Source organism: Micromonospora sp. CA-248089 (assembly GCF_050948515.1).
Classification (GTDB): Bacteria; Actinomycetota; Actinomycetes; order Mycobacteriales; family Micromonosporaceae; genus Micromonospora.
The window spans coordinates 2,049,799-2,107,005 of record NZ_CP192016.1 but is presented as its reverse complement, the minus strand read 5'-3'; the positions used below and the strand labels follow the sequence as shown (position 1 = coordinate 2,107,005).

Annotated in this window: 51 protein-coding genes (2 of these 51 cut by a window edge); 22 read left to right on the top strand and 29 right to left on the bottom strand. The window is 71.8% G+C overall.

Going from position 1 to position 57,207, the window contains the following annotated elements; genetic code table 11:
* On the top strand, positions 1 to 449 hold the 3' portion of the coding sequence (locus tag ACQP26_RS10090; protein WP_433495554.1) for a hypothetical protein. The gene continues 397 nt to the left of window position 1, outside the view; 449 of the gene's 846 nt are visible here — the last part of the coding sequence; the start codon falls outside the window, past its left edge; it ends in the stop codon at positions 447 to 449.
* A 46-nt stretch (positions 450 to 495) separates the two neighbouring features.
* Here ACQP26_RS10090 and ACQP26_RS10085 read toward each other — a convergent pair whose 3' ends face one another.
* The 5 genes from ACQP26_RS10085 to ACQP26_RS10065 form a co-directional block, all read right to left on the bottom strand.
* Positions 496 to 1,587, bottom strand: coding sequence for an acyl-CoA dehydrogenase family protein (locus ACQP26_RS10085; protein WP_433496120.1), 1,092 nt, complete (start codon positions 1,585 to 1,587; stop codon positions 496 to 498).
* 83 nt (positions 1,588 to 1,670) lie between these two features.
* On the bottom strand, positions 1,671 to 2,618 hold the full coding sequence (locus tag ACQP26_RS10080; RefSeq protein WP_433495553.1) for a hydroxyacid dehydrogenase: 948 nt from the start codon (positions 2,616 to 2,618) through the stop codon (positions 1,671 to 1,673).
* Positions 2,619 to 2,626: 8 nt separating this feature from the next.
* A complete protein-coding gene (locus ACQP26_RS10075) occupies positions 2,627 to 4,054 on the bottom strand; it encodes an aldehyde dehydrogenase family protein (protein WP_433495552.1) in 1,428 nt (475 codons plus the stop codon).
* A 2-nt stretch (positions 4,055 to 4,056) separates the two neighbouring features.
* Positions 4,057 to 5,106, bottom strand: coding sequence for an ABC transporter ATP-binding protein (locus ACQP26_RS10070; RefSeq protein WP_269700889.1), 1,050 nt, complete (start codon positions 5,104 to 5,106; stop codon positions 4,057 to 4,059).
* The gene (locus tag ACQP26_RS10065) at positions 5,103 to 6,140 is read right to left on the bottom strand and encodes an ABC transporter ATP-binding protein (RefSeq protein ID WP_269700890.1); all 1,038 of its coding nucleotides are present in this window, start codon (positions 6,138 to 6,140) and stop codon (positions 5,103 to 5,105) included. Before ACQP26_RS10065 ends, ACQP26_RS10070 begins: the two co-directional genes overlap by 4 nt.
* Before the next feature lie 120 nt (positions 6,141 to 6,260).
* Between ACQP26_RS10065 and ACQP26_RS10060 the strand changes: the two genes are divergently transcribed.
* The 4 genes from ACQP26_RS10060 to ACQP26_RS10045 all read left to right on the top strand — a co-directional run bounded on the left by ACQP26_RS10060 (position 6,261) and on the right by ACQP26_RS10045 (position 10,876).
* Entirely contained in the window at positions 6,261 to 6,791 is a 531-nt protein-coding gene (locus tag ACQP26_RS10060) for an Lrp/AsnC family transcriptional regulator (RefSeq protein ID WP_269700891.1), read from the top strand.
* A 79-nt stretch (positions 6,792 to 6,870) separates the two neighbouring features.
* A complete protein-coding gene (gene nikB, locus ACQP26_RS10055) occupies positions 6,871 to 7,758 on the top strand; it encodes a nickel ABC transporter permease (protein ID WP_433495551.1) in 888 nt (295 codons plus the stop codon).
* Positions 7,748 to 8,653 carry an ABC transporter permease gene (locus ACQP26_RS10050; RefSeq protein WP_269700893.1) on the top strand — a complete coding sequence of 302 codons (906 nt, stop codon included), beginning with the start codon at positions 7,748 to 7,750 and terminating at the stop codon, positions 8,651 to 8,653. The genes nikB and ACQP26_RS10050 overlap by 11 nt, the downstream gene beginning before the upstream one ends.
* Before the next feature lie 36 nt (positions 8,654 to 8,689).
* Entirely contained in the window at positions 8,690 to 10,876 is a 2,187-nt protein-coding gene (locus ACQP26_RS10045; RefSeq protein ID WP_433496119.1) for a thiamine pyrophosphate-dependent enzyme, read from the top strand.
* A gap of 62 nt (positions 10,877 to 10,938) precedes the next feature.
* Here ACQP26_RS10045 and ACQP26_RS10040 read toward each other — a convergent pair whose 3' ends face one another.
* The 5 genes from ACQP26_RS10040 to ACQP26_RS10020 all read right to left on the bottom strand — a co-directional run bounded on the left by ACQP26_RS10040 (position 10,939) and on the right by ACQP26_RS10020 (position 15,746).
* On the bottom strand, positions 10,939 to 11,919 hold the full coding sequence (locus ACQP26_RS10040; RefSeq protein WP_281578502.1) for a D-2-hydroxyacid dehydrogenase: 981 nt from the start codon (positions 11,917 to 11,919) through the stop codon (positions 10,939 to 10,941).
* Positions 11,916 to 12,116 carry a tautomerase family protein gene (locus ACQP26_RS10035; RefSeq protein WP_018786431.1) on the bottom strand — a complete coding sequence of 67 codons (201 nt, stop codon included), beginning with the start codon at positions 12,114 to 12,116 and terminating at the stop codon, positions 11,916 to 11,918. The genes ACQP26_RS10040 and ACQP26_RS10035 overlap by 4 nt, the downstream gene beginning before the upstream one ends.
* A 1-nt stretch (position 12,117) precedes the next feature.
* On the bottom strand, positions 12,118 to 12,984 hold the full coding sequence (locus ACQP26_RS10030) for a hypothetical protein (RefSeq protein WP_433495550.1): 867 nt from the start codon (positions 12,982 to 12,984) through the stop codon (positions 12,118 to 12,120).
* 67 nt (positions 12,985 to 13,051) lie between these two features.
* Complete coding sequence (locus ACQP26_RS10025) at positions 13,052 to 14,665, bottom strand: ABC transporter substrate-binding protein (RefSeq protein WP_281578504.1); 1,614 nt, start codon at positions 14,663 to 14,665, stop codon at positions 13,052 to 13,054.
* Between the two features lie 31 nt (positions 14,666 to 14,696).
* A complete protein-coding gene (locus ACQP26_RS10020; protein WP_433495549.1) occupies positions 14,697 to 15,746 on the bottom strand; it encodes a dipeptidase in 1,050 nt (349 codons plus the stop codon).
* Between the two features lie 346 nt (positions 15,747 to 16,092).
* Here ACQP26_RS10020 and ACQP26_RS10015 point away from each other — a divergent pair, with 346 nt between their 5' ends.
* Complete coding sequence (locus tag ACQP26_RS10015; RefSeq protein WP_269700899.1) at positions 16,093 to 16,725, top strand: helix-turn-helix domain-containing protein; 633 nt, start codon at positions 16,093 to 16,095, stop codon at positions 16,723 to 16,725.
* 74 nt (positions 16,726 to 16,799) lie between these two features.
* Here ACQP26_RS10015 and ACQP26_RS10010 read toward each other — a convergent pair whose 3' ends face one another.
* Genes ACQP26_RS10010 through ACQP26_RS09950 form a run of 13 tightly spaced genes read right to left on the bottom strand, consistent with a single transcriptional unit; the run spans position 16,800 to position 32,882 of the window.
* Positions 16,800 to 17,891 (bottom strand): alpha/beta hydrolase, encoded by a 1,092-nt coding sequence (locus tag ACQP26_RS10010; RefSeq protein ID WP_433495548.1) that lies wholly within the window; start codon positions 17,889 to 17,891, stop codon positions 16,800 to 16,802.
* A 5-nt stretch (positions 17,892 to 17,896) separates the two neighbouring features.
* Positions 17,897 to 18,895 (bottom strand): LLM class flavin-dependent oxidoreductase, encoded by a 999-nt coding sequence (locus tag ACQP26_RS10005; protein ID WP_281578507.1) that lies wholly within the window; start codon positions 18,893 to 18,895, stop codon positions 17,897 to 17,899.
* Positions 18,892 to 19,218, bottom strand: coding sequence for a TIGR04076 family protein (locus ACQP26_RS10000; RefSeq protein WP_151500654.1), 327 nt, complete (start codon positions 19,216 to 19,218; stop codon positions 18,892 to 18,894). Before ACQP26_RS10000 ends, ACQP26_RS10005 begins: the two co-directional genes overlap by 4 nt.
* Positions 19,215 to 20,219 carry a zinc-binding dehydrogenase gene (locus tag ACQP26_RS09995; RefSeq protein WP_433495547.1) on the bottom strand — a complete coding sequence of 335 codons (1,005 nt, stop codon included), beginning with the start codon at positions 20,217 to 20,219 and terminating at the stop codon, positions 19,215 to 19,217. Before ACQP26_RS09995 ends, ACQP26_RS10000 begins: the two co-directional genes overlap by 4 nt.
* A complete protein-coding gene (locus ACQP26_RS09990; RefSeq protein WP_433495546.1) occupies positions 20,216 to 20,629 on the bottom strand; it encodes a nuclear transport factor 2 family protein in 414 nt (137 codons plus the stop codon). Before ACQP26_RS09990 ends, ACQP26_RS09995 begins: the two co-directional genes overlap by 4 nt.
* Entirely contained in the window at positions 20,626 to 21,891 is a 1,266-nt protein-coding gene (locus ACQP26_RS09985) for an amidohydrolase family protein (protein WP_433495545.1), read from the bottom strand. Before ACQP26_RS09985 ends, ACQP26_RS09990 begins: the two co-directional genes overlap by 4 nt.
* A complete protein-coding gene (locus tag ACQP26_RS09980; protein WP_281578511.1) occupies positions 21,888 to 23,558 on the bottom strand; it encodes a hydantoinase B/oxoprolinase family protein in 1,671 nt (556 codons plus the stop codon). Before ACQP26_RS09980 ends, ACQP26_RS09985 begins: the two co-directional genes overlap by 4 nt.
* Entirely contained in the window at positions 23,551 to 25,239 is a 1,689-nt protein-coding gene (locus ACQP26_RS09975; protein WP_433495544.1) for a hydantoinase B/oxoprolinase family protein, read from the bottom strand. Before ACQP26_RS09975 ends, ACQP26_RS09980 begins: the two co-directional genes overlap by 8 nt.
* Positions 25,236 to 27,287 (bottom strand): hydantoinase/oxoprolinase family protein, encoded by a 2,052-nt coding sequence (locus tag ACQP26_RS09970; protein WP_269700907.1) that lies wholly within the window; start codon positions 27,285 to 27,287, stop codon positions 25,236 to 25,238. Before ACQP26_RS09970 ends, ACQP26_RS09975 begins: the two co-directional genes overlap by 4 nt.
* Positions 27,284 to 29,314 carry a dipeptide ABC transporter ATP-binding protein gene (locus tag ACQP26_RS09965; protein WP_433496118.1) on the bottom strand — a complete coding sequence of 677 codons (2,031 nt, stop codon included), beginning with the start codon at positions 29,312 to 29,314 and terminating at the stop codon, positions 27,284 to 27,286. The genes ACQP26_RS09970 and ACQP26_RS09965 overlap by 4 nt, the downstream gene beginning before the upstream one ends.
* Before the next feature lie 2 nt (positions 29,315 to 29,316).
* Positions 29,317 to 30,201, bottom strand: coding sequence for an ABC transporter permease (locus ACQP26_RS09960; RefSeq protein ID WP_269700908.1), 885 nt, complete (start codon positions 30,199 to 30,201; stop codon positions 29,317 to 29,319).
* Complete coding sequence (locus ACQP26_RS09955; protein ID WP_013285149.1) at positions 30,201 to 31,211, bottom strand: ABC transporter permease; 1,011 nt, start codon at positions 31,209 to 31,211, stop codon at positions 30,201 to 30,203. Before ACQP26_RS09955 ends, ACQP26_RS09960 begins: the two co-directional genes overlap by 1 nt.
* Positions 31,212 to 31,226: 15 nt before the next feature.
* Positions 31,227 to 32,882 carry an ABC transporter substrate-binding protein gene (locus ACQP26_RS09950; RefSeq protein WP_281578513.1) on the bottom strand — a complete coding sequence of 552 codons (1,656 nt, stop codon included), beginning with the start codon at positions 32,880 to 32,882 and terminating at the stop codon, positions 31,227 to 31,229.
* 263 nt (positions 32,883 to 33,145) lie between these two features.
* On the opposite strand from ACQP26_RS09950, the gene ACQP26_RS09945 reads away from it, so the two are divergent.
* The 12 genes from ACQP26_RS09945 to ACQP26_RS09890 all read left to right on the top strand — a co-directional run bounded on the left by ACQP26_RS09945 (position 33,146) and on the right by ACQP26_RS09890 (position 47,946).
* Positions 33,146 to 33,268 (top strand): hypothetical protein, encoded by a 123-nt coding sequence (locus ACQP26_RS09945; RefSeq protein WP_281578514.1) that lies wholly within the window; start codon positions 33,146 to 33,148, stop codon positions 33,266 to 33,268.
* Between the two features lie 357 nt (positions 33,269 to 33,625).
* On the top strand, positions 33,626 to 34,939 hold the full coding sequence (locus ACQP26_RS09940) for a cellulose binding domain-containing protein (RefSeq protein ID WP_433495543.1): 1,314 nt from the start codon (positions 33,626 to 33,628) through the stop codon (positions 34,937 to 34,939).
* A 281-nt stretch (positions 34,940 to 35,220) separates the two neighbouring features.
* Entirely contained in the window at positions 35,221 to 37,650 is a 2,430-nt protein-coding gene (locus ACQP26_RS09935; protein WP_433495542.1) for a ricin-type beta-trefoil lectin domain protein, read from the top strand.
* 124 nt (positions 37,651 to 37,774) lie between these two features.
* Positions 37,775 to 39,514, top strand: a complete 1,740-nt coding sequence (locus ACQP26_RS09930) for a family 43 glycosylhydrolase (protein WP_281580022.1) — start codon at positions 37,775 to 37,777, stop codon at positions 39,512 to 39,514.
* An 11-nt stretch (positions 39,515 to 39,525) separates the two neighbouring features.
* On the top strand, positions 39,526 to 40,650 hold the full coding sequence (locus ACQP26_RS09925; protein ID WP_281578517.1) for an RICIN domain-containing protein: 1,125 nt from the start codon (positions 39,526 to 39,528) through the stop codon (positions 40,648 to 40,650).
* A gap of 104 nt (positions 40,651 to 40,754) precedes the next feature.
* Positions 40,755 to 41,171: a PPOX class F420-dependent oxidoreductase gene (locus ACQP26_RS09920; protein ID WP_281578518.1), complete on the top strand. Its 417-nt coding sequence runs from the start codon at positions 40,755 to 40,757 to the stop codon at positions 41,169 to 41,171.
* Between the two features lie 43 nt (positions 41,172 to 41,214).
* On the top strand, positions 41,215 to 41,805 hold the full coding sequence (locus ACQP26_RS09915; protein WP_269706882.1) for a DinB family protein: 591 nt from the start codon (positions 41,215 to 41,217) through the stop codon (positions 41,803 to 41,805).
* 89 nt (positions 41,806 to 41,894) lie between these two features.
* Positions 41,895 to 43,706 carry a hypothetical protein gene (locus ACQP26_RS09910; protein ID WP_281578519.1) on the top strand — a complete coding sequence of 604 codons (1,812 nt, stop codon included), beginning with the start codon at positions 41,895 to 41,897 and terminating at the stop codon, positions 43,704 to 43,706.
* A gap of 36 nt (positions 43,707 to 43,742) precedes the next feature.
* A complete protein-coding gene (locus tag ACQP26_RS09905; protein ID WP_281578520.1) occupies positions 43,743 to 44,753 on the top strand; it encodes a glycosyltransferase family 2 protein in 1,011 nt (336 codons plus the stop codon).
* Between the two features lie 114 nt (positions 44,754 to 44,867).
* Positions 44,868 to 46,004 carry an SPFH domain-containing protein gene (locus ACQP26_RS09900; RefSeq protein ID WP_433495541.1) on the top strand — a complete coding sequence of 379 codons (1,137 nt, stop codon included), beginning with the start codon at positions 44,868 to 44,870 and terminating at the stop codon, positions 46,002 to 46,004.
* Positions 46,001 to 47,089 (top strand): hypothetical protein, encoded by a 1,089-nt coding sequence (locus ACQP26_RS09895; RefSeq protein WP_433495540.1) that lies wholly within the window; start codon positions 46,001 to 46,003, stop codon positions 47,087 to 47,089. The genes ACQP26_RS09900 and ACQP26_RS09895 overlap by 4 nt, the downstream gene beginning before the upstream one ends.
* A 158-nt stretch (positions 47,090 to 47,247) precedes the next feature.
* Entirely contained in the window at positions 47,248 to 47,946 is a 699-nt protein-coding gene (locus tag ACQP26_RS09890; RefSeq protein WP_281578523.1) for a DUF4386 domain-containing protein, read from the top strand.
* Positions 47,947 to 47,952: 6 nt separating this feature from the next.
* Here ACQP26_RS09890 and ACQP26_RS09885 read toward each other — a convergent pair whose 3' ends face one another.
* Positions 47,953 to 48,732: an SDR family NAD(P)-dependent oxidoreductase gene (locus ACQP26_RS09885; RefSeq protein WP_269700919.1), complete on the bottom strand. Its 780-nt coding sequence runs from the start codon at positions 48,730 to 48,732 to the stop codon at positions 47,953 to 47,955.
* A gap of 86 nt (positions 48,733 to 48,818) precedes the next feature.
* Between ACQP26_RS09885 and ACQP26_RS09880 the strand changes: the two genes are divergently transcribed.
* On the top strand, positions 48,819 to 49,658 hold the full coding sequence (locus ACQP26_RS09880) for a helix-turn-helix transcriptional regulator (protein WP_269700920.1): 840 nt from the start codon (positions 48,819 to 48,821) through the stop codon (positions 49,656 to 49,658).
* A gap of 21 nt (positions 49,659 to 49,679) precedes the next feature.
* On the opposite strand, the gene ACQP26_RS09875 is transcribed toward ACQP26_RS09880, so the two are convergent.
* Both ACQP26_RS09875 and ACQP26_RS09870 read right to left on the bottom strand, forming a co-directional pair.
* Positions 49,680 to 50,939 carry a cellulose-binding domain-containing protein gene (locus ACQP26_RS09875; protein WP_433495539.1) on the bottom strand — a complete coding sequence of 420 codons (1,260 nt, stop codon included), beginning with the start codon at positions 50,937 to 50,939 and terminating at the stop codon, positions 49,680 to 49,682.
* A 206-nt stretch (positions 50,940 to 51,145) separates the two neighbouring features.
* Positions 51,146 to 52,045 carry a DUF6745 domain-containing protein gene (locus tag ACQP26_RS09870; protein ID WP_281578525.1) on the bottom strand — a complete coding sequence of 300 codons (900 nt, stop codon included), beginning with the start codon at positions 52,043 to 52,045 and terminating at the stop codon, positions 51,146 to 51,148.
* A gap of 144 nt (positions 52,046 to 52,189) precedes the next feature.
* Between ACQP26_RS09870 and ACQP26_RS09865 the strand changes: the two genes are divergently transcribed.
* On the top strand, positions 52,190 to 52,666 hold the full coding sequence (locus tag ACQP26_RS09865; protein ID WP_269700923.1) for an SRPBCC family protein: 477 nt from the start codon (positions 52,190 to 52,192) through the stop codon (positions 52,664 to 52,666).
* Positions 52,667 to 52,694: 28 nt separating this feature from the next.
* Here ACQP26_RS09865 and ACQP26_RS09860 read toward each other — a convergent pair whose 3' ends face one another.
* Positions 52,695 to 53,870 carry a hypothetical protein gene (locus ACQP26_RS09860; protein ID WP_281578526.1) on the bottom strand — a complete coding sequence of 392 codons (1,176 nt, stop codon included), beginning with the start codon at positions 53,868 to 53,870 and terminating at the stop codon, positions 52,695 to 52,697.
* A gap of 199 nt (positions 53,871 to 54,069) precedes the next feature.
* Between ACQP26_RS09860 and ACQP26_RS09855 the strand changes: the two genes are divergently transcribed.
* Positions 54,070 to 54,408, top strand: a complete 339-nt coding sequence (locus ACQP26_RS09855; protein WP_281578527.1) for a hypothetical protein — start codon at positions 54,070 to 54,072, stop codon at positions 54,406 to 54,408.
* 103 nt (positions 54,409 to 54,511) lie between these two features.
* Entirely contained in the window at positions 54,512 to 54,916 is a 405-nt protein-coding gene (locus ACQP26_RS09850) for a DoxX family protein (protein ID WP_281578528.1), read from the top strand.
* Positions 54,917 to 54,940: 24 nt separating this feature from the next.
* Here ACQP26_RS09850 and ACQP26_RS09845 read toward each other — a convergent pair whose 3' ends face one another.
* Together ACQP26_RS09845 and ACQP26_RS09840 are read right to left on the bottom strand one after the other, a co-directional pair.
* Positions 54,941 to 56,071, bottom strand: coding sequence for a glycoside hydrolase family 53 protein (locus ACQP26_RS09845; RefSeq protein WP_433495538.1), 1,131 nt, complete (start codon positions 56,069 to 56,071; stop codon positions 54,941 to 54,943).
* 11 nt (positions 56,072 to 56,082) lie between these two features.
* Positions 56,083 to 57,207, bottom strand: partial view of a cellulose binding domain-containing protein gene (locus ACQP26_RS09840; protein WP_281578530.1) — the 3' portion only. Its footprint extends 54 nt past the window's final position; only the last 1,125 of its 1,179 coding nucleotides appear in the window; its start codon lies beyond the right edge, outside the window; the stop codon is at positions 56,083 to 56,085.

Genomic DNA, 57,207 nt, shown 5'->3' with positions numbered 1-57,207 from the left:
TCCTCTACTTCCCGCAGTCGCCGAAGCGCGCCGGGGCGGCGCCGCACCCGGTGGCGCTGCTCGTCGGCACCGACATGGGCACGGACCGCCGCCACGACCGGGTCTACTACTACGACGAGGGCCTGTCGAAGCGGGTGGAACGGACCTGGGCGTCGGAGGACCCGAAGACCGTGCAGCTGGTCGCCTGCCTGGACCGGACGAGCACCGGCGCGACGATCCGCAAGTGCCGCTACGACGACCCGAAGCCGGACACGCTGACGCTGCTGAAGGCCACCTACCGCCTGCGGGTCTACGAGGTGGCGACCGGCCGCAGGCTGCTGGACAAGACCATGGGCGGGGACGACCAGCAGTGCCCGTTCGTCGTCCTCTACGGACCGGACAAGAAGATCTACGCCGAGGTGAGCCACCGGTCGCTGCTCTCGGCGCTGCGCAACCTGGTCAAGCGGTAGGCGCGTGCCCGGCCCGGATCGTCCGATCACGGGCCGGGCACCACGGTCAGCGGAAGGCCGCGTGACCGGTGAGCGTCTGCCCGATGATGAGCTGGTGCACCTCGGAGGTGCCCTCGTAGGTGAGCACCGACTCCAGGTTGTTCGCGTGCCGCATCACCGGGTAGTCGAGGGTGATGCCGGCCGCGCCGAGGATCGTCCGGCACTCGCGGGCGATGGCGATGGCCTCCCGCACGCTGTTGAGCTTGCCCAGGCTGATCTGCCGGTGGTCCAGCGTGCCGGCGTCCTTGAGGGTGCCGATCTGCATCGCCAGCAGCATCCCCTTGCCCAGTTCCAGGGCCATGTCGGCGAGCTTGAGCTGGGTGGCCTGGTACGCGGCGAGCGGCTTGTCGAAGATCTGCCGGCTGCGGGCGTACGCGACTGTGGTCTGCAGGCAGTCGTGCGCGGCGCCGAGCGCGCCGAAGACGATGCCGTAGCGGGCCTCGTTGAGGCACGACAGCGGCCCGGACAGGCCGGCCGCCTCCGGCAGCATCGCGTCGGCCGGCAGCCGCACGCCGTCGAGGACGAGTTCGGAGGTCACCGAGGCGCGCAGGGAGAGCTTGCGGGTGATCTCCGGTGCGGTGAACCCGGGCGTGCCGGCCGGGACGACGAAGCCCCGGATGCCCTCGTCGGTACGCGCCCACACGACGGCGACGTCGGCCACCGAGCCGTTGGTGATCCACATCTTGGTGCCGTCGAGTACCCAGTCGGCGCCGTCGCGGCGGGCCCGGGTACGCATGCCGGCCGGGTCCGAGCCGAAGTCCGGCTCGGTCAGCCCGAAGCAGCCGATCGCCTCACCGGCGGCCATCCGGGGCAGCCACTCGCGCTTCTGCTCCTCGGAGCCGAACCGCCAGATCGCGTACATGGCCAGCGACCCCTGCACCGAGACCAGGGACCGCAGGCCCGAGTCGCCCGCCTCCAGCTCGAAGCAGGCCAGGCCGTACGCGACGGCGGAGGTGCCGGCGCAGCCGTAGCCCTCCAGGTGCATCCCGAGCACGCCGAGCTCACCGAGTTCCCGGGCCAGTTCCCGCACCGGCAGCCGGCCCGCCTCGTACCAGGCGGCGACCTCGGGCCGGATCCGCCGGTCCGCGAAGCCACGCACGGCGGCCTGGAGTTCCCGGGTGTCGTCGTCGACGAGCGTGTCCACACCGAAGTAGTCGAGGGCGGACGCGGGGACGGTCAGTGTCACGTGCGGGTTCCTTCCAGGTGGGCGAGGACGCCGCGCGCCACGGCGACGGCCATCGCGTCGAGCGCGTCGGTGGTCATCGCCGCCATGTGCGGGGTGGCGAGGACGCGTGGGTGGTGCAGCATCGGGTCGTCGGCGGCGGGTGGTTCGGGCGCGAACACGTCGACCGCGTAGCCGCGCAGCCGGCCGGCGTCGAGCGCGGCGAGCACCGCCGCGCCGTCGACCACGCCGGCCCGCGCGGTGTTGACGAGCAGCGCGTGCGGCCGCATCCGGGCCAGCGCGCCGGCGCCGATCAGGCCGGTGGTCTGCGGCGTCTGGGGCACGTGCAGGCTGACCACGTCCGATTCGGCGAGCAGAGTGTCCAGGTCCACCAGGCGTACGCCGTCCGGCGGGTCGGTGACCGCCACGTCGTACCCGAGGATCGTCATGCCCATCCCGCGGGCGCGGGCGGCGACGCCCCGGCCGATCGCGCCGAGGCCGACGAGTCCCAGCGTGCGGCCGACGAGCATGGTGCCGGTCAGTCCGGCGGCGACGACCGAGCCGGGCAGCGACCGGCCGGGCGGGAAGCCACCGGCCGCCAGCGTGGTCACGGCGGGGGTGAGCTGCCGGGCGAGCGCGAGCGCGGCCAGGACGACGAACTCGGCCACCGAGTCGGCGTTGGCGCCGGGCGTGCCGACCACGGGCACGCCGAGCCGTCGCGCGGCGGCCAGGTCGATGCCGTCGAGCCCGGCGCCGTGCCGTCCGACGACCCGGAGCCGGGGTGCGGCCTCCAGCATCGCGGCGGTCACCGGGGAGGAGCGCACCACGAGCGCGTCGGCGGTGGCGAGCGGGCCGGCCGCGAGCGCGGCGGGGTCGGTGAGGTGGGCGACGGTCACCTCACCGGCGGCGTGCAGCAGCCGCATCCCGGCCTCGGCGATGGGCTCGGTGAGCAGGATCTGAGCGGGCATCGGGGTCCTCACCAGCCGGTGTAGCAGGTCACCGGCACGCTGTAGAAGTCGCGGGCGTAGCCGCCCTGCTCACGCGGGCCGTGGTTGGAGGCGCCGGTGCCGCCGAACGGCAGGTGCAGTTCGGTGCCGGCGGTGGGCAGGTTGACGGTGACGATGCCGGCGCGGGCGTCGCGCTTGAACCGTTCCGCCGTCGCCAGGGAGGTGGTGACGATCCCGGCGGACAACCCGTAGTCGGTGTCGTTGGCGAGGTCGATCGCCTCGTCGAGGTCGGCGGCGCGGATCACGCAGGACACCGGGCCGAAGATCTCCTCCCGGGCCACCCGCATGTCGTTGCGCGCACCGACGAGCAGGGTGGGTCGCATGAACTGCCCGTCGTGCGTCCCGCCGGCCGCGACCGTCGCGCCCTCGTCGCGTCCGATCCGGACGTAGTCGAGGTTCTGGTCGAGCTGACCGGCGCTGACCACCGGGCCGAGCTGGCTGTCCGGGTCGAGCGGGTCACCGACGCGCAGCGCCCGCGTCGCCTCGGCCAGCGCCGCCACGAACCGGTCGTGGATGCCGGCCGTCACGATCAGCCGGCTGGAGGCGGTGCAGCGCTGGCCGGTGCTGAAGAAGCTGCCGTCCAGCGCGCAGCGCACCGCCACCTCCAGGTCGGCGTCGTCGCACACCACGAGCGGGTTCTTGCCGCCCATCTCCAGCTGGAACCGCTTGTTGCCGTGGGCGATGCAGCGCTGGGCGACGTGCGCGCCGGTGCGGGTGCCGCCGGTGAACGAGATGCCGTCGAGGCCGTCGCTGGTGAGCAGTTCCTCCCCGACCACCGAGCCGGCGCCCATGACCAGGTTGAACACGCCGGCCGGGACACCGGCGCCGGCGATGATCCGGGCGAGTTCCCCGGCGCTGGCGGGGACCAGCTCGGCGGGTTTCAGCACGACCGTGTTGCCGTACGCGAGCGCCGGCGCGACCTTCCACGCCGGGATCGCCAGCGGGTAGTTCCAGGGCGTGATGATCCCGACCGCGCCCAGTGGACGGCGGCGGACCTCGGCGTGCACGTTCGGCCGGGTGGAGGCGTAGACCTCGCCGGTGGGCTGGAGCAGCTGGTGGGCGTAGTAGCGAAACGTCTGCCCGGCGCGGACGACCTCGCCTCGGGCCTCGGCGAGCAGCTTGCCCTCCTCCCGGGCGAGCAGCGTGGCGAGTTCGTCGGCTCGGTCCATGATGGTGGCGCCGATCCGGTCCAGCATCCCCATCCGGTCGCCGACGGGCAGCGTCGCCCAGCCGGGCCGGGCGCGGCGGGCCGCCGCGATCACCGCGCGGGTCGTCTCCCGGTCGGCGGCGGCGTACTCGCTGACGACCTCGCCGGGGCGGGCCGGGTTGAGGTTGGGGCGGCGTTCCCCGTCTACCCACTCGCCGTCGACGAGGTTGCGGTGGTACGGCACGGACACGTCTACCGCCCCGCGCCGACGGCGGCGACCGGTTCGCCCTGCGGGTCGGCGTTCTCCGGGAAGTGGCAGGCGACCTGGTGCCCGTCGCCGGTGAGCTTCGGGGTCTCGGTCGCGCAGACGTCCTGCGCCTTCCAGCAGCGGGTCCGGAACCGGCAGCCGGACGGCGGGTTCAGCGGGCTCGGCACGTCACCGCTGAGGATCACCCGCCGGCGCTCGGTCTCGATCAGCGGGTCGGGGATCGGCACCGCCGACAGCAGGGCCTGGGTGTACGGGTGGCGCGGCCGGTCGTACATGTCCTCGCAGTCCCCGACCTCGACGACGGTGCCGAGGTACATCACCGCGATGCGGTCGCAGAGGTGCCGCACGACGGCGAGGTCGTGGGCGATGAACATCATGGTCAGGCCCAGCTCCTCCTGGAGTTCCTCCAGCAGGTTGACGATCTGCGCCTGCACCGAGACGTCGAGCGCGGAGACCGGCTCGTCGGCGACGATGAACTGCGGGTTGCTGACCAGGGCGCGCGCGATGCCGACGCGCTGGCGCTGGCCGCCGGAGAACTCGTGCGGGTAGCGGTCGTGCCACTTCTCGCTGAGCCCGACCATCTGCATGGTCTCCCGTGCCTTCGCGCGCCGGCCCGCCGCGGGCAGGTCGGAGTGCACGAGCAGCGGTTCCTCGATCAGCTCGCCGATCGTCATGCGGGGGTTCAGCGAGGCGAACGGGTCCTGGAAGATCATCTGCATCTGCCGGCGCATGCCCCGCATCCGCCGGCGGTCCAGCGTGGTCAGTTCGGTGCCGTCGAAGGTGACGGTGCCCTGGCTGGGCTTGAGCAGCTGGAGGATGCCCCGCCCGGTGGTGGACTTGCCACAGCCGGATTCGCCGACCACGCCGATGATCTCGCCGCGCCGCACGTCCAGGTCCACACCGGAGACCGCGCGCAGCCGGGCGGGCAGCAGCGAGCCGCGTACCGGCACCTTGAAGTCGACAGCCAGGTCACGCACCCGCAGCAGCGGGTCCGGGGCGGCGTCGGGGGCGGTGTCGGGGGCCGTGGTCGTCATGAGCGCACCTCCGCGGTCTGGTCGGCGAAGCGGTCCGTCGTGGTTAGCCAGCCGCCCTGCTCGGCCGGGCGCATGCCCCAGCAGCGGGTGAGCTGGTCGCGGTCCGGCACGGTGGTCAGGCCGGGCGACTCGCCCTGGCAGATGTCGCGGGCGTGCACGCAGCGCGGGGCGAAGCGGCAGCCGGGAGGCAGCTCGGACAGCTCCGGCGGGCGGCCGGCGATGGGACGCAGCTTGCCGCCGCGAGCCTGGTCGAGGCGCGGCACCGAGCCGAGCAGACCCCAGGTGTACGGCATCTGCGGCTGGTGGAACAGGTCGACAGTGCCGGCGCGTTCGACGATCTGCCCGGCGTACATGACGTTCACCCGCTCGGCCATGCCGGCGACCACGCCGAGGTCGTGGGTGATGAGCAGGACCGCGGTGCGGGTCTCCAGCGCCAGTTCCCGCAGCAGGTCGAGCACCTGCGCCTGGATGGTGACGTCGAGCGCGGTGGTGATCTCGTCGGCGAGGATCAGCCGTGGCCGGCAGGAGAGCGCCATGGCGATCATGACCCGCTGGCGCATGCCGCCGGAGAGCTGGTGCGGGTAGGAGCTGAGCCGGGTCTCGGCGGCCGGGATGCGCACCATCTCCAGCAGCTCGACGGCTCGCCTGCGGGCCGCCCGGCGGCTCATCCCGAGGTGCAGTTCCAGCGCCTCGGTCATCTGCCGGCCCACTGTCAGCACCGGGTTCAGCGAGGTCATCGGGTCCTGGAAGATCATCGAGATGCCCTTGCCGCGTACGCCCCGCAGCTCCCGTGCGGACAGTCGCAGCAGGTCACGACCCTCGAAAAGCACCTGACCGCCGGTCACCTGACCGGCCGGCGGCACGATCAACCCCATGATGGACTGAGCGGTCGCCGACTTCCCGCAGCCGGACTCTCCGACGAGGGCGACCATCTCCCCTGCGTCGACAGTGAACGACACCCCGTCCACCGCCGTCACCGAGCCCCGCGCGCCGCGGAATTCGGTGCGCAGATCCCGGACCTCCAACAAGGCCATCGATCCCCCTGAGTTAGACTCCCGAACGCCACCATTCGTCACTGGGGAGTGTTGCACAGACGATGTTCGTCGTCTAGGCTCCCGGCAGCGACGAATTCCGTCACTAAGAGTTGGAGCGAGATGGCATCCAAGAGCTCGATCGAGAAAGATCGCAGCATCATCCGGGAGCTCGTTCAGGACCCGAGGCAGACGAACGTCGCGCTGGCGGCGAAGGTCGGCCTCTCCGAGGGATCCGTACGACGCCGGGTGGAACGGCTTGTCACCGAGGGTCAGCTGCAGTTCGCCGCCATTCCCAGTGCCGCCTTCATGGGGCGGCCGGTGCACACCCTGTTCGAGATCCAGAGCGCTCCCGGTGCCACAGAAAGGCTCATCGACAAGCTCGCCGGGATGCCGGAGATCGCGTACGTCTACCACGTGACCGGCCAGTTCGACGTCATCGCCGTCGGCTACTTCGCCTCCAGCAACGCCATGCGGCGGTTCTGGACGGAGCGGCTCGGCAACCTCGACGGGGTGATGGAGAGCAGGTCGGTGATGGTGCTACGGGTCGCCAAGCGCGCGCACGAGTGGGCGCGCGACATCGCCGTCACGGGGGACGAGGAAGCCGGCTGGGACGCGGAGGCGGACCCCGGCACACCCGGCGCTGACACCTGACCGACCGGAGAAACCCGCAATGCTGCGCATCACGTTGACCCGTCTCTTATCGGTTATTCCAGTCCTGTTCGGGATCTCGGTGATCTCGTTCCTCGTGATCCGCATGATCCCCGGCGACGTGATCAGTTCGATCATGGGCCAGGACTTCGGCGACCCCGCGATCGAGGCGGAGATGCGCCGCTACTTCGGGCTCGACATGCCCGTGTACGAGCAGTTCCTGAGGTGGCTCGGCGCCCTCGTCCAGGGCGACTTCGGCACCTCGATGCGCACCGGCCAGCCGGTGCTGGAAGAGATCATGCAGCGCCTTCCGTCCACGCTGCTGCTGGCCGTGTCGGCGCTGCTGGTCTCGATCCTCATCTCCATCCCGCTCGGCGTCCTCAGTGCCACCAAGCGCAACGGGCTGCTGGACGCCACCACCCGGGTCGGCTCGCTGGTCGGGCTGTCGCTGCCGAACTTCTGGCTCGGCATCCTGCTGGTGTACGTCTTCTCGGTGTCACTGGGCTGGCTGCCGTCCCAGGGCGCGGGTGAGGGCGAGGGCTTCTGGGGCACCCTGAAGCACCTCGTCCTCCCCGCCGTGACGCTCGGCTCCAGCCTCGCCGCGATCAGCATGCGGATGACCCGCTCCAGCATGCTGGAGGTGCTCAACCAGGACTACGTGCGCACCGCCCGGTCCAAGGGCCTCGCCGAGCGCGTGGTCATGAGCCGGCACGCGCTGCGCAACTCGCTGATCCCGGTCGTGACGGTGCTGGGCATCCAGGCCGGCGCGCTGCTGGGCGGCACGGTGATCGTCGAGCAGGTGTTCGCCTGGCCGGGCCTGGGGACGATGGTCATCCGCGGCATCTCCCAGCGCGACTACCCGGTCGTCCAGGGCACCCTGCTCTTCCTGGCCTTCTTCTACGTCGTCGTCAACTTCCTCGTAGACCTCATCTACACCTACCTGGATCCGAGGTTGCGCAGTGGTCACTGACATCGCCCCCGGCCGCCGCCCCGCCGAGGCGGCGGCCACTCGCAAGACCCCCCGCAGCCTCGAGTTGCTGCGCCTGATCTGGCGCGACCGGGTGGGCGCCATCGGCCTGGTCATCGTGGTGCTGATGGTCTCCGCAGCGGCACTGGCCCCGCTCATCGCCCCGTACGACCCGACCGCCATGTCCAACCAGCGGCTCGCCGCGCCCGGCGGCGACTTCCCGCTCGGCGCCGACGAGGCCGGCCGTGACCTGCTCAGCCGGGCCCTGTACGGCGCACGCACCTCGCTGGCCGTCAGCCTGATCGTGGTGACCTGCGCGGGCGCGATCGGCGTCCTGCTCGGACTGCTCGCCGGCTTCTACCGGGGCTTCCTCGACGCGGTCATCACCCCGGCCACCGACATCATGTTCGCCTTCCCCACGCTGCTGCTCGCGCTGGCGGTGGTGGCCGCCCGGGGGCCCGGCACGGAGAACCTGATCCTGGCCCTGATCCTCGTGTTCATCCCGAGCTTCGCCCGCGTGGTGCGCGGCACGGCCATGTCGGTGCGCCGCGAGCCGTACGTGGAGTCCGGCCAGGCGGTCGGCCTCAGCAACGCCCGGCTGATCTTCAAGTACATCCTGCCCAACTCGGTCGCCCCGATCGCGGTGCAGTTCACCACGAGCCTCGCCACCGCCATCCTCGTCGAGGCGTCACTGGGCTACCTCGGGCTCGGCGTGCAGCCGCCCCAGCCGTCCTGGGGGTCGATGCTCTCCAGCGGCAAGGCGTTCATGGAGATGTCGATCTGGCCGTCCGTCGTCCCCGGCGTCTGCATCATGATCGCGGTGCTGGGCTTCAACCTGCTGGGCGACACCCTTCGCGACGTGCTCGACCCGCGACTGCGCGGCCGTTCCAGCCGCTGACCCCTCGCACCCCCGGCAAGGAGCAACGTGGAAACCATCGACGAACACCTGGTTCGTCAACTGTCGGAATGGTCGGCGGGCGCCCCGGCGCCCGCCGACCCGTCGCCGGACGTCGAGGTCGACGCCGGTCTGCTGCTGGACTACTTCGACGCCCAGATCCAGAGCCGCCACCTCGACCTCGCGCTGCGGTGGCTGCAGTCGAAACGGGAGGGCTTCTACACGATCGGGTCCAGCGGCCACGAGAGCAACGCCGCCGTCGCGCTGGCGCTGCGCCCGACCGACCCGGCGCTGCTGCACTACCGGTCCGGCGGTTTCTACGCCGCCCGGGCCGGGCAGGTTCCCGGCTCCACCCCGGTCACCGACGTGCTGCACTCCGCCGCCGCGTCGCGCCGGGATCCGATCTCCGGTGGCCGGCACAAGGTGTTCGGGCACCGGGAGCTGAACATCATCCCGCAGACCTCGACCATCGCCTCGCACCTGCCCCGCGCGATGGGCATGGCGTTCGCCCTGGACCGCGGCGTCGGCGACACCGGCTACCCGGCCGACGCCGTGGTGGTGTGCAGCTTCGGCGACGCCTCGGCCAACCACTCCACCGCCGCCGGGGCGCTGAACGCCGTCGGCTGGGCCGCCCACCAGGGGCTCGGGATGCCGGTGCTGTTCGTCTGCGAGGACAACGGCATCGGCATCAGCACCCGGTCCCCGCACGGCTGGGTGGACCGGATGCTGTCCGCGCTGCCCGGCCTCGACTACACCGCCGCCGACGGCACCGACCCCGTGCGGTTGCTCGCCGTCGCGGCCGAGACGGCCCACCGGGTACGCGCCGGACGCCGTCCCGCCGTGCTGCACCTGCGGACGGTCCGGTTCATGGGCCACGCCGGCTCCGACGCGGAGCTGGCGTACCGGTCCCGGTCGGAGATCCTCGCCGACTACGCCCGCGACCCGCTGCTGGCCACGGCAGCGGTGCTGGCCTGGCGCGGGATCCTCGCCCCGGCCGAGAGCCTGGCCCGCTACGAGCAGACCCGCAAACTGGTCATGGACCAGGCGGAGGCGATGCTCGGGCGGGTCGAGCGGCTGCCCGACGCGGCGGCGGTGACCGGGCCGCTCACCGAACGCCGGACCGACCGGGTCGGCGCGGCCGCCGCACGGGCCGGCGCCGGCCGGGAGAAGGTGTTCGGCGGCCGGCTCCCCGAGGCGCGCGGGCCGCTCACGCTCGCCCAGTCGGTCAACGCCGCCCTGCACGACGCGCTGCTCACCTGGCCGCAGGCCCAGGTGTTCGGCGAGGACGTGGCGCGCAAGGGCGGCGTCTACGGCGCCACCCGCGGGCTGCGCAAGGCGTTCGGCGCGAACCGCGTGTTCGACACGCTGCTGGACGAGCAGACCATCCTCGGGGTGGCGCTCGGCGGCGCGCTGGCCGGCACGCTGCCGATCCCGGAGATCCAGTACCTCGCCTACCTGCACAACGCCGAGGACCAGCTGCGCGGCGAGGCCGCCTCGCTGCGGTTCTTCTCCGACGGGCAGTACGGCAACGGGATGGTCGTCCGGATCGCCGGCCTGGCGTACCAGAAGGGGTTCGGCGGGCACTTCCACAACGACAACTCGGTGGCGGTGCTGCGCGACATCCCCGGCCTGGCGCTGGCTGTCGCCTCCCACCCGGCCACCGCGCCGGCGCTGCTGCGGCAGTGCCTCGCGCTGGCCGAGCAGGAGAAGCGGGTCTGCGTGTTCCTGGAGCCGATCGCGCTCTACCACACCCGCGACCTGCACACCGACGGCGACGGCGGCTGGCTGGCCCGGTACGCCCCGCCGGACGAGTGGGCGGCCGGTGAGGCGCCGCTCGGGCAGGTCCGCACCGTACGCGGCGGCGGTGACCTGGCGCTCGTCACGTTCGGCAACGGCGTGCCGATGAGTCTGCGGGTGGCCGAGACGCTGGCCGCCGAGCGGGGCGCCGGCACCCGTGTCGTCGACCTGCAGTGGCTGGCGCCGCTGCCGGCCGCGAGCCTGCTCGCCGCGCTCGACGGCGTACCCCGGGTCCTGGTGGTCGACGAGACGCGGGCCGGCGGCGGGGTGTCCGAGGCGGTGGTGGCCGCCCTGGTGGACGCCGGTTACCCGGGGCGGATCTCCCGCGTCAACAGCGTCGACAGCTACGTCCCGCTGGGCCCGGCGGCCGACCACGTCCTGCTCGGTGAGCACGACGTGCTGACTGCGGCCCGCGCGCTGCTCGACTGACGCACGGCACGACGAAGGCGGCCCACCGGATCATCCGGTGGGCCGCCTCCCGTTCGGCCGCCTCAGTACCCCAGATCGGGCTGCCGCTTCAGGCCGGCCAACTGCTCGCCGGCCAGGTAACGCTCCAGGTTGACGCAGAAGTCGGCGTAGAGCCGCTGCAGGTTGCCGGTGCCGCGGAACGACGTGTGCGGCGTGATCGTCGTGTTCGGCAGGTCCCACAGCCGGTGGTCGGCCGGCAGCGGCTCCTCCTCGAACACGTCCAGCACCGCGCCGGCGATCCGGCCGGACCGCATCGCGTCGACCAGGGCGTCCTCTGCCACGAGGGCGCCCCGCCCGACGTTCACCAGCACCGCCGACTCCTTCATCGCTGCGAAGTGCGCGGCGTCGAAGAAGTAGCGGTTCTCGGTGGTCAGCGGCATGGCCAGGACCACCGAGTCGGCCTCCGGCAACACCGTCATGTGCTCGGCGTACGGGATCACCCGGTCGAAGCCCTCGGCCGGGGTGCCGGAGCGGTTCACGCCGATCACGTCGACTCCGAGAGCGCGGGCCCGCCAGGCCACCTCGCCGCCGATGCCGCCGGTGCCGAACACCAGCATCGTGCTGCCGATGAAGTCCCGGCCGGTGATCCGCACCCACTCCCGGCGTTCCTGCGCCTCCCGGTGCTCCGGGAACGCGCGGAAGCGCATCAGCACCGCGCCGATGGCGTACTCGGCGATCGGCACGTTGTAGGAGTTGGGCGACCGGGTGTAGAGCAGCCCCTCGGCGAGGCGGCGCTGCATCAGCTCGCCGCCCACCCAGTCGAACCCGGCGGCGGTGATCTGCACCCACCGCAGCCTGTCGCACTTGGCCAGCAGCTCGTCGAAGGTGTCCTCGTTCATCGCGCTGCGCAGGATCACCTCGGCGTCGAGCCACTCGTCGCGTACCGGCTCACCGTCGCCAACCGGGCTGAACCGGCACTGCGGGAACCGCTCCCGCAGTTGCGGGAGCAGGTCCGACAGGTTGGGGGTGAGTAGGACGTGCGGTCCCGCGACGGCGCCGGTCACGAGGACTCCTGCGCACGCTTCCGGTTGTTGTACGTCACGCCGCCCTTGGCCCAGTTGTCGTACGACACCTCGTAGAGCAGGACGTGGGTGTTCTCACGCGGGGAGCCGTACTTGACCAGCACGTCGGTCAGGTCAGCGATCATTGCTTCCTTGGTGGCCTGGTCCCGCTTGCCGATCTCGGCCCGGATGATTGCCATGTCAGTTCTCCTTGCTCGTGGTCGCGAAGTCCGGGTTGCGCTCGTACTCGGCCTTGACGGCGAGGTACGCGAAGGCGTGCGTGACGCGGGTCTTGAGCACCCCGTCGAAGACCTCGCGGGCCTTGGCGACGTCGCCGTTGTAGTAGTGCCAGTTGCCGAGGCCGTACCCCTGGGTGACGGTCTTGAGGCTGTTGCCGTCGCACATCGCCCACAGCTCGTCCGGGCCGATCTGGCCGGTGTAGAGCTTCATCCGGCCCTCGTAGCCCACCAGGTGCGGCTCGTCGACCAGGTCGACAGTGCGGAACCGGTCGAGCACCTCCTCGGCCTCGGCGGTCCGGCCGAGGCGCCGCAGCGCCATGTACTGCCAGTCCTGCGACGCCACCAGGCCCTCCTGGTGCCGGGACGCCTTCTCCGACTCGGCGAAGCTGGGCAGGCAGCCCTCCAGGTCGCCGGCGAGGTACTGGGCGACGCCGAGGTGGTACCAGACGGAGGCGTGCAGCGTGGTGTTGTAGCGGCCGAGGATCTCCGGGTTCGCGGCGGCGTCGGTGTCGCTGAGGTGCTGCGGGCGCACGTCCTCGGGCCGGCCGAGGATCAGGCTCACGACGTCCTTCTCCACCTCCGGCTGGTACATCTCGTACTCGTCCTCGACGCCGGCGAGCTGGTCGGCGGCGGTGCGCAGGTCCGCGATCGCGCCGGCGTAGTCACTGATGGAGATCCGCCGGTGCCCCCGGAAACGCAGCAGGCGCGGGCTGTTCGGCTCCAGTTCGAGCGCCTCGGTCAGCAGCGCCACGGACTCCTCGTGCTTGCCGAGGTAGCCCTTCAGCCGGGCGGCGATGATGTAGCGGTGGGTGAGGGGTACGGACGTCATGGATTGCCTTTCGTCGCGGTACGGCGGAGAGGGCGCCCCCGGGAGGCGGCGCCCCCTCCGCGGTTCGTCAGCGGTCCAGCCAGAGGTGCCGGTAGAAGCGGTACGTCGGCGTCGGGTCACCGCGGTAACCCATGACGTCCTTCTGCACCACGTCGAAGTCGGCGTTCAGGAACGTCATCGCCACCGGGCCCCGCTCGGCGAGGATCTTCTCGGCCTGCTGGTAGAGCTGGGCACGCTTGTCCTTGTCCATCTCGGAGCGGGCCTTGACGACCAGGTCCTCGTACTCCGCGTCGGACCAGTTGCCGTAGTTCAGGCCGCCGCCCTTGAGGAAGCTGGCGGTGAACCGCTCGTCCGGGTCGTAGGTGAGGCCGAAGCCGGACTGGTACATGTCGAAGTCGCCGGACTTCGTCTTGGTGTCGGCGATGGTGGACTCCACCGACTCCAGCGTCACCTTGATGCCGATCTTGGCGAGCTGCTGCTGCTCGACCTCGGCCGAGCGCACCTGGAACGCCGAGGTGGCGATGACCATGAGCTTGGCGTCGAAGCCGTTCGGGTAGCCCGCCTCGGCCAGCAGCGCCTTCGCCTTCTCGATGTCCGGCTTGCCGTACACCGGCTCCTTGAGCGCGCCGAAGCGGTCCGGCGGCAGGTAGCCGGCGTTGAGCGCGGTGCCGAAGCCGGAGTTGGCGACGTTCAGGATCTCCTGCCGGTCCAGCGCCATGTAGATGGCCTGCCGGACCTTGACGTTGTCGTACGGCGCCTTCGAGGTGTTCAGCCGCAGGTGCAGCGACAGCGAGCCGGAGCCGCCGTACCACTTGAGCTTCTCGTCGCGCTTGAGCGCGTCGATGAACTCGGGCGCGGGCCGCCACAGGAAGTCGACGGTGCCGCTGCGCACGGCGGCGGCGCGCGCGTTGTCGTCCGGGTTGAACGTGAAGTCCAGCCCGTCCAGGTACGGAACCCCGGACTCCCAGTACTTGTCGTGCTTGTCCAGCTTGATGGCCTGGCCGGTGGTCCGGGCGGCGAGCTTGAACGGCCCGCTGCCGCCGTCGACGCTGCCGTTGAGGTCGCCCTGCTTCTCGACCACGGTCCGGTCGACGATCGACGACGCGGCGGTGGACAGCAGGGTCAGGATGGCGGCGTTGGGCTTGGCCAGCTTCATCACGACGGTGCGCTCGTCGGGCGCCTCGACCGAGGTGATGCCCTCGTAGCTGCGGGCGCGCGGTGCCCGGGTGGCCGGGTCCTTGATCCGCTCGATCGAGTACTTCACGTCGGCGGCGGTCACCTTGCGGCCGCTGTGGAAGTACGCGTTGTCGCGCAGCTTGAACGTCACGGTCAGGCCGTCCGCGCTCAGCTCCCACGACTCGGCGATCGCCGGCTTGATCTCGCCCCGGTACGACTGCACGAGCGACTCGTAGATCTGCTCGTTGATGACGAAGGCCGAGGTCTCCGACATCCGGTGCGGGTCGAGTTCGTTGGCGTCCAGCCGGATCATGATCCGCAGCCGGCCACCGGACTTCGGCGTGCCGGCGGCCTGCGTCTCGTCCTCCAGCTTGACGTTGCTGGTGAGGCCGTCACTGGCGTTGCCATCGGACTTGCCCGACGGCGGCTCGCCGCCTCCGCAGCCGGCCGCGAGCGTCGCCACGACGCCCACCGCCAGCGCTCTCATCAGAATTCGGGTACGCATCAGTCTCCTTGGCAGTGTCACGATTAGCGCTTCAGGCCGGCTTCCATGCCTCCCCATAGACCCGAAGCCAGTTGCCCCCGAGGATCTTGGTCACGTCCTCCGGCGAGAAGCCGCCGGCCAGAAGCGCCGCGGTGATGTTCGGGAAGTCCGAGGCGTCGTCCATGCCGATCGCCCGGCGCTCCTCCCAGCCGAAATCACCCAGCAGGTTCCGGTGCTCCTTCGAGTTCGCCTCCGCGATGCTCTTGAGCTGCGCGATCCGCATCTCCTCGGTCCACGTCTCGTCGTAGTCGGTGGCCACGGCGACGTGGTCGACGCCGGCCACCTCCACGACGCGGGAGACGTGCTCGACGAAGCGGGTCAGGTCCGGACGACGGGACGGGTCGTCCGGGTGGTACAGGAATCCCGACAGGGTGGTGATGCCCATGACGCCGCCCTGCTCGGCCAGGCGCCGCAGGTATCCGTCCGACTTGGCGCGGATGTGCGGCGACAGCGCGTCGCAGAACGAGTGCGTGACGACGACCGGCTTGTCCGAGGCGTCCATGGCGTCCAGGCCGGTGCGCTCGCCGCTGTGCGAGACGTCGACGAGCACCCCCAGCTCGTTCATCGCCTTGACGAACGTGCGGCCGCGGTGCGAGAGCCCCGAGTCGGTGTCCTCGCCGCAGCCCGCACCGAGCAGGTTCTGCCGCTGGTACGTCAGCTGGAGGATGCGGACGCCGAGGTCGTGGAACGTGCCGAGCAGGTCGAGGTCGGCGCCGATCATCTCGGTGTCCTGCGGGCCGAGGATCACGGCCTCCTTGCCCTCGGCCTTCGCCCGGTGGATGTCGTCCACCGTGAGGGCGAGCAGGACGTCGTCCGGGTGCGCGTCGATCCACCTGCGGCAGCGGTTGACTTCGCGCAGGGCGGTGACGGTGTCCGCGTACGGCCTGGTGACCGTGTGGTTCACAGCGGTGACGCCGCCTCGCCGGATCCGGTCGAGGTGGGCGTCGCTCAGCTCGATGACAGTGCTTCCGTCCACCACGGTGGCGGCGGCGTGCACGTCGGCGGCCGAGAGAGCGGGATGGTCGGTGGCGGCAGTGTTCACGTCATCTCCAGATCATCGGAAGATGCCGAGACTCTACGAGGCACGCAACTTGTTGTCCATGAAATCTCACCAACTCGTCGGTACGTAGTGTCTAGGTGACGAATTTCGTCATTCTGACGCGCGGCAAACCGATCGAGGCAGCCCGTCCGGCGCGAACGGGTCATAGCGCCACCAAGACTTCGAAGCGGAGAAAACGCACGGTGCACTGTGGAGGGGGGTGACGCAGTCCATCCCGTACGCCGAGGATTGCGACCTCCTTACCCTCGCGGACCTGCGGGGATGTTCGATACCATCGAACATCCCGGCGGAGGTTCCGCCACCTCGACAGGAGGTCCCCGTGCGGCCCATGAACAGTCAGCCGTCGGAGCAGGCCGGCTCCGGTGGCGCCGCGGACGAGAACACGCCCGCGGGCGTCGTCGGCGGCCGGATCCGGCGCTACCGCAAGGAACGCGGGCTGACGCTGCGCGGTCTGGCCTCCCGCTCGGGGCTGTCCATCGGTTTCCTGTCCCAGGTCGAGCGCGGCATCTCCTCCATCGGCCTGACCGCGCTCGGCAGCGTCGCCAAGGCGCTCGACCGGTCGGTGGCCGACTTCTTCGACGCCGGCACGCCCTCGCCGGACAGCACCGTCTCCTCGCTCCCCCGGCACTTCACGCTGACCAGGGCGGAGACGGCCGCGACGCAGTACGTGTCCGGGCAGCAGACCTACCGCATGCTCTCCGACCGGGGACCGGACCTGGTGCTCGAACCGATGCTCGTGCACATCGCGCCGGGCGGGCGCCGGGAGAACGCGTACGGCCACCGGGGCGAGGAGTTCGCCTACGTCATCTCCGGCGAGCTGCTCTACGAGGTCGAGGGCGTCGAGCACCGGCTGTTCCCGGGTGACAGCGTGCACCTGCGCTCGTCCGTGCCGCACCAGCTCTACAACGACACCGACGCGGTGACCACTGTGGTCTCGGTGGTCACGCCCCGCCTGTTCTGACCGGCGCACCGGGCACCACGAATCGCCCTCCGATTTCACGTAGGTGAACAAGGAGGGCGATTCGCTATGTAGTGTCAGCGACCGAGGCGGGAGTCCACGGCGGTCATCGTGTCCTGCCAGATGACCGACGCCGGGTCGATGACGGCGAAGTGGTCCCCCGGCTGTTCGAGGTGGCGGATCTCGTCGCCCGCCGCCGCCGCGGCGGCGGCGTAGCGCCGGTTGGCGTCGACGAGGTCGAGGCTGTCCTCCGTCCCCTGCACGAGCAGCGTCGGCACCCCGGTCGGCAGGCGCCGCATCGGGTCGCTCTCGGCGTACCGGCGCGGAGCCGTCACCGGGGAGCCGCCGAGCGCCGCGGCGACCGCGCCGTCGCCGAGGTAGCGCCGCTCGCCCTCGGTGAGGTCGAGCACTCCGGCCAGCGACACCGCGAGCGCGACACGCGGCCCGCCCGGACGCGCGGCGAGGTCCGCCGCGGCGCGCAGCGCGAGCTGCCCGCCGGCCGAGTGTCCCAGCACGACGATGCGGTCCAGGTCGACCAACCGGTCGCGGGCCGGTTCCCGCAACGCGCGCAGGCCCGTCTCCACGTCCTGCGTGGTCGCGTCCCAGCCGTGCCGGTCCGGGCGCCGGTACTCCAGATTCCAGGACGCGTACCCGCGCCGGGCCAGGTCGGCGGCGAGCGCGTCCATCAGGTCCGCGCCCCAGATGGACCGCCAGAACCCGCCGTGCAGCAGCACCGCGACCGGCGCGGGCCCGGCGTCCGGGGTGGACGGCAGCCGCAGGTCGCCCCACTGGTCCGGGTCGGGGCCGTAGGCGATCCGGGTGGCCGGCGCGCGGAGGCGGTGAACGGCGTGCCGGATCGCCCAGGCCAGGCCCCACAGTCCCCGTCCGGCCAGGTGCACCGCGCCGGGCACCGGCGGCTCGACGGTCAGGTCGTACCAGACCACGCCGGTCGGCTGCGCGCCGATGAGGGCACGGGCCGCCGACGTGGGGCCGGGCAGAGCCACCGCCGGCTGGTCTGTCGCGGCGAGCAACGAGCGCAGTTCGCCGGCCGAGGCGACGGTGACGACCTGACCGGTGACGTCCAGTTCGGCGCAGGTGGCGGCGGTCAGCGACGCCAGCAGGGCCGGGTCGGCCACCAGGCCGGGGCCGGCCACGACAGTGAGCCGCACCCGACTCACCTCTGCAGCAACGGCAGGACGGCCGAGCCGAGCAGGTCCACGCCGCGCTCGTCGGTGAGGCCGTGCGGCGTACCGAACTCGACCCGGCGCACGCCCGCGTCGATGAGCGCCTGGGCCTGCGCGGCGACCTGCTCCGGCGTGCCGGAGAAGGCGAACCGGTCGAGCACGTCGTCCGGGATCAGCCGGCCCGCCGCCTCGTCCTCGCCCGCGTCGACCAGCTCACCGACGCGCTTGACCAGATCTTCGGGCATCTCGACGGTCGGGTCCAGCTCGGCCACCACGGCGAGGTACATGGCCACCTCGGTGCGGGCCTTCGCGCGGGCCGCCTCGCCGTCGGTGTCGACGACTGTCACGGCGCCGAGCACGATGCCGACGTCGGCGACGTCGCGTCCGGCCTTCTCCGCGCCGGTTCGCAGCCGTTCGCGGATCACCGGGACCATGTCCGGGTTGGCGCTGCCGCCCACCTTGATCTCGTCGGCGATCCGGCCGGCCAGCGCCGCGCCCTGCGGGCCCCACGCGCCGAGCAGCAGCGGCGGGTCGGGCCGCTGCACGTCGTAGCGCAGCGCGGTGCCGGGGGCGAGCGAGAAGACCTTTCCGGTGAAGCCGCTGCGGTCGCCGCGCAGCAGGCGGTAGACGACCTGGACGGCTTCCTCGATGGTGGTCAGCGGCCGCGGCTGCGGCAGGCCGACAGCGCCCAGCCAGGTTCCGCGGGCCAGACCCAGGTAGGCCCGCCCGTGCGAGGCCAGGTCCAGGGCGGCGATCTGACCGGCGATCTCGTACGGCGCCATCGAGTACGGGTTCAGGCAGGCCGTGCCGAGGCGTACCCGTTCGGTCGCCTGTGCCATCTCCAGCAGCGGGAAGATCGGCGGCTGGTACATCAGGTCGCCGAAGACGGTGAGCACGTCGAAGCCGTGCGTCTCGGCGGCACGCGCCAACCGGGCGTACGCGCCGGCCGGCTTGTCGCTCTGCAGGCCGAGCCCGATCTCGACGGTCATGTCAGGTCCGCCGAGTTCATCGTGCGCCGGCAGGTCCGTTCCACCTTCATGACGAGCCGCTCCTCCGGGTCGGGGCAGATGAAGTGGGAGTCCTGGGCCAGCCAGTCCCCCGGTGCCAGGTCACGCTGCTTGGCGGCGAGGAAGGGCAGCACCGAGGCGAGCGCGTACACGCAGAAGTGCTTTCCCTCGGGCAGCCGCAGGTGCGCGCTGTTCGTCAGTTCGAAGTGGTCGCCCACGGCCATGCCGCACACCGACCGGCCCTCGATCCGGTCGACTGTGACCTTCAGGTCGTAGATCTCCATGTCGCCGTCGCTGTCGCTCACGGTCCCTCCCCCTCGTCGATCCGTACGATGATCTTGCCGGTGGTCCGGCGTTCGGCCAGCTCGGTGAGCGCCGCGGGCGCCTCGTCCAGCGACACGACGCGGCTGACCGGCGGCCGGACCGCGCCGGAGGCGCACATGTCGAACAGTTCCTGGTAGGCGGACTCGACGGCGCTCGCCCGCTGCCACGGGTACTGCGAGCCCCAGGAGAGGCCGACGAGCGTCGCGTTGGCCGCCATGAGCCGCAGCGGGTCCACCGGCGGCGGTGCGCCACCGGCAGCGCCCACCGCGACCAGGCGGCCCTCGAACGCGAGACAGTCCCAGGACCGGGCGAACACGTCGCCGCCCACCGGGTCCACCACGACGTCCACGCCCCGGCCGTCGGTGGCCGCGAGCACGGCAGGCACGAAGTCCTCCGCCGTGTAGTCGATCGCCACCTGGGCGCCGTGGTCGCGGCAGATCGCGGTCTTGGCCGGGCCGCCCGCGGTGGCCACGACCCGGGCGCCCCGGGCGACGGCGAGCTGGATCGCGGCGATGCCCACCCCGCCGGCGCCCGCGTGTACCAGCACCGTCCGCCCGGCGGTGAGACCGGCTCGTTCCAGCGCGAACCACGCGGTCTGGTAGGTGACCGGCAGCGCCGCCGCGGTGACCGGGCCGATCGTGGACGGTCGCGGCACCACCACCGCGGCGTCCACCGTCACCGTCGTGCCGAGCGCGCCGCGCGGCAGCGCCGGGCAGGCGAGCACCTCCTGACCCAGCAGGTGCTCGGCCCCGGCGCCGGCGGCGACGACCCGCCCGGCCGCCTCCACACCGGGTGTCATCGGCGGGTCGGGCCGCACCGGGTACTCGCCCCGGCAGAGCATGACGTCCAGGAAGTTCAGCCCCACCGTACGCACGGCGAGCCGTACCTCACCGGGGCCGGGCGGCGGGTCGTCGGGCAGAACGGCGACCGACAGCACGTCCGCCGGCTCACCGGTCCGCCCGGCGACCAGCCGCCGGATCACGCCGCGCCCACCGGTTCCCGGACCAGCTCGGCGTGGTGGTGCACGATCACCCAGCGGCCGTCGACCCGGCGCACCACGTCGGTGACCCGGGTGATCTCCGGCTCGTCGTCCGGGCCGAGCTGCGCGACCAGCTCGTACCGGGCCACGCCGAAGTCGTCCCACACGTCGATACGCTTGTCCCGCGCGGCGAGCACCGCCAGCCGGGACCGCTGCCCCGCGGCGTCCCGCCGGGCGCGGTACTCGTCCAGCTCGGCCCGGGTCCGCAGCGGCCCGGGCAGGTGCGTCTCCCAGGTGGTCACGTCGGGGTCCAGGTGCGTGTCGAACCGCTGCTGGTCCCCGGCGAGGAACGCGTCGTACATGTCGTCGATGCCGGCGGCGATCTCCGCCGCGCCTGCCTGCGCGAAGGTCATCGCGTCTCCTCCTGGTTCCGATCGTCGCGGGCGATCTGCCCGCCCTTCATCACCCACCGCACGTCCCGGAACGCCGAGGTGTCGGCGAGCGGGTCGGTGTCCGTCGCGATCAGGTCGGCCAGCTTGCCGGCCTCGACGGTGCCGAGGTCGGACTCCGCACCGAGCCACCGGATCGGGCCGAGCGTGCCGGCGTGGATGGCCCGCGCGGTGCCGATCCGCTCGGACATGTACTCCAGCTCCCGGATCGAGGCTGTCGTGCCCTCGAACTGCCAGAACGGGGGCATGTCGCTGCCGAGCAGCACCTCCACCCCGGCGGCGACGGCCATGTCGAAGCTCTCCAGGTGCCGGGGGCCGGCGCCGAGCGACCGGCACTGCATCCACTCCGGCACGCCCAGCTCGTCGAAGAACTCCTTGCACCGGGTCACCAGCAGCGTCGGCACGAGCGCCGTGCCGCGTTCGGCCATCCGCGCCGCGACCTGCGGGGTGAGCTGGTAGCCGTGCTCCACGCAGTCCAGTCCCAGCTCGACCGCCGCGCCGATCACGTCGGCGGGCCCGGCGTGCGCGGTCACCTTGCGGCCCCACGCGTGCGCCGTCTCGATCACCGCCGTCATCTCGTCGGCGAACAGCTGGGGCGTGTGGATGCTCTCGTGCTCACCGGCGATGCCGCCCGAGATCATCACCTTGATCAGGTCAGCGCCGGCCTTGATCTGGCTGCGCACGCCGTGGCGGAAGCCCACCGGGCCGTCGCACTCGAGCGTGTCGTTGCTCTCGTGGCCGTGCCCGCCGGTGCACACCAGCGCCCGGCCGGCGGTGTAGATGCGCGGACCCGGGACACGCCCGGCGTTGATCGCCCGCCGCAACGCGAAGTCGGCGTGGTCCTTCTCCGCCACGCAGCGCACAGTGGTCACGCCGGAGTGCAGCGTGCGCCGCGCCCCGTCGGCCATGTAGTGGGCGAGGTCGTACGCGCCCATCCCCTTGACGCCGTCGCCCCCGGAGCCGGGCAGCGACAGCGAGAAGTGGGTGTGCATGTTGACCAGGCCGGGCGTCACGTACCCGCCATCGAGGTCCACCTCGGTCAGCCGGCCGGCGGCCCGCGCCTGCTCGGCCACCTCGGCGTACGGCCCGACGGCGGCGATCCGGTCACCCCGGACCCACACCCCGGCACCGGTCACGGGCGCCATGCCGTCCACCACGCGGGCATCCAGCACTGTGCAGTTGCCGAGCAGCACGCTCGGCTGCTCGGGCGAATAGGCGGCACTCACGCGATCACTCCATAAACGTCTCGGGCGGCCCGCGCGGAGACGTAGCCCTCGGCCACGTCCCGTCGCACCGCCTCCGGATCCCGACTCCTCGGGTCACCGTGCCCGCCGCCACCGGCGGTCAGCAACGTCACCCGATCCCCCACCGCCACCGCGGTACGCCGTGTGCTCACCCGGTGCTCCCGGTCCGTGCCCGGGAAGACGACCACCTGGTTCGGCTCCGGCTGCTCGCCGCCGGCCAGCGCCCACGGCGCGCTCTTGGTCTTCTTGATCACCGACAGGAACTCGCCCGGCGTCACGAACCGGATGTCCCGCCGCAGGCCGCAGCCGCCCCGGAACCGGCCGGCGCCCCCGGAGTCGGTACGGATCTCCAGGCGCTCGAAGAACATCCCGGTCTTCGACTCCAGCACCTCCACAGGCGTGTTGCGCGCCTGGGTCTGGCACAGGTGGTTCGCCGGTCCGATGCCGTCGTGCCGGGGCGTGCCGCCCCACCCGACCGGGTCGTTGTTGCTGACCGCGAACATGTCGCCGGTGTCCGGGTGCCGCCCCACCATCATGAAGCCGGGCACGTCGCCGCCGGAAGAGGCGGCGAGCCGGTCCGGCATGCCCTGCGCCAGCGCCTTGAGGATCAGCTCCAGCGCGACGGTGCCGGTCCACTGGGTGAACGTGGCGGCCGGGTACTGCGCGTGGAACAGCGTGCCGGGCTCGGCGCGTACCCGCAGCGGCGCGAAGTGCCCGGCGTTCGTCTGCTCGTACGGCGTCGTGACGCCCTTGAACGCGACCCGGCAGGTGGCGATGGTGGCCCCGAGCGGCAGGTTCACCGGCCCGGGCACCGCCGGGGACGACCCGGCGAAGTCCACTGTGAACTCGCCGTCGGCGACGGTGACGGTGACCCGCATGAGGATCGGCTCGTCGGTGACGCCGTCGTCGTCGAGCCAGTCCTCGGCGGTCCAGCTGCCCTGCGGCAGCGCGGCCACCGCCTCTCCGGCGCGCTGAGCGGCGGCGTCGATCACCCGGTCGACGACCGCGTCGACCACCGCCGGGCCGTACTCGCGGTACAGCTCGGTCAGCCGCCGCTCGCCGGTCCGCAGCGCGGCGATCTGCGCGTTGAGGTCGCCGATGACGAGTTCCGGCATCCGCGAGTTGAACCGGATCAGCTCGTGGATCTCCGGCACCGGCTCGCCCCTGGCGTACACCTTCGTGCCGGGGAAGATGATCCCCTCCTGGTGCATGTCCGTGGAGTCGAGCACGTAACCGGGATCCTTGGCGCCCAGGTCCATCCAGTGCGCCCGGATGCACAGGAAGCCGATCAGCTCCTCGCTGTCCGGCAGCACGACCGGCGCGAACATCGTCGCGTCGTACGTGTGCGCCGCGTTCCAGTACGGGTAGTTCAGCAGCACCACGTCGCCGCGGTGCAGGTTCTCCACGCCGACGTACTCGACGCCCTTGCGCAACGAGTAGTCGTTGGCGCCGAGGAAGCGGGACAACCCCGTCGACTCCGCGACCAGCCGCAGCCGCCGGTCGTAGATGGAGATGCCGAAGTCGTACACCTCGTAGATCACCGGGTTGAAGGCGGTGCGCACCAGCGCGGCCCGCATCTCCTCGGCGGCCGAGACGAGATGACTGCGGACGACCTCGACGGTTGCCCCGTCGACCGTCGGCTCACCCATCGACGTCCACTCCGTAGACGTCCCGGGCCGCCTCCCGGGAGACGTACCCCTCGGCCACGTCCCGCCGCACCGCCTCCGCGTCGCGGCGGCGCGGGTCACCGTGCCCGCCGCCACCGGCGGTCAGCAGGGTCACCCGGTCGCCGACGGCGACCGTCGTGCGCTTGGTGCTCACCCGGTGCTCGCGGTCGGTGCCCGGGAACACCACGATCTGGTTCGGCTCCGGCTGCAAGCCGCCGTCCAGCGCCCACGGCGCGCTCTTGGTCTTCTTGATCACCGTCAGGAACTCACCGGGCGTCACGAACCGGATGTCCCGCCGCAGGCCGCAACCGCCCCGGAACCGGCCCGCGCCGCCGGAGTCCTCGCGGATCTCCCAGCGCTCGAAGAACATCCCGGTCTTGGCCTCCATGACCTCGATCGGGGTGCCCCGGCCGGTGCTGCCCGAGACGTGCGTGGCGCCGTCCATCCCGTCGTGCGTCGCGGTGCCGCCCCAGCCCACCAGGTCGTTGTTGCTGACCGCGAACATCTTGCCGGTGTCCGGGTGCAGGCCGACCATCATGAATCCGGGCACGTCGCCGCCGGAGGACGCGGGCAGCAGGTCCGGCATGCCCTGGGCCAGCGCCTTGAGGATCAGCTCCACCGCCACGATGCCGGTCCAGAGCGTGAACGTGGGCTGCGGGTAGACGGCGTGGAACAGGCTGCCCGGCTCGGCGCGCACCTCCAGCGGTGCCACGGTGCCGGCGTTCGACGGCTCGTCCCGCGACGTCAGCGACTTCAGCACGACCTTGCAGATCGCCTCGGTCGCGCCGAACGGCATGTTGATCGGGCCGCGGGTCGCCGGGGCCGAGCCGGCGAAGTCGACGACGAAGCGCCCGTCGGCGATGGTCACAGTGACGCGCATCTTCACCGGGTCGTCGGTGATGCCGTCGTCGTCCACCCAGTCCTCGGCGGTCCAGGTGCCCTGCGGAAGCGTCGCCAGCGCCGCCCGGGCGCGGGCCTCGCCGTCGGCGATGATCCGGTCGATCGCCTGGTCGACGGTGTCCCGGCCGAACTTCTCGATGATCTCCAGCATCCGGCGCTCGCCGGTACGCAGCGCGGCGATCTGCGCGTGCAGGTCACCGAGCACCGCGTCGGGCATCCGCGAGTTGAAGCGGATCAGCTCGTGGATCTCGCGCACCGGCTCGCCCCGGGACACGACCTTGGTGCCCGGGAAGATCAGCCCCTCCTGGTGCATGTCGGTCGAGTCGAGCACGTAGCCCGGGTCCTTGGCGCCCAGGTCCATCCAGTGCGCGCGGACGCAGAGGAAGCCGACCAGTTCGCCGTCCGCGTCCGGGTCGGCCTCGTCCGGCCGGAACACCGGGGCGAACAACGTCGCGTCGTACGCGTGCGCCGCGTTCCAGTACGGGTAGTTGAGCAGCACCACGTCGCCGCGGTGCAGGTTCTCCCGGCCCACGTACTCCACGCCCTTGCGCAGCGAGAAGTCGTTCGCGCCGAGGAAGAACGTCAGCCCGGTGGCCTCGGCGACCAGCCGCAGGTCGGCGTCGTACATCGACAGACCGAAGTCGTGCACCTCGTAGATGACCGGGTTGAACGAGGTGCGGATCAGGGTGGCCCGCATCTCCTCCGCGGCCGACAGCAGATAGCTGCGGACGACCTCGACCTGGGCTCCGTCCAGCGTGGTCATGCGGCTTCCTCCAGGGTGACGAGCAGGTATCCGTGGTCGTCGACGGTTACCCGCTGACCGCTGGGCACCACAGTGGTCGAGGTGCCCTCGTCGACCAGCGCCGGTCCGTCGAAGGTGTCGCCCGGCTCCAGGCGGGCCCGGTCGTAGACCGCGAACGGCACCACCGCGTGCTGCCCGAAGTCGTACGCATCGCGGTGGGTCAGCAGCGCCTGCGACGGGTCGCCGTCGCCGCGCGCCAGCGTCTCCAGCTCGGGCCGGTCGGTGCGCCCGATGCCGCGCACCCGCAGGTTGAGGATCTGCAGCGGGTTGCCCATGGTGTGGCCGTACCGGGTGCGGTGCGTCTCGTCGAACGCGGCGCGGATCGCGTCGCGGTCCAGCTCGCGCCCGACGGTGACCATCAGGCTGTGCTCCTGGCCCAGGTAGCGCAGCTCGAACTGCCGCTCCAGCACCGCCTCGCCGGCCGGCACGCCCTGCGCCACCAGCGACGCGACCGCCTCGGCCTCGACGGCCTTGAACAGCTGCTCCAGCTCCGACAGGTCCGCGTCGTCGAGCGTGGCCATCACGGTACGGCTGAAGTCGTTGACGATGTCGGCCGAGAGCATGCCCCATGCGGAGAAACCGGACGGCGCGAACGGCACGATCACCTCGCCGATGCCCATCTCGCGGGCCAGCAGCGGCGCCAGCAGCGGTCCGGCGCCGCCGAACGCGAGCAGCGCGAACTGCCGGGGGTCGTGACCCCGCTCGACGGTGATCTGCCGGACCGCGCCGACGGTACGGGCCAGCAGCACGTCGAACACGCCCGCCGCCGCGTTCTCCACGCTCAGGCCGAGCGGCTCGGCGAGCTGCTCGGCGATGGCGGCGCGCGCCTCGGCGTCGCGCAGCCCCATGGTGCCGGCGAGGAACCGGTCCGGGTCCATGTAGCCGAGCACCACGGCGGCGTCGGTGACCGTCGGCCTGGTGCCGCCCCGGCCGTAGCAGACCGGGCCGGGGTCGGCGCCGGCGCTCTGCGGGCCGACCTTCAGCAGGCCGTGGTCCAGCCAGGCGATCGAACCGCCGCCGGCGCCGATGGTCCGGATGTCGTACGTCGGGATGAGCAGCGGGAAGTGCTCCAGCTGGGCCTCGTACGCGGCGACCGGGTTGCCGCGCTCGATCACGCAGGCGTCCAGCGAGGTGCCGCCGATGTCGAACGTGAGCACGTTGTCCCGGCCCAGCTCGGAGGCGACGTACGCGGCGCCGACGATGCCGCCGGCCGGGCCGGACAGCACGGTGTGCGTGGGTGCGGTCTTGGCAACCGCGCTGGTCATCGAGCCGCCACCGGACCGCATGATCAGGAAGCGCCCGGCGAAGCCGCGCTCGGCCAGGCCGGACTCCAGCTCGTCCACGTACCGCTCGAAGATCGGCCGGATGTACGCCTCCAGCACCGTGGTGCTGGTCCGCTCGTACTCCCGGTACTCGCGCACGATGTCTGTCGACAGCGATAGGCTGACCTCGGGGAACTCCTCGTGGATCAGGCGCGCGGCCTCCCGCTCGTGGCTCGGGTCGAGGAACGAGTGCAGGAAGCAGATGGCGATCGAGGTGACCTGCTGGTCCACCACGAGCGTGCGGGCGGCCTCCCGGACGCTGTCCGGGTCCAGCGGCTCCACCACGCGGCCCCGGTAGTCGAGCCGGCCCCGCACGCCGGCGGTGAAGCGGCGCTGCACCAGGCTCTCCGGCCGCTGGTACTGGAAGTCGTACATGTGGTCGGACGGCACGTTGCCGCGGCCGATCAGGAAGATGTCCCGGAAGCCCTCGTTGGTGATGATGCCGGTACGGCCGCCACGACGCTCCAGCACCGCGTTGAGGCCGAGGGTGGTGCCGTGGATGAACAGCTCCACCTCGGACAGGTCGGTGCCGAGCGCGGTGATCGCGTTGAGGACACCGTCCGCGGGCCGGGCCGGGGTCGTGGCCGCCTTGCGGAAGCGGACCCGGTTGGTGCGCGTGTCCAGTTCCATGGCGTCCACGAAGGTCCCGCCGATGTCGACGGCGAGCCGGATGGGGCGACGGGTCATGGCGTGACAGCCTGCCTTCCGATGAGGGCGGGAAGCTCGGGAACGCGCCAGCAGGCGGCCCGGCTCTCGCCGTACGACTGAAGCTCCTGCTGCTCCGATCGGCACCGGTCGGTGACGAACGGGCACCGGGCGGCCAGTGGGCACCCGGTCGCGGCGTCGGCTTCCTCCAGGTCCTTGACCAGCTCGACGGCCTCGCCGTCGGACCCGGTCGTCCCGCCGAGGCGGGGGGCGCTGCCCAGCAGCGCCCGGGTGTACGGGTGCCGGGGCGTGTCGAAGACGACGTCCACCGGTCCTTCCTCGACGACCCGGCCGAGGTAGAGCACCACGACACGGTCGGCGAACCCGCGCACCGTGGCCAGGTCGTGGGAGATGAACACCGAGGCGCGGTCCGCGTCGGCCGCCACGTCAGCGATCACGTCGAGGATCTGCGCCTGGACGGTGACGTCCAGCGCCGAGGTCGGCTCGTCGAACACGATCAGGTCCGGCTCGCCGACCAGCGCGCGGGCGATGCCGATACGTTGCGCCTGGCCGCCGGACAGCTCGTGCGGGTAGCGCTGGAGGATCGACCGGTCCAGCTCCATCCGGTCCAGCACGGCGGTGACGCGCGCCTCCCGCTGCGCCGCGGACAGGCCCGCGGCGCGCAGCGGCTCGGCGACGGAGTCGCCGACGGTACGGCGCGGGCTCAGCGAGCCGATCGGGTCCTGGAACACGAGCTGCGCCCGGGTCCGGGCCCGGCGCAGCGCCCGGCCCCGGGGGCGGGGGCGGCCCGGCTGCTTGACCAGCGCCTGCCCGGCGACCGTGACGGTGCCGGACGTGGGCGCGACCAGGCCCATCACGAGCTTCGCGAGGGTGCTCTTGCCGCAGCCGCTCTCGCCCACCACGCCCAGCGTCTCGCCCGGCCCGAGCCGGAGCGTGACGCCGCGCAGCGCGTGGTGCCCGCCGGAACCGAACCGGCTGCGATAGACGACGTGCGCGTCCTCGATCTCCAGCACGGCGGGCTTCGGGTCCGGGCCGGCCGCGCCCGCGCCGGACGCGACCGGCGTGTGCGACGTCCGCGGCACGTCGGCGTCCAGCGGCCGGGTCTGCGGGTGGAAGCAGGCCAGCGACCACTCGCCGCCGCCGGGCACGGGCCCGGTGGCCGGGCGCCGGGACGAGCAGGTGCGGTCGGCGTGCGCGCACCGGGCGACGAACGGGCAGTTGTGCGGCGCCTCGGTGAGCAGCGGCATGGCGCCGGGGGTGGCGACGACCGGCCGGCCGCCGACGTCCGGCACCGAACGCAGCAGCGCCCGGGTGTACGGGTGGGCGGGCTCCCGCAGCACCTGCGCGGCCGGTCCGCTCTCCACCACAGTGCCGGCGTAGAGCACCACCACCCGGTCGCAGACCTCCGCGATGGACGCCAGGTCGTGCGAGATCAGCAGGACGCCCCGGCCGTCGTCGGCGGCGTGCCGGAACTGGCGCAGGATCTCCCGGGTCAGCGTCACGTCCAGGCCGGTGGTCGGCTCGTCGGCGATCAGCAGCTCCGGCGCGCAGCCGGTGGCCAGCGAGATCATCACGCGCTGGGCCATGCCGCCGGACAGTTCGTGCGCGTACGCGTCGAGCCGCCGCTGCGGGCTGCGGATGCCGACCGCCTCGAACAGCTCGCGTGCCGCCTCGCGGGCCCGCTCGCCGGACATCTCCTGGTGGGTGGCGAGCCGGTCGACGAGCTGCTTGCCGATGGTGCGGGTGGGGCTGAGCGCGCCGCGCGGGTTCTGGAAGCAGATCGCCACCCCCCGCCCGCGGTGGGCGGCGAGCGCGGCGTCGTCCATGCGCAGCACGTCCGAGTCGCCGAAGCGCACCCGGCCGGTGGCGTGCGAGCCGCCGGGCAGCAGCCCGACGATGGCGCGGGCCACCATGCTCTTGCCGCCGCCGCTCTCGCCGACCAGGCCGACGACCTCGCCGGGCCGGACGGTGAAGCTGACGCCGCTGAGCGCCGCGACCTGCCGGCCGGGCCGGCGGATCGTCACGGAGAGGTTCTCGATCGACAGCATGGTCACCGCCGCTTCGCGTTCGCGCGGTCCTGCAGGCCTTCGCCGAGCAGGCTGAATCCCAGGACGCAGACGAACAGGGCCAGGCCGGGCGGGACCGAGGTCCACCACCGGCCGCCGACCACGTCCGCGGCACCCAGGCTGATCATGGCGCCCCACTCCGCCTCGGGGATGCTCACGCCCAGGCCGAGGAAGGAGAGCCCGGCCAGGGTGAGCATGGCCCAGCCGCAGTTCAGCGGCGCGATCACCCGGACCGGGGTGAGGCTGTTCGGCAGCAGGTGCCGCCAGAGCACGCCCACCGGCGACGCCCCGGAGGTGATCGCGGCGTCCACGAACGGCAGTTCCCGCAGCGACCGCACCTCGGCGCGGACGAGCCGGGCGTACGCCGGCGCGTTCACCGCCGCGATCGTGATGATCAGGTTGATGGTGCCGTTGCCGAGCAGGGCGGCCACCGCCAGCGCCAGGATGAAAGTGGGGAACGACTGGAAGATGTCCACCACCCGCATCAGCACGTCGTCGAGCCAGCCGCCGAAGTAGCCGGCGACCAGGCCGAGCAGCGTGCCGACGACCACGGCGAGCGCGACCGCGGCCAGGGCGATGCCCAGGTCGAGCCGGGCGGCGTAGAGCATCCGGCTCCAGATGTCCATGCCGTTGCCGTCGGTGCCGAGCAGGTGGCTGCCGCCCGGGGCGACCAGCGTGTTCGCCGCGTCGATCTCGGTCTCGCCCCACTGGCTCAGCAGCGGTGCGAACACCGCCAGCAGCGCGACCACCGACAGGATGCTCGCCCCGGCGATGATCATGCGGCGGGCGAAACGGCTGTCCCGGTCGCCGCCGGGCACGACCACCGGCGCGGCGGCGGGACCGTCGGGGACGGTTCGCAGCTCGGCCATCAGAGCCTCACTCTCGGGTCGAGGATCGCGTGGACCACGTCGGCGATGAGGAACACCAGCACGTAGCACAACGCGATGACCAGCACCGACGCCTGCACGACCGGGTAGTCCCGGTAGAGCAGGCCGCGCAGGGCCCACTGGCCGAAGCCCTGCCACGAGTACACGTACTCAACGAGCACGGTGGAGCCGATCGCCGTGCCGAAGACCAGCGCGGCCAGTGACGGCAGCCGGACCAGCGTCGCCCGCAGCAGGTAGCCGTAGTGCAGCGTGCGGTCGCGCAGCCCGTGTGCCTTCGCCGCGGCGTACGACTCCGAGTGCAGCACCTCGAGTGCGGAGGCCCGGACGCTGCGCAGCAGCGGGGCGACCACGCCGACCACGAGGGTCAGCACCGGCAGCACCAGGTACGCCGCGGCCGAGGCGATCGCCGGCCCGTTGGCGGTGAGGACGGCGTCGACGAGGTCGGCACCGGTGAGCGGGGTCAGGCCGGTGTCCGGGTCGACCCGGCCGTTGGGCGCCGGGAACCAGCCGAGGATGCTGTAACCGACGAGCACCAGCACCAGGCCGAGCCAGAACTCCGGTACGGAGTTGCCGACCAGCGCGAAGATCCGGACGCTGTGGTCGCCGGCCCGGTTGGCCCGCTTGGCCGACCAGATGCCCAGCACGGTCGCCACCACGAGCGCGATGCTCACCGAGATGACGACGAGTTCCAGGGTCGGACCCACCCGCAGCGCCATCTCCGAGCCCACGGAGCTGCCGCTCTGGATCGACGTCCCGAAGTCACCGGTGAGCAGCCCGCCGAGGTAGTCGAGGAACTGCTGCCACAGGGACTGGTCGAGCCCGAAGCGGGCCCGGGCCGCGGCGGCGTCCTCCTCGGTGGCGTTCTGCCCGAGGATGCTGCGGACCGGGTCGCCCGGCAGCACCCGGACCAGGAGGAAGGCCAGGACGACCACTCCGAGCAGAACGGGGATCAGCTGGAGCAGTCGCCTGACGACGAAGCGGAAGATACGCATGGGTGGGTGGTGTCCCTAGGCCGATGCGCTCAGGTAGCGCAGGCGGGCGAGGCCGTCCATCGGCTGCACCCAGCCGGCGACGGATTCCCGGACGGGCAGGTTGAAGTTGGGCTGGCAGATGACCACCCACGGCACGTCGGCGGCGAGGATCTCCTGGACCCGCTTCCACAGCGCGTTGCGGGCGCCGGTGTCGACGGTGGTGTGCGACTTCTCGTAGATCTGCTCGATCTCCGGGTTGCTGTAGTTCGAGTAGTTGAGGTTGGCGCCCTTGACGAAGCTGGTCGCCAGCATGTACTCGACGTCGTCCACCCAGAGCTGCCCAGAGGTGATCTGCAGCGGGATGTTCTTCTTGGTCCGCCGCTCGCCGAGCGTGGCCGGGTCCAGCGGGGTCAGCTTGAGCCGGATGCCGGCCTTCGCCGCCTCGCTCTGCACCTGGACGGCGATCTTCTGCTGCTCCTCGTTGTCGGCCTCGAAGACCAGCTCGGAGTCGAGCGACGCCCGGCCGGCGGCGGCCATGGCGGCCTTCGCCTTGTCCAGGTCGTAGGTGAACGGGTAGCCGCTCTCGTCGTAGCCGGGCATGTCCAGCGGGACCGGGCTCTTGGCCGGGCGGGCGTCGCCGCCGTACACGTTGTTGATGATCTGCTCGTAGGGCACCGCGTACGCGAGCGCCTTGCGGACGTTCACGTCGTTGAACGGCGCGGCGGTCACCGACATCTGGATCGCGACCTGGCGGTTGCTGGCCGCCGAGATGACCTTGATGCCCGGCGCCTTCTTCAGGTCCTGGATGTCGCGCTGGCTGATGCCCAGGGCGATGTCGATGTCACCGGCCTGGAGCTGGAGCCGCTGGTTGGAGGCGGCCGGCACCACCGAGATCCGGATGGTCGGCGTCTTGGCCGGGTCCGGGCCCGGGTAGTCGGTGTTCGCGCTGAGCTCGATCTCCTGGCCCTGGGTGGCCTTGGCGACGTTGAAGTAGCCGCCGGTCGGCGGGTTCTTCGCGAACCAGTCCTTGGCCCACGGGTCGCTCGCGCTCGCGTGCTTCTTGGCCTCGACCGAGTCGAAGACGTACAGCGAGATCGCCTGGATCTGCCGGGTCAGGGCGCTCGGGAACGCCTGGTGGAACTCGACCGTGTAGTCGTCGACGACCTTGACCTGGTCGGCGCTGGTCAGGCCGATGGTGCGGTAGACGCCGGCCACGTTCGCCTGGGCGGCGAACGCGCGGTCCTTCGACCACTTCACGTCGGCGGCCTTCATCTCGTTGCCGCTGGCGAACTTCACGCCGCGCCGCAGCTTGAGCGTCCACACCTTCTGCTCGGCGTCCGGCTCGAACGACTCGGCGAACGTCGGGGTGATGTTCTGGGTGTCGAGGATCTGGCTGCCGCCGGCGTCGGTGACCCCGTAGTCGATCAGGTACGGGAAGACGTTCTTGTAGAGCATCAGCGCGGTCAGGTCGAAGCCGACGAAGTCCTGGTCCCAGCTCGACAGGTAGCTGGAGACGGCGATGCGCAGCGTCTTGGCGGAGGCACCGCCGGACTTGCCGTCCGTGGACTTGTTACCGCTGTCCGCGGCGCAGGCGCCGGTGGCGAAAAGGAGCGCGACGCTGCCACCCAACTGCAGGACGCCGCGGCGGGAGAGCGCGGGCGAGGAGGCGCCCGGACGGTGTGAACGAGCCATGAGAAGCCCTCCTAGAAGCACGAGGCGAATGGCCCGAGCTGCGGACCTACCTGGTGTTCTACCGGATTAGGCACGAGTGAACAATAGGGTGAACGGTGTTCACTGAACACGCCCGCGCTGTGAAATCAGAGCGCTCCCGAACTGCGGGATAGCCCGAGCATCAGCGTTCACAACGGTTCATCAAAACGTTACGTACGGCGTACCGAAGAAGGCCGAGACCGTCGGCTGTTCCTGGGCGTGACCTCTCCGGCGCGCTGGGCGCCGTGGTCGCGGCGCTGCACACCGCGTACCGGCGGCTCGGGCTCGCCGAGGCGGACCTCGCCCGCGTACCCCAGCCGGACGCCCTCGCCGGCTGCGACCTGACGGCCCTGGCCGCCCGCGTCTGAGCAGGCCGCGCCGCCCGCGCCGGGCGCTCCTGTGAGCGCTCACCCGGCGGTCCACCCGGCATTCCTCCGGGCCCGGGCGGTTGAACATGTTATCGATAACCTGCTATGTTCCGGCACGGGAGCGAAGGGCACGCTCCCCGTCACCCCCGCAATCGGCAAGGCGTCCCGAGGCATCTCCCTCGCCGCCCGGCCGGTCGGTGACCAGTCCGGGCCGCTCCGCCGATGCACGCCACGCAGGCGGCCACCGGACGACTTCAGCCCCGGCCGCACGCGCGGCTCCGCGCCCTCTTCGCAGGCGACGTCGGCATCGACGGACGGCCCGGCCTGCACCGCCACCCAGGGCAAGGAGTCCAGCAAATGGCGAAACGAACACCGCTCATCTCATCCATCGCCGCCGCGGCGATGCTCCTCGCGGCGGCGGCCGGGGGCGCGCTCAGCAGCAGCTTCGGCGAGACAGCGCAGGCGTCGACGAACGGCACGCTCGCGGCGACAGCCGGCTGCGGCAAGGCGCCCACGCTGTCCAGCGGGACGCGCACCATCTCCAGCGGCGGCCAGAACCGCAGCTACATCCTGCGCATCCCGGACGGCTACGACCGCAACCGTCCGTACCGGCTGATCTTCGGGTTCCACTGGCTGAACGGCTCGGCGAACAACGTGGCCTCGGCCGGCTACTACGGCCTGCTGCCGCTGTCGAACAACAGCACGATCTTCGTCGCGCCGCAGGGCATCGACAACGGCTGGGCCAACACCAACGGCCGGGACCTGACGCTGTTCGACGACATCTCCCGGCAGATCGAGAACGACCTCTGCGTGGACACGTCCCAGCGGTTCGCGCTCGGCTGGAGCTACGGCGGGGCGATGAGCTACGCGGTGGCCTGCGCCCGGCCCAACATCGTCCGCGCGGTCACCGTCATCTCCGGCGCCAACCTCAGCGGCTGCAACGGCGGCACCCAGCCGGTCGCCTACTTCGGCATCCACGGCACCTACGACAGCGTGCTGAACATCTCCATGGGCCGGTCGCTGCGCGACACGTTCGTCCGCAACAACGGCTGCACCGCGCAGAGCCCGCGCGAGCCGAGCCGTGGCAGCCTCACCCACATCACCACCACGTACTCCGGCTGCCGCGAGGGCTACCCGGTGCAGTGGGCCGCGTTCGACGGCGACCACACCCCCAGCCCGGTCGACGGGTCGGGCAGCCCGAACGACTCCCGGACCTGGACGTCGGGGGAGATCTGGCGGTTCTTCAGCCAGTTCGCGTCCACCACGCCGCCGACCACGGCGCCGCCGACCACCGTGCCGCCGACCACGCCGCCGGTCACCACCGCGCCGCCCACGACTCCGCCGGTCACGACGCCGCCGCCGGGTGAGCCGGGCGCGTGCACCGCGACCTACCGGACCGTGAACACCTGGCCCGGCGGCTTCCAGGCCGAGGTCACGGTCACGGCCGGCGCGGCGGCGCTCAACGGCTGGACCGTACGCCTGACCCTGGCCTCCGGCCAGGCGATCAGCAGCCTCTGGAACGGCGTCAACACGGGCACCTCGGGCTCGGTGTCGGTCCGCAACGCCGACTACAACGGCACTGTCGGCGCGAACGGCTCGACGACGTTCGGGTTCACCGCCACCGGCAACGGCGCCACCGCACCCAGCGGCGTCAGCTGCACCAGCCCCTGACCGGACCGCCGACCCCGGACAGGGGTGCCGGGCCGGGGGTGGCACTGCGCCGCCCTCGGCCCGGCACCGGCCGGAACAACGTGAGGTCCCGCCCGGCGCCGGGATGTGCTCTAATTAACTCTGGTCGATGTTTGCGCTAACATTCTCGATCCCGCAGGCCACCACCACCAGTACCTCAGGACCGGCACGCAACTCTTGTTAGCGTTTACACCGACGGTTACCCACAACTCGCGACACCCGGCCCCGCCGGCCGGACGGTCGCGCGTACCCGAGGAGCCGTCATGGTGATCCCCCGTCCCCGGTCCGTCCGATCCGGACCATCGCGTCTCGTCATCTCCGCCCTGGCCCTCTCCCTGGCGGCCACCGGCGGCGGCCTCGCGCTCGCCGCGAGCCCCGCCCAGGCGGCCACCACGATCACCGTCAACGGCGCCTCCGGGGGCCAGACGTTCGACGGGGTCGGCGCGGTCAGCGGCGGCGGCGGCAACAGCCGGCTGCTGATCGACTACCCGGAACCCCAGCGCGGGCAGATCCTGGACTACCTGTTCAAGCCCGGCTACGGCGCCGCGTTGCAGATCCTCAAGGTCGAGATGGGCGGCGACACCAACTCCACCAGCGGCTCGGAGCCGAGCCACGAGCACGTCCGGGGCGATCTCAACTGCAACCGTGGCTACCAGTGGTGGATCATGGAGCAGGCCAAGGCCCGCAACCCCGCCATCAAGCTGGCGGCGCTGCCCTGGGGTGCTCCCGGGTGGATCGGCAACGGCAACTTCATGTCTCAAGACATGATCAACTACTTCGTGGACTGGTTGGGCTGCGCGCGGCAGCACAACCTCACCATGGACTACATCACCGCCGCCCAGAACGAGAAGCGGACGGACGCGAACTGGACCATCAGCCTGCGCCAGGCGCTGAACGCCGCCGGCTACAGCGGCGTGAAGATCATTTACGGGGACGACTACCCCGGCAGCTGGGGCCCGGCCAACGCCGTGGCCGGCAACGCCACGCTGCGCAACAGCATCGACGTGCTCAGCGGCCACTACCCGTGCGGCTACCTCAGCGCGCAGACCACATGCACCGTGTCGTCGACAGCCACCTCCACCGGCAAGACGCTGTGGAACAGCGAGGGCGGCTCGCAGGACTACAACGACGGCGCCAAGCCGCTGGCCCGCGGCATCAACCGCGGCTACATCGACGGCCGGATGGTCGCCTACCTCAACTGGGACCTGATCGCCGCCATCACCCCGAACCTGCCCTGGTCCACGGTCGGGCTGATCCTGGCCAACCAGCCCTGGTCCGGCTGGTACTCGGTCGGCAAGAACACCTGGGCGCTGGCGCACACCACCCAGTTCACCGCGCCCGGCTGGCGCTACCTGGACTCGGCCTCGGGCTACCTCGGCGGCAACCGCAACAACGGCAGCTACGTGTCGCTGCGCTCGCCCACCACCGGCGACTACAGCACCGTCGTCGAGACCATGGACGCCACCGCGGCCCAGCAGGTCACCATGAACGTCACCGGCGGGCTGTCCACCGGCCAGGTGCACATCTGGTCCACGAACCTGAACTCGAACAACCCGAACGACTTCTTCGTGCGCGGCGCGGACATCACCCCGTCGGGCGGGTCGTACTCGTTCACCGCCCAGCCCGGTCACCTCTACACCGTCACCACCACGACCGGTCAGGGCAAGGGCACCGCCACCAGCCCGGCCCAGGGCTCGCTGAGCCTGCCGTACCGCGACGACTTCGACAGCTACGCCGGCGGGCGGATCCCGAAGTACCTCCAGGACATGCAGGGCGCGTTCGAGATCGTCGGCTGCGGCGCCGGCCGGGCCGGCATGTGCCTGCGCCAGATGTCCGCGCAGGCGCCGATCACCTGGAAGACCCTCGCCGACCCGGCGACCTACGGCGGCAACCTGAACTGGGGCAACTACACGGTCTCGGCCGACGCGCTGCTCGAACAGTCCGGCTACGCCCAGATCATGGGCCGCGTCGGCACCACGAACCTCGATCCGATCGGCCGCTACAACGGCTACTTCCTCCGGGTCACCGACTCCGGCGCGTGGTCCATCCTGCGCAACAACACCGCCGGGCGGCTCGCCACGCTGCGCAGCGGGAACGTCGCGGCGCTGGGCACCAACCGCTGGCACAGCCTCGCGCTGGGCTTCTCCGGCACCACCATCACCGCGAGCATCGACGGCACGACGGTCGGCACCGTCACCGACTCCACGTTCGACACCGGCCAGGTCGGCTTCGGCACCAGCCAGGGCCAGACCGCCCAGTTCGACAACCTGGCGGTGGTCGCCGGCCCGGGCGGCAACCCCGGGGGTACGAGCGGCGCGTGGCTCAACCCCAACTCGAGCCGCTGCCTGGACGTGCCGAACCAGTCCCAGACCAACGGCACGCAGGTGACGTTGTGGGAGTGCAACGGCGGGACCAACCAGCAGTGGACGGCGACGTCGAGCCGCCAGCTCCAGGTGTACGGGAGCAAGTGCCTGGACGCCGAGGGGCAGGGCACCTCGTCCGGCACCCGGGTGATCATCTGGGACTGCAACGGCGGCACCAACCAGCAGTGGAACGTCAACACCGACGGCACGATCACCGGCGTCCAGTCCGGACTGTGCCTGAGCCCGAACGGCGGCGGGACCGGCAACGGCACCGCGATCGTCCTGTCCGCCTGCACCGGCGCGAACAGCCAGAAGTGGAGCCGGGCGTGACGGCCCGACCCTCGCCGACCACATCATCCGCCGCGGCGCGGCCTACCCCGGGAGAAGACCTGTGACGTCAACGCTATGGAGAACCGACCGCCGGACCAGACGATGGCTCGCCCTGGCGGTGACCATGCTCGCCCTGCTCGGGCTGGCCCCGGCCATCGCCGGCGGGCTGAAGCCGACCGCCGCCCGGGCGGACAACCCGATCGTGCAGACCATCTACACGGCCGACCCGGCCCCGCTCGTGTACAACAACCGGGTCTACCTGTACACCGGCCACGACGAGGACAACTCGACCTGGTTCACCATGAAGGAATGGCGGGTCTACTCGTCCGACGACATGGTGAACTGGACCGACCACGGATCGCCGCTCAGCCTCGCCACGTTCAGCTGGGCCAAGCAGGACGCGTGGGCCGGCCAGGCGGTCCACCGCAACGGCAAGTTCTACTGGTACGTGCCGATGGTCGTGCGGGCGACCGGCCAGATGGGCATCGGGGTGGCGGTGGCGGACAGCCCGACCGGGCCGTTCCGGGACGCCATCGGGCGCCCGCTGGTGAGCAACGGCGAGATCGACCCCACCGTGTTCATCGACGACGACGGCCAGGCGTACCTGTACTGGGGCAACCCCCGCCTGTGGTACGTCAAGCTGAACGCGGACATGATCTCGTACTCGGGCAGCCCGACCCAGATCCCGCTGACCGCGGCGGGTTTCGGGGCACGGACCGGGGACGCGAACCGGCCGACCCTCTACGAGGAGGGGCCGTGGGTGTACAAGCGCAACGGCCTCTACTACATGGTCTTCGCGGCCAAGTGCTGCTCGGAGTTCATCGCCTACTCGACCGCGCCCGGGCCGCTGGGACCGTGGACGTACCGCGGCACCGTCATGCCCACCCAGGGCAGCAGCTTCACCAACCACCCCGGGATCACCGACTACAAGGGCGGCTCGTACTTCTTCTACCACAACGGCGCGCTGCCCGGCGGCGGCGGTTTCACCAGGTCGGTGGCGGTGGAGAAGTTCTCCTACGGCGCCGACGGCTCGATCCCGACGATCAACATGACCACCACCGGCGCGCCGCAGATCGGCACGCTCAACCCGTATGTCCGGCAGGAGGCCGAGACGAGCGCCTGGGCGTCCGGCGTGGAGACCGAGCCGGCCAGCGGCGGCGGGATGAACGTCGGCTTCATCGACAACGGCGACTACCTCAAGATCAAGGGCGTCGCCTTCGGGACCGGCGCGACCTCGTACACCGCCCGGGTGGCCTCCGCGGGCAGCGGCGGCACCATCGAGCTGCGGCTGGACGGGACCAGCGGCCCGGTGGTGGGCACCTGCCGGGTGTCCGGCACCGGCGGCTGGCAGACCTGGGCCGACACGACCTGCGCGGTCAGCGGCGCCACCGGCACCCATGACCTCTACCTGCGGTTCACCGGCGGCAGCGGCTCGCTGTTCAACATCGACCACTGGCGGTTCACCCCCGCCGGGAGCACGCCGCCGCCCACCGACCCGCCGACCACCACGCCGCCGCCGATCGATCCCCCGCCGACCACTGCGCCGCCCACCACGCCGCCGCCGAGCGGTGACGCCTGCACCGCCACCTACCGCACCACGAACTCCTGGTCGGGCGGATTCCAGGCCGAGGTCACGGTCACGGCCGGCGCGGCGGCGCTCAACGGCTGGTCCGTGCGATGGAACCTCGCGAGCGGCCAGAGCATCAGCCAGGTCTGGAGCGGCACGCTGAGCACCAGCGGCTCCACGGCGACCGTCCGCAACGCCGCGTACAACGGCTCGGTGCCCGCGTCCGGCTCCACCACGTTCGGCTTCATCGCCAACGGCTCGCCGATCATCCCCTCCCTGACCTGCACCAGCCCGTGAGAGGAGCAGTAATGCGTACCAGAACGAGGAAGTGGCTCACCGCGGGCGCCGCGCTGGCGCTGCTGGCCGCCGGTGTGCTCACGCCCGCCGGGCCGGCGGGCGCCGAGTCCAACGGCGGCACCCGGGTGATGCCGCTGGGTGACTCCATCACCGAGGGCACGCAGGTGCCGGGCGGCTACCGGATCGGCCTGTGGCAGCGGCTGGCCGGTGGCGGCTACCGGGTCGACCTGGTCGGCTCCCAGTTCAACGGGCCGGGCAACCTCGGCGACCACGACCACGAGGGTCACCCCGGCTGGCGCATCGACCAGATCGACGCCAACATCACCGGCTGGCTGAACGCCTACCAGCCGCGCACGGTGCTGCTGCACATCGGCACCAACGACATCCTGCAGAACTACAACGTGTCGACCGCGCCGAACCGGCTCTCCTCGCTCATCGACCGCATCACCAACACCGCGCCGAACGCGGACGTGTTCGTCGCGCAGATCATCCCGCTCGCCAACTCCGGCCAGGCGGCGGCGGTACGCACGTTCAACGCCGCGCTGCCCGGGATCGTGCAGTCGAAGGTAAACGCCGGCAAGCGCGTCCACCTGGTCGACCAGTACTCGGCGCTGACCACCGCCGACCTGATCGACGGCGTCCACCCGACCGCCACCGGCTACGACAAGATGGCCGCGGTCTGGTACCGCGCGTTGCAGTCGGTGTCCGGCAGCATCGGCACCCCTGGGAGCAGCGGCGGCACGTACCAGAACGTGCAGCTCGTGGGCGCCGGCTCGGGCCGGTGCCTGGACGTGCCGAACGGCAGCACCACGAACGGCACCGCGGTGCAGCTCTACGACTGCTGGGGCGGCACGATGCAGCGCTGGACCTACACCTCGACCAAGCAGTTGCAGGTGCTCGGCAACAAGTGCCTGGACGCCAGCGGGCGGGGCACCGCGAACGGCACCAGCGTGATCATCTGGGACTGCAACGGCCAGCCCAACCAGCAGTGGAACCTCAACGCCAACGGCACGATCAGCGGGGTGCAGTCCGGGCGCTGCCTGGACGCGGCCGGCTACGGCACCGCCAACGGAACCAGGATCAACCTCTGGGACTGCCACGGCGGCACCAACCAGCAGTGGAGCACGCGCGCCTGACCGGCACGCGACGGGCTCCCCGGCGGCGTCCGCCGGGGAGCCCGTCCGGGCGTCGCCCGCCGCATGACCAGCGGCGGACCCGGCGGGTACGTAGAGTGCGAACCATGTCGAAGCCGCCGCTGCCCGAGCCCGCCGTCGCCATGCTGGGCAAACCGAATCCCGCCGTCATCGCCACGCTTCGCGACGGCCAGCCGGTGTCCGCGGCCACCTGGTACCTCTGGGAGGACGGCCGCGTCCTGGTGAACATGGACGAGGGCCGCCGCCGGCTGGCACACCTGCGCAGCGATCCCCGGGTCTCCCTGACCGTGCTGGACGAGGGGAACTGGTACACCCACGTCAGCCTGATCGGGCGGGTGGTCGAGCTGCGCGACGACGAGGGCCTGGCGGACATCGACCGGATCTCGCAGCACTACACCGGGCGCCCCTACCCCCGGCGGGACCGCGCCCGGGTCAGCGCCTGGATCGAGATCGAGCGCTGGCACGGGTGGGGCGCGCACAAGGACAACAGCCAGACCGGCTGACGGCGCCCCCACGATGTCCGACCCATGCGGAAGAGTGTCGGGCATGAGTGAGCCGTACGACCCGAAGGCAACGCTGCACCACTACCTGCGCGCGATCCGGGAGAACCTGATCTGGAAGCTCGACGGGCTGAGCGAACGCGAGGCCCGGCTTCCCCGCACCGCGACCGGCAACAACTTCCTGGGCCTGCTCAAGCACTGCCTGAACGTCGAGGCCGGCTACTTCGGGCTCACGTTCGGCCGCGAGTTCCCCACGCCCGAGGAGCTGGTGCCGTTCGACGCGTTCGACACGGACCCGCAGGCGGACTGGTACGCGCGAGAGGACGAGACCAAGGACGGGCTGATCGACCTGTACCGCCGCGTCGGGGCGTTCGCGGACGAGACGATCGAGACGCTGCCGCTGGACGCGCCGGGGCGGGTGCCGTGGTGGCAGCCCGGCCGGCAGGACGTGACGCTGCACCATGTCATCGTGCACGTCTGCGTCGACCTGGCCCGGCACGCCGGGCACGCCGACGTCATGCGCGAGCAGCACGACGCGACGGTCGGGCTGGGACGGGACAACCGGAACGTTCCCGAGGGCTACGACTGGCCGGCGTACGTCGGTAAGCTGTCGGCGCTCGCCGACCGGTTCGCGTAGCCGGCCCTTCCGGTATGCCGGCCGGAAGTTTCAACCATATTTCGGACAGCGGATCGACAGGACCAGCAGCATCGTGAACCATCTATCCCATGAAGATCCGGCCCGCCGTCGCTCCGCCGACCGCTGAGGACACCGGTCCCGCGCAGCCTCCCGCCGACCCGCCCACGGACGAGCAGCCCTCGGACGAGCGCCCCTCGGACGGCAGACGCCGGTGGCGGCCGAACCCGGAGTGGACGCTGGCGATCCTGGGCAGTCTGCTGCTGGCGGTGGTGCTGACGTGGCCGACGATGCGTCACCCGGCGACCACGATCCCCGGTGACCTGGGCGACCCGACATTGCAGGCGTGGCAGGTCGCCTGGTCGGGGCACGCGCTGCTCAACGACCCGGCCAACCTCTGGAACTCGAACACGTTCTTTCCGGAGCGCTACACCTACGCCTACAGCGACACGCTGCTCGGGTACGCCCCGTTCGGGATGCTCGGCTCCGGCTTCGAGGCCGCCGTGATCCGCTACAACGTCCTCTACGTGCTGCTGCACGCGCTGGCGTTCCTCGGGGCGTACGCGCTGGCCCGGCAGCTCGGCGCCAACCGCTGGGGCGGTGCGGTCGCCGGGATCGCGTGGGCGTACGCGCCCTGGCGGCTGGCGCACTCCGGCCACCTGAACATCCTGTCCAGCGGCGGGATCGCGCTGGCCCTGGCGATGCTGGCCCGTGGTCACGGCTGGTCGCTGCGCCACGGCTACCGGCCGGAGCGCCGCAAGCCCGGCTGGGCGGTGGCCGGGTGGCTCGTCGCGGCCTGGCAGGTCACGCTCGGCTTCGGCATCGGGCTGCCGCTGGTCTACTTCCTGCTGGCCGCCGTGCTGGTGGCGGCCGGTTGCTACGGCTGGTCCTGGTGGCGCAAGCGGGAGCGGCCCCCGTTCGGCCGGCGGCTGCTGATCGCCGACCTGGCCGGCGGCGCCGTGTTCGGCACCGTGACGCTGCTGCTCGGGCTGGTCTACCTGCGCGTGGTCGACCTCAACCCGCAGGCCGTCCGGTCGCTGGACTGGACCAAGATGTTCTCCCCGCCGCTGATCGGGTTCGTCACCGCGCCCGGTGACTCGTGGTTGTGGGGGGAACGGCACGCCGCCGCCCGCGAGCAGCTGACCTGGCCGCCCGAGATGGCGCTGCTGCCCGGCATGACGCTGATCGGGCTGGCCGCGGCGGGGCTGTTCGTCTCGGCGTTCCCGGTGCGGCACCGGGTCGCGCTGGGGCTGGGCGTGGCCGGCACGGTGCTGCTGGGCCTGGGTGCCACGCTCGGCGGGGACGGCGACCCCGGCTACCTGACGTTGTCCAATCTCCTGCCGGGCTGGGACGCGTTGCGTACCCCGGGCCGGATGATGCACTGGACCAGCCTGCTGCTGGCCGTACTGGCGGCCGGGCTGGTGACGGCGCTGGCCGAGTCGTTGCGCCGGCCCGCGGCCGCGCGCGCGTCCCGGGCCGCCGCGGCGCTGGTCCTGCTGGTGCCGCTCGCCCTGGTGACGCTGGAAGGCGTCAACCGCACGCCGCACCCGGTCGTGCCGACACCACCGGCCGCGATGCGGACCGCGCCGGAACCGATGCTGGTGCTTCCCGCCGGCGGGGTGGGCGACCTGAACTACATGCTCTGGTCCACCGACGGGTTCCCCCGGATCACCAACGGGCTCGGCGGTTTCGAGCCGGTCACCCAGGCCCAGACGCGGGTCGCCGTGGCGACGTTCCCCGACGCGGGCAGCGTGGCGTACCTGCGTGGGATCGGCGTGCGGTCGGTCGTCGCGGTGCCGAGCCGCGCGGCGGGGACGCCGTGGGAGGGCATCGAGACCCGGCCGGTCGACGGGCTGGGCATCACCCGGGAGGATGTCGATGGCACGCTTGTCTACCGTCTCTGACACCGGGTACGCCCACCCGGGCGAAGGCCGGGCGGGGTGAGCACCGTGCGGTTGTCGGTGGTGGTGCCCTGCTTCAACGAGGAAGACTCGGTGGAGCGGCTGCACGAGATGCTCAGCGCCGCGTTCGCCGAGCTGCAGGACGTTGACGTCGAGGTGGTGTACGTCGACGACGGCAGCGAGGACGGCACCCTGGCGGCGCTGCGCCGGCTCGCCGCCGCCGATCCGGCCGTCTGCTACACCTCGCTGAGCCGCAACTTCGGCAAGGAGGCGGCCATGCTCGCCGGCCTGCGCCGGGCCACCGGCGACGCGGTCGTCATCATGGACGCCGACCTGCAGCACCCGCCGCGGCTGCTGCCCGAGATGGTGATGCTCTACCGCCAGGGGTTCGACCAGGTGATCGCCCGCCGCGACCGGCGTGGTGACCGGTTCATCCGGATGGTCGCCTCGCGCTCCTTCTACCGCCTGGTCAACTGGTGGATAGACGTACGCCTGCTCGACGGCGCCGGTGACTTCCGGTTGCTGTCCCGGCTCGCGGTGAACGCGATCCTGGCGATGCCGGAGTACAACCGCTTCTCCAAGGGCCTGTTCTCCTGGATCGGTTTCCGCACCGCGGTGGTGGCGCACCGCAACGAGACCCGGCAGGCCGGGCGGAGCCGCTGGACGTTCGGCAAGCTGTTCAACTACGCGTTCGACGGCCTGCTGTCGTTCAACAACCGGCCGCTGCGCCTGGCCATCTACGGCGGACTGTTCCTCACGCTCATCGCGGTGGGCTACATGGCCTGGGTCGTCGCGGACGCGGTGGAGAAGGGCATCGACGTGCCCGGCTACACCACCATCATCGTCAGCGTGATCGGCCTCGGCGGCATCCAGATGATGATTCTCGGGGTGATCGGCGAGTACATCGGCCGGATCTACTACGAGACGAAGCGCCGTCCGCACTATCTCGTGCAGGAGACCGAGCGCGTCGTCGACACCCCCGGCCGGGCGTCCCGGATTCCCGAGCAGCGTACGGCCACCGGCGGATCGATGGCCGGCGAAACCGGCTGAGCAACCCCGATCGGTGGGCGCCGATAGGCGCAGAATCGTTCTCTTTTCGCAGGTGGCGGGCGGTTGCTATGGTCGCCCGCGACGTCGGAGACCGGTGCCGAGGAAAGGGTTGCGATGGGGCTGATGGACAAGCTCCGGGGCGAGCTCATCGACATCATCGAGTGGCTGGACGACAGCCGCGACACGATGGTCTGGCGATTCCCCCGGTATCAGAACGAGATCAAGATGGGCGCCCAACTGGTCGTCCGGGAGTCCCAGACGGCGGTGTTCGTCAACGAGGGGAAGATCGCCGACGTCTTCCCGCCCGGGACGTACACGCTGGAGACCCGCAACCTGCCGATCCTGTCCACCCTGAAGGGCTGGAAGTACGGCTTCAACTCGCCGTTCAAGGCCGAGGTGTACTTCGTCAACACCCGGCAGTTCACCGACATGAAGTGGGGCACCCAGAACCCGGTCATCCTGCGCGACGCCGAGTTCGGCGTGGTCCGGGTGCGGGCCTTCGGCGCCTTCGCGGCCCGCGTGGTGGACGCGTCGCGCCTGCTGCGGGAACTGGTCGGCACCGACCCGCAGTTCCGCACCGAGGAGGTGCAGGAATACCTGCGGCAGCTCATGGTGGGGCGCCTCGGCGGCGCGCTCGCCACGGCCGGGGTGCCGCTGCTGGACCTCGCCGCGCACCAGGACGCGATCGGCCGGCGGCTGGCCGCCGTGCTGACCGAGGAACTGGCCGAGGTCGGTATCGCGATCCCCAAGTTCGTCATCGAGAACGTGTCGGTGCCGCCGGAGGTCGAGCAGGCGCTGGACAAGCGGACCAGCATGGGCGCGGTCGGCGACCTGGACCGGTACACCCGCTTCCAGGCCGCCAACGCGATGGAGGCCGCGGCGAACAACCCGGGTGGCGAGGCGGGCGCGGGCATCGGCCTGGGCATGGGCATGGCGATGGGCCAGCAGATGGCCCGGACCATGGGCGGTGGCGCGGCCGCGCAGCCGGCGCCGGCCCAGCCCGCCCCCGCGCAGCCGGCCGCCGCCGAGCCGCCGCCGCTGCCGGGCCAGGCCCAGTGGTACGTGGGCGTCGGCGGCCAGCGCCAGGGTCCGTACGACCTCGGCGGGCTGGCCGAGCAGGCGAACGCGGGCGCGCTCGGCGCGGAAACGCTCGTCTGGCGTACCGGGATGGCGCAGTGGCAGCCGGCCGGGCAGGTGCCCGAGCTGGCGTCGGTGCTCGCCAGCGTCCCGCCGCCGCTTCCGCCGCAATGAGCGACACGGCTGTCTCACCGCCCTCCTACCAGTGCGGGGGTTGCGGCGCCCGGGTGGAGTTCGCGCCCGGCACGACCGCGCTGAGCTGCCCGTACTGCGGGCACCGGCAGGAGATCGCCGGTGCCGGCCGGGAGGTGCGCGAGCACGCGTACGCGGATCTGGCGTCGCTGCCCCGCAAGCCGGTGGCGAGCGTCGGGGCGCACACGTTCGTCTGCCCGGGCTGCGGCGCCCGGACGGAGAGTGACGCGCTGGCTCAGCGCTGCCAGTTCTGCGCGACTCCCCTGGTGTCCGACGCCGGGGCGGGTGAGCTGATCGCGCCGGAGGCGGTGCTGCCGTTCGCGGTGGACCGCAACGGTGTGCGGACGGCCCTGGGCCAGTGGTGCCGCAGCCGCTGGTTCGCGCCCGGGAGCCTGAAGAAGATCAGCGAGGCGGAGACGCTGAAGGGCACGTACCTGCCGCACTGGACGTTCGACGCGCGGACCGTGTCGGACTACCAGGGCCAGCGGGGCGAGCACTACTACGTCACCGAGACGTACACGGTGACCGTGGACGGCAAGCAGCAGACGCGGACCCGGCAGGTGCGGCACACCCGGTGGCATCCGGCCGCCGGCACCGTACGCCGGGACTTCGACGACGTGCTGGTGCCCGCCACCACCCACCTGCCCACCGAGCAGTTGGACAAGCTGGCGCCGTGGCCGCTGGCCGAGGCGACCGCGTTCCACGGTGACTACCTGGCCGGATACCAGGCGCTGCGGTACGACACCGAGCCCGAGGCGGGCCTGACCGAGGCAAAGGCGCGGATGGCGCCGGTCATCGAGAAGGACTGCCGGTCCGACATCGGCGGTGACGAGCAGCGGGTGTCCGCAGTGGACACCGTGTATTCCGACGTGTCGTACAAGCTGGTCCTGCTGCCGGTGTGGATCGCCGCGTACCTGCACGCGGGCCGGTCGTACCAGGTTCTGGTGAACGCGCGCACCGGTGAGGTCATCGGTGAGCGGCCGTACAGCACCGCGAAGATCGCGGCGGCGGTGTTCGCCGCGCTGGTGCTCGTCGCCGTGGTGGTGGCGTTCATGATGAGTCGTTAGCGTCGCCGCGCCGTCGAACGCCACGGGCCACCGGTAACCGTCACCGGTGGCCCGTGCGCGTCGCGCCAGGAGACTGACCGAGCGGCCGATTCGCCGCCGCGCCCATCCGCCGCAGAGTGAGGGAACGACCACCGGCCGAGCGGCGAAGGGCAGCCCCGATGGACTCACTGCGCAAGACGTCGCTGGTCGCGGGCGGGTTCTACCTGCTCACCTTCGTCTCGATCCCGACCCTCACGCTGTACGCCCCGGTACGCGAGGCGGACTACATCCTCGGCACCACGCCGGACACCCCGGTCGTCGTCGGCGGCGTCCTGGAGGTGATCGTCGCCCTCGCCTGCATCGGCACCGCGGTCGCGCTGTACCCGGTGCTCAGGCGGCAGGGCGAGGCGCGGGCGCTGGGCTTCGTCGCCGCCCGCGTGCTGGAGGCCGCCGGCATCTTCATCGGCGTCGCGAGCATCCTGACCCTGGTCGCCCTGCGGCGTGCCGGCGCCGAACCGGACGCGCTGGTCACCGGCCGGACGCTCGTCGCCTTCTACGACTCGGTGTTCCTGCTCAGCCAGGCGCTCCTCCCGGCCGTGAACGCCCTGCTGCTGGGCACCCTGCTCTACCAGTCCCGCCTCGTACCGCGCGTGCTGCCGCTGCTCGGGCTCGTCGGCGCGCCACTGCTCGTCGCCTCCGACCTCGGCACCCTGTTCGGCGCCTGGGACCGGCTGTCTCCGGTGGCGGCGGTCGCCGCGCTGCCCATCGCGGTGTGGGAGTTCTCGCTCGGCGTCTACCTGGTCGTCAAGGGCTTCCGGCCCTCCCCCGTGACGGCCGGCGCGGTCGAGCCCCGCCCGGTCCAGGACGCCACCGTCTGAGCCGGGTCAGGCCCGCGCGCCGCCGTCGACCCGCAGCACCGTGCCGGTGACGAAGGAGGCGCGGTCGCTGAGCAGCCACGCGGCGGCCTGGGCGATCTCGTCCGGTTCGGCGGCCCGGCGCAACGGGCTGGCGGCGGCGAGCCGGTCGATGATGCCGGGCGACTCCGCGTCCCAGGAGCGCATCATCTCGGTGAGCGTGCTGCCCGGGGCGATCGCGTTGACGCGGATGCCCTCCGGCCCGTAGGTGATCGCCGCGGACTCGGTGAGGCTGTTCACCGCCCGCTTCATCGCCCCGTACGCGGGCAGCGCGGGGTTGCCCATCAGGCTGCCGACGCTGGAGTTGTTCACGATCGCGCCGGTGCCGGCGGTGGCCCGGATCGCGGCGACCTCGGCGACCATGGCGAGCCACGGCCCCTTGAGGTTGACGGTGTAGATGTGGTCGAAGTCCTCTTCGCGTACCCGGTCCATCGGTCCGGGCGGCACGATCGTCGCGCCGTTGTTGAAGGCGACGTCGAGGCGGCCGTACACCTCGACCGTGCGGTCCACGGCGGCGCGCACGCTCGCCGCGTCGGCCAGGTCGCAGAGCACGTACTCGGCGGTGCCGCCCGCGGCCCGGACCTGCTCGGTGACCGCCTTCAACTGCTCCTCGGTCCGGGCGGCGAGCAGCACCCGGGCGCCCTCGGCGGCGAACAGCCGGGCCGCCGCGGCGCCGATGCCGCGCCCGGCGCCGGTGATGAAGGCGACCTTGCCTGCGAGCAGGCCCTCAGTGTTCCGTGTGGTGTCCATGCGGCAAGCCTGCGTGCGGTCGCCGAGCCCATCCAGGCACCGGCGGTACCTGGTTACGCTTCGCGGCACGCGGGCACACTGGGGTCGTGGACCGACGTGAGCTGGCAGTGTTCCTGCGCAGCAGGCGGGAGCGGATCGCCCCGGCCGACGTGGGCCTGCCCGCCGGGCAGCGCCGCCGCACGCCGGGGCTGCGCCGCGAGGAGGCGGCGCGGCTGGCGTTCATCTCGACCGAGTACTACACCCGGCTGGAACAGGGGCGGGGTCCGCGTCCGTCGCGGGAGGTGCTGGCCGGGCTGGCCCGCGCGCTGCGGCTGTCCGACGCAGAACGCGACCACCTCCACCACCTGGCCGGGGAGTCGCCCGCGCCGCCGCCCGGGCCACCCCGGGAGGTACGCCAGAGCGTGCTGGACCTGCTGCACCGGCTGCCGCAGGCGGCGGCGTTCGTGACCTCGGCGACGTTCGAGGTGATCGCCTGGAACGACCTCGCGGCGGCCCTCATGGAGGACTTCTCCGCGGTGCCCCGGCGGGACCGCAACCTGGTCCGCCGGGCCTTCCTCGGCCCGCACCTGATGTACGGCGTGTCGGACGCGAGCGAGTTCGCCCGCCACTCGGTCGGGCGGCTGCGCGCCGCCGCGGCCCGCTATCCGGACGACCCGGAGATGGCCGCGCTGATCGCGGACCTGCTCGCCGGCAGCGAGGAGTTCGCCCGCCTGTGGGCCTCCCACGACGTCGGCGGCGCGCGGACGCTGAGCAAGACGTTCCGGCACCCGCTGGTCGGGCCGGTGACTGTCAACTGCGACGTCCTCGACATCACCGACCGCGACCAGCAGGTGGTCATCTACACCGCCACGCCCGGCTCCCCCTCGGAGGAGGCGCTGCGGCTGCTCTCCGTGATCGGCACCCAGCGGATGACCGTCGAGCACTGACCCGGCCACGCCGGCGGACCGTCAGCAGCCGATGCGGGTGGAGCCCATCGCCACGTCGTCGTACCAGAGGGTGTCGGCGCCGCCGCCGTAGCTCTCCCAGCCCAGCTTCAGGTCGGTGAGCTGCGGTCGCCAGGTGCGGTTGTACCACTGGCCGTCGATGTCGTGCGTCGGTACGCCGTCGGCGGTCAGCCCCGTCACGGCGACGCCGTCCAGCCAGGTACGCAGCTGACCGGCGGAACCGTCCACCATGAACTCCAGGCAGGCCCAGCGGTTGGTGGGCAGCGGCACGCTCTGCGCCACCCCGGCCGGGCTCTGCTCGGGCAGCGTGGCGTCGTCGGACGCGCGGTTCCACTGCAGCGCGCCGTTCTGGCCGCCGAGCCGCAGATCCCGGTTCCCGTCGGCGGCGTCAGCCATCGTGATCATCGTGGTGTGGTCGGTGGGCTGAGCGGTGGTGTGCCGCACCCAGATCCGGGCGTACCTGATGCTGCCGAGGCCGCTGAGATTCTTCGTGGTGCGGACGAAGACGTGGTTGCAGTACCCGGCGGCGCCGTTGATCCGTACCGCGCGGCTGCCGCTGTGCGTGGTGGTCGTGTCGATGGTGGCCGTGCCGGCGCCGGAGCAGTCCGGGCTCACCACGCTCCAGTCACCCGACGGCGTCGGACCGGTCTGGTTCTCGAAGCCGTCGCAGAGCACCGCCCCCGCGCACCCGCTCGGCGGCGGGGTGGTCGGCGGCGGCGTCGTGGGAGGTGGCGTCGTGGGCGGCGGGGTGGTCGGAGGGGCCGTCGTGGGCGGCGCGGTCGTGGGCGGCGGCGTGGTCGGCGGAGCCGTCGTCGGCGCCGTCGTGGTGGGCGGCGGCGTGGTCGGGCCGGCGCCGTTGCACGGTACGCCGTTCAGGCTGAACCCGGTCGGCGCGCCGCCGGCGGTGCCGTACGTGCCCTGCACGCCGAACTCGGTCGAGCCGCCGGCCGGAATGGTGCCGTTGTACGACACGTTGCGGGCGGTCACCGTCGACCCGGACTGGCTGACCGTGGCGTTCCAGCCGTTCGTGACGCGCTCGTCACCGGCGTACGTCCAGGTGACGGTCCAGCCGGAGACGGCTGTGTCGCCCGGTGACACCTTGATGTTCGCGGTGAACCCGCCGGGCCACTGGTTGGGGGTGTAGTCGACCCGGCAGCCCTGTGCGGCTGCGGCCGGGCCGGTGAGCAGGGCCGTACCGGCCGCGGTGACGGCGGCCAGCGCGGCGACGGCCGCCACGAGCGGGCGGGCGCGGAGAATCGTCATGGGAAGTCCTTCGGCGTCGGACAGGGCGCAGCGGCGCGCGTCCTCGTCGGACGCGGCGGTGCGCGAGGGTGCGGCGCGGCGGTGCGCCACGGTGAGTGGTCGCTGCGTACGACCGATGTGCCCGGCTCGAAGGTGGCCCGGTCAGCCGCCGAGGTCCGGTTCTCGCGGACCTCGGCGACGCCCGAGCTCAATCTATTTACCGCCGCCTATCCAATCAAGGTCTGCGCCCGTACGGATGCCCCGTCAGCCGGCTCGGCACCCGCGCCGCCCAACCGTGGTTGCCAGCCGTCGCGATAGCGCAACCCGCCGGGTCGCAGCCGGATCCGGTCGTGGGGCGCACCGGGGACCGGTTCGGTCCGGATCGTCTCCGGCCGGTCCACGACGACGCAGACCTCCTCCCCCGGCCACCACCAGCCGCAGGAGCGGGCCAGGTCGGCCCAGGTGTCGAGGTGTCCGGACTCGTCCGGCCCGTACCGGGCGAGACCGAGCCGGCGCAGCACGTCGTAGTAGGCGATCCAGGACGCGTCCTGCTGCCCGTACCAGCACACCGGCACCGGGCCGTCGCTCGCGAGCGCCGCACGCACCGGCAGGTAGAACCCGTGCGCGAGACTCCGGTGAAGTGCCCGGCGGACGCCCTGGTGCAGCACGACCGCGAGCGGTACGCCGCTGTCGAGAGCCCGGAGCGGCGCCAGCTCGGGCCAGGGCTCCTTGGCCTTACCGGTACGCGCGGGGGACAGCTCGGGATCGGTGTGCGCGACGCCCGCGCTGAGCACGCCCCGGAGCTGGGAGACGACCATGGCGATGTCGCTCGCCGGCATCGGCGTCCGGGGCGGCCGTACCGCCCGGACGCGCTCGTGCAGCTGGTCGAGGGTGGGCCAGCCGCTGACCAGAGAAAGTGCCTTGGCCGGCGAGTCGACCCATTCGAACCGGGGCCGGGGCCGCGACGCCCTCGCGTAGACGGCGGTCAGGCAGCGCTCGGCGGTCGGCCGGTCGGCCGTCTGTGTGGACAGGGCGTGGTCGAGCCATTCCTGGCGGATCCGGACTGCCTGCTGCCACAGATCGTGCGGGATCTTCGCGGCGTCGTCGCGCCGCGTGGGGGCGCTCATCGCGCCGGGGCGTCGCCGCCCTTCCGGTAGGAGATCATGCAACGACTCTGACCCACGTCGCGGCACCGCTCAAGCGAATTCCGGTTCTTCTCGGTCATCCGCTCGTGGCCCGTAGTGGTGCGTCCCGGCCATATAGTGACCCTCGTGGACAGTGACCGTCTGACCCGCTCCCCTGTCGTCACCGCGCAGATGCTCATCCGCCGGCCCGCCGCCGAGGTCTTCGAAGCGTTCGCCGATCCGGCGGTGACCACGAGGTTCTGGTTCACCAGGAGCAGCGGCCGGCTGGAACCCGGCGCCACCGTCACCTGGGACTGGGAGATGTACGGCGTCTCCACCGTCGTGACAGTGAAGGACGTGGAGGAGAACCGCCGCATCCTGGTCGAGTGGGATCCCGAGTCCCCCACCCGGGTCGAGTGGCGATTCCTGCCCGGTGACGGCGACACCACGCTGGTCCGGGTCACCGAGAGCGGCTTCGCCGGCACCGCCGACCAGGCCGTCAGTAAGGCGATCGACTCGATGGGCGGGTTCACCATGGTGCTCTGCGCCTGCAAGGCGCTGCTGGAGCAGGGTGTGCTGCTGAACGCGGTCGGAGACGCCCACCCGTCCGGATTCGAGGACTGACCCGCCCGCCACCGGCTCGGCGGTCCGGTCAGGCGCCGGCGACCGGCACCGGCGCGAACAGGGGTGGCGCCGGATCGGCTGCCCGGATCGCGGTCACGAGCTGGGCCAACTGCGGGTAGTCGTCGCGGGCCGCGCGGAGCAGGTGGTCCGCGTCGGCGTGGTTGCCGAGGTACGACTCGGCGGCCGCGCGCAGGAGAAGCGCGACGGCGCAGAGGTCGCGCGGTTCGGCATCTGGGCGAACGTCGAGAAGCAGCTGTCGCGCGTCCCCGGGTCGCTGGTCGAGCAGGTGAGCCAGGCCCGTCACGATCCGGGCGGACAACGCGCCTGGCTGCGGCCGGACGGCGATCCGGGCGAGTTCCGAGATCTCCCGCACGTCCCGGCGTGCCACGGGCGCGCCGGCCACCACCGCGGCGTACAGGTACCACAACCCGAACTGGACGCTCAGCACCTGGCCGATCGCGGCGGCGGGATCGGTGCGGCCCGCGCGAGCCAGCGCCGCGAGCCGCTCGGCCTCGGTGACCAGTTCTGCCGACCGGGTGGGCGCCGCCATCAGTCTCTGCTGGTAGGCGGCGAGGGCCAGGAGCGGGTCGTCGCCGGAGCGGGCCTGAATCCCGAGCCGGTGGACGTCACCACCCACTCGGGCAACCGCCCGCACCGCCCTGACCACCTCCTCCTGGTAGTAACCCGCCCGCAGCCCGTCACGGGCGGCTGCCGGAGCCCGGAGCCAGCGGAGCAGGTTCTGACCGTCACTGCAGGTCGAACGCCCCGGAAGGAGGTTGGTCAGGCCGAGCAGCGCCCCGACGAACGCGGCGCCGAGCAACGTCAACCGCGTCAACGCCGTACCGGTGGACGTCGACACGACGACGAGTGCCGTCGCGGCGCACAGGTTGGCCAGCGGGCCCCCGGCGTAGAACAGCACCATCCGCAGCGGCAACGCCATCGTCGACGGTGAAGGCCGGACCGACACCTCGTTGCGCCAGCCGTTGAAGGGCGCGACACGGACCGCGACGACCGGCAGGCGCAGCAGCTTCGCCGCGACGAGGTGGCCGCCCTCGTGCAGCACGAGGTGCAGCCACAGCGACACGCAGGTGACGCCGGCGGCGGCGATCGCACCCGTCACGGACTCGGTGACGAGCAGCGCGAACGCCGTCGTCTCCACCGCCAGGAGGAGCGGCACGGCGAGCAGCCGACGACGGAGCTTCACCAGGAGAGGGTACGGCCGGGATGCCGAGCAGCGTGCCCCTCGGCTGATCGGCCCACGGGCCGAACCCCTGAAATCGGATGCCGGGCCCCGGCCATGATCAGCACAATGGAGGCGTCCACCGGGATCGGGAGGTGATCGGCATGCCAGAGAGGCGTTAGTCCCGCGCACGGTGCGCGGGCGGCCGGAGGGCGGTCGTCACATGGCCCGTACCGACATCCACCGACCCGAGCGGGTGCAGCGGCGGGATCCGTACCTGCGCCACTGGTTCACCGACATCCACCGGCACGACTCCGGCCCGTGCGACCTGGCAGAGTTCCTCGCCTCGCCGAGGCGGATCCGTACCCGCTGCCACCGCGAGGTGTCGCCGCAGGCGCCGAACCTCTGCGGCTGCCGGCTCTGCACCTTCCAGGCGTACCGCAGGCTCGGCCGCCGCCAGGAACGCGTCGCCTGGCGTTCGATCCGCCGGTGCGTCCTCGCCGAGTACCGGGGCGGCGAGCGCGATCTCGACGTGCCCCCGATCCGTGGGAAGGCGTGGTAGCCACACGCTTGACCACCGATGAGTTCACCCGCCCTGGCTGGTCTGACCCGGTGTATCCGATCGGATGCGGAGAACCGGCAGACCGCCAGGAGGGACGAGAACCATGACCGTCGTCGACACCACTCCCCCGCCCGTCGCCCGTGGGCTGAACCGCACGTTGTGGGTGCTCCAGGGCTTCCTCGGCGTCTTCTTCATCGTCGCCTCGGCCGCTCCCAAGCTGTTCGGCGAGACGAACACGGTCCAGACCTTCGAGGACATGGGCGCCGCGCCCTGGTTCCGGTATTTCGTCGGCCTGGTGGAACTGGCCGGTGGCATCGGGCTGCTGGTGCCGCGGCTGGCGGGTCTGGCCGCCGTCGGGCTCGCGCTGCTCATGGTCGGCGCCGCGATCACCCAGGCGTTCATCCTGGACGGCGGCGCGCTGGTGCTCACCCCCGTGGTGTTGTTCGTGCTGTTCGTGTTCATCGCGTGGGGCCGCCGCCACTCGATCACCCGGCTCCTCGGACGCTGAACCGGGGGTGCGCCGGCCGAGCCGTCAGGGCGTCCAGCGCACCCCCGGGTTCACCCGCCCGTACCAGTCGAAGAGGGCCATGTTGTCCCACCCGTTCCCGGTGCCGTTGATGTTCGCCGGGTCCCAGCCGTTGCCGGGGACGGCGTACCAGGTGGGTTCCCAGTAGAAGACCCCGATGGCGCCGGCGTTGCGGGCGGTGTTCTGGACCCAGTCGAACTGCTGGGCCTGTCCGGCCCAGGTGGCGCTGATGCCGTCGCAGGTGGCGTCGCCGGCGATGACGTTCGGCTGGCCGTCCGCGTCGGCCCGGGTGAAGGGGTACGCGGTCTCCACGATCACCACCGGCTTCCCGTAGCGGTTCCGCAGGTCGACGATGTTGTTGTAGAGGTTCGCCAGGCTGCCGTGCCACACGCAGTAGTACGACAGGGCGGTCATGTCCCACTGCACACCCTGGGCGCGGATGCCGTCGTAGAACCACCTGGCGTTGGCGTTGCTGTCCGCGTTCGCGGTGTGGATCATGACGGGGATACCGCCGCCGCACGCCTTCACCGCGTTGTAGCCCTGCTTCAGCAGCCCGGCCAGCGGGGCGAAGTCGTTGTTCACGACCTTGCCCTCGTTCCACAGCATCCCGACGTTGATCTCGTTACCGATCTGCACGCTGTCCGGCAGGGTGCCCTGCCCCCGCAGGGCGGCGCAGACGTCGTAGGTGAAGGCGTACACGTCGTTGCGCAGCTGACTGAGGCTGTGCCCGGCCCAGGCGGCCGGCTTGTACTGCTTGCCGGGGTCGGCCCAGGTGTCGGAGTAGTGGAAGTCGATCAGCACCTTGAGGCCCTTGGCCTTCGCGACGCGTGCCTGGGCCAGCACCTTGCTCTTGTTGTTGTAGCCGCTGGCCGGGTTGTTCCAGACGCGCAGCCGGACGTAGTTGGCGCCGGCGGACCGGAGGATGTCCAGCGGATCGCGGGCGACCCCGCCGGCGTCGTAGTACTTCGCCCCCAGGTCCAGGCTGCGCTGCAACGAGGAGACGTCCGCGCCCCGCATGACGAGCGTGTTCGCGGCGGCGACGGGCGCCGGCGTACCCCCGATCGTGGTGGTGAGGGCGAGGACGACGGCCGTGACGGCCCCGGCCAGGGTCCGGCGGCGGCGATGCGGTGTGCTCACGGGATTCCCTCTCAGCCGACAGTGCAGGGCGCGCCGTTGAGCGAGAACGCGGTCGGCGGCGCGTCGCTGGCGCCCCACCGGCCCTGGAAGCCGAAGGTCGCGGATCCGTCCGGCGCGATGACCCGGTTCCAGTCGACGTTGCGGGCGGTCACCGTGGCGCCGGTCTGCCCTACTGTGGCGTTCCAGGCGTTGGTGACCTGCTGGTCGCCGGGGAATCCGAACGTGACGATCCAGCCGTCGACCGGCGCCGTCCCGGTGTTCTGGACCGTCACCGCGGCGACGAAACCGCCGGGCCACTCGGACTGGTTCCGGTAGGTCACCCGGCAGGTCGAGGGCGGCGGTGGCGGCGGAGTGGACGTCGTGGGCGCGGCGACCGTGTTGGAGGCGATCGACACGTTGCCGGCGGCGTCCCGGGCCCGCACGTAGTACAGGGTGCGCAGCGGCGTCGACGGGGGCAGCGGCCCGGTGTACGTGGTCCCCGGCACGGTGGCGACGAGCGTCGAGGTGAACCAGCCGTCGAACCGGTAGATGTTGTACCCGAGCACGCCGACGTTGTCCGTCGACGGCGCCCAGGACAGCGTGGCGGCGGAGCCGGGCACCTCGCTGACCGTGAGGTTCTGCGGCGCGCTCGGCGGGGTGGTGTCCGGGCCGGTGTCGGTCACCGGAGTAACCACCTTCAGCTCGTCGGTGGCGGGCGAACGGCGGCCGTCGCCGTCGCGGGCCGACACCCGGAACGAGTACTGCTGGCCCGGCTGGATGTAGTTGGTGATCGTCACGGTGGTGACGTCGCCGAGGCTGACGCTGTAGATCACGTCGCTGAAAGCCTGGTAGTAGGTGATGTCGTACCCGACGACGGGGCAGCAGCCGCGCGTGGCGGCCGTCCAGGTGAGGGTGACCGACGTGGTCCGCACCTGGGTGGCGGCCAGGTTCGTGGGCGCGCTCGGCGGGAACGGCGTGGTGCTGGGCGGGTCGGGCGTCCTGGGCGTCGACGTGGGCGTCACAGTCCCGGTCGGGTCCGCGAGGGGCACCGCGGCGCCGCCGGGCGCCGGTGCGGCAGCGGGGTACGCGGTGCCGGCGCCGGCCGACGGCGCGGCGCTCAGGGCGGTGACCAGTACCGCGGCCGACAGCACGGCGGC

Bases quoted from the DNA above. Each gene is read 5' to 3' on its own strand.
- ACQP26_RS09900 (WP_433495541.1), top strand. From the start codon at position 44,868: ATGGGGCTGATGGACAAGCTCCGGGGCGAGCTCATCGACATCATCGAG.
- ACQP26_RS10080 (WP_433495553.1), bottom strand. From the start codon at position 2,618: ATGCCCGCTCAGATCCTGCTCACCGAGCCCATCGCCGAGGCCGGGATG.
- ACQP26_RS10065 (WP_269700890.1), bottom strand. From the start codon at position 6,140: ATGGCCTTGTTGGAGGTCCGGGATCTGCGCACCGAATTCCGCGGCGCG.
- ACQP26_RS09850 (WP_281578528.1), top strand. From the start codon at position 54,512: ATGACCGTCGTCGACACCACTCCCCCGCCCGTCGCCCGTGGGCTGAAC.
- ACQP26_RS09950 (WP_281578513.1), bottom strand. From the start codon at position 32,882: ATGGCTCGTTCACACCGTCCGGGCGCCTCCTCGCCCGCGCTCTCCCGC.
- ACQP26_RS09930 (WP_281580022.1), top strand. From the start codon at position 37,775: ATGCTCGCCCTGCTCGGGCTGGCCCCGGCCATCGCCGGCGGGCTGAAG.
- ACQP26_RS09890 (WP_281578523.1), top strand. From the start codon at position 47,248: ATGGACTCACTGCGCAAGACGTCGCTGGTCGCGGGCGGGTTCTACCTG.
- ACQP26_RS10025 (WP_281578504.1), bottom strand. From the start codon at position 14,665: ATGCGTACCCGAATTCTGATGAGAGCGCTGGCGGTGGGCGTCGTGGCG.
- ACQP26_RS10035 (WP_018786431.1), bottom strand. From the start codon at position 12,116: ATGGCAATCATCCGGGCCGAGATCGGCAAGCGGGACCAGGCCACCAAG.
- ACQP26_RS09925 (WP_281578517.1), top strand. From the start codon at position 39,526: ATGCGTACCAGAACGAGGAAGTGGCTCACCGCGGGCGCCGCGCTGGCG.
- ACQP26_RS10070 (WP_269700889.1), bottom strand. From the start codon at position 5,106: ATGACGACCACGGCCCCCGACACCGCCCCCGACGCCGCCCCGGACCCG.
- ACQP26_RS09910 (WP_281578519.1), top strand. From the start codon at position 41,895: ATGAAGATCCGGCCCGCCGTCGCTCCGCCGACCGCTGAGGACACCGGT.
- ACQP26_RS10030 (WP_433495550.1), bottom strand. From the start codon at position 12,984: ATGACGTCCGTACCCCTCACCCACCGCTACATCATCGCCGCCCGGCTG.
- ACQP26_RS10015 (WP_269700899.1), top strand. From the start codon at position 16,093: ATGAACAGTCAGCCGTCGGAGCAGGCCGGCTCCGGTGGCGCCGCGGAC.
- ACQP26_RS09885 (WP_269700919.1), bottom strand. From the start codon at position 48,732: ATGGACACCACACGGAACACTGAGGGCCTGCTCGCAGGCAAGGTCGCC.
- ACQP26_RS09965 (WP_433496118.1), bottom strand. From the start codon at position 29,314: ATGCTGTCGATCGAGAACCTCTCCGTGACGATCCGCCGGCCCGGCCGG.
- ACQP26_RS09980 (WP_281578511.1), bottom strand. From the start codon at position 23,558: ATGGGTGAGCCGACGGTCGACGGGGCAACCGTCGAGGTCGTCCGCAGT.
- ACQP26_RS09970 (WP_269700907.1), bottom strand. From the start codon at position 27,287: ATGACCCGTCGCCCCATCCGGCTCGCCGTCGACATCGGCGGGACCTTC.
- ACQP26_RS09955 (WP_013285149.1), bottom strand. From the start codon at position 31,211: ATGCGTATCTTCCGCTTCGTCGTCAGGCGACTGCTCCAGCTGATCCCC.
- ACQP26_RS09940 (WP_433495543.1), top strand. From the start codon at position 33,626: ATGGCGAAACGAACACCGCTCATCTCATCCATCGCCGCCGCGGCGATG.
- ACQP26_RS09935 (WP_433495542.1), top strand. From the start codon at position 35,221: ATGGTGATCCCCCGTCCCCGGTCCGTCCGATCCGGACCATCGCGTCTC.
- ACQP26_RS09990 (WP_433495546.1), bottom strand. From the start codon at position 20,629: ATGACCTTCGCGCAGGCAGGCGCGGCGGAGATCGCCGCCGGCATCGAC.
- ACQP26_RS09915 (WP_269706882.1), top strand. From the start codon at position 41,215: ATGAGTGAGCCGTACGACCCGAAGGCAACGCTGCACCACTACCTGCGC.
- ACQP26_RS10060 (WP_269700891.1), top strand. From the start codon at position 6,261: ATGGCATCCAAGAGCTCGATCGAGAAAGATCGCAGCATCATCCGGGAG.
- ACQP26_RS09855 (WP_281578527.1), top strand. From the start codon at position 54,070: ATGGCCCGTACCGACATCCACCGACCCGAGCGGGTGCAGCGGCGGGAT.
- ACQP26_RS09895 (WP_433495540.1), top strand. From the start codon at position 46,001: ATGAGCGACACGGCTGTCTCACCGCCCTCCTACCAGTGCGGGGGTTGC.
- ACQP26_RS09920 (WP_281578518.1), top strand. From the start codon at position 40,755: ATGTCGAAGCCGCCGCTGCCCGAGCCCGCCGTCGCCATGCTGGGCAAA.
- ACQP26_RS10005 (WP_281578507.1), bottom strand. From the start codon at position 18,895: ATGACCGTCGAGATCGGGCTCGGCCTGCAGAGCGACAAGCCGGCCGGC.
- ACQP26_RS09870 (WP_281578525.1), bottom strand. From the start codon at position 52,045: ATGAGCGCCCCCACGCGGCGCGACGACGCCGCGAAGATCCCGCACGAT.
- ACQP26_RS09975 (WP_433495544.1), bottom strand. From the start codon at position 25,239: ATGACCACGCTGGACGGAGCCCAGGTCGAGGTCGTCCGCAGCTATCTG.
- ACQP26_RS09875 (WP_433495539.1), bottom strand. From the start codon at position 50,939: ATGACGATTCTCCGCGCCCGCCCGCTCGTGGCGGCCGTCGCCGCGCTG.
- ACQP26_RS09960 (WP_269700908.1), bottom strand. From the start codon at position 30,201: ATGGCCGAGCTGCGAACCGTCCCCGACGGTCCCGCCGCCGCGCCGGTG.